The sequence below is a fragment of the Variovorax sp. RTB1 genome (assembly GCF_035018765.1).
GTDB lineage: Bacteria > Pseudomonadota > Gammaproteobacteria > Burkholderiales > Burkholderiaceae_C > Variovorax.
Genome location: NZ_JASJXG010000012.1, coordinates 1 through 57,671, shown reverse-complemented (window position 1 = coordinate 57,671; position 57,671 = coordinate 1). Strand labels below are relative to the sequence as shown.

Genomic DNA, 57,671 nt, shown 5'->3' with positions numbered 1-57,671 from the left:
AAGCCGGTCGCACCAGCGTAGTTGCTGCTGCCGCCACCAAAGCCGCCGCCATTGCCGCCGAAGCCACCACGATGGCCGCCAGCGCCACCACCGCCGCCGAACTTGCGGTCACGCGAATGGTTGTCACGGCTGTCGCGGGCACCGCCGCGGAACTCGCCCATCGGCGGGCGCGATTGCGGCATGCGCTGTTGCGGTTCCAAGCCGGGAATCGTCTCGGAGTTGAACTGCTGACGGCTGTACTGCTCGATGTCCATGATCTTGCGGCGATCGCGGAATTCGGCGAACGTGATGGCCAAACCATCGCGCCCTGCACGGCCGGTACGACCGATGCGGTGGGTGTAATCCTCGGCCTTCATCGGCAAGCCGAAGTTGAAGACGTGGGTGATCGTCGGCACGTCGATGCCGCGTGCGGCCACGTCCGTTGCCACCAGGATCTGCACCTGGCCCTGGCGCAGTGCCATCAGGCGACGATTGCGCAGGCCCTGGCTCAGCGCGCCATGCAATGCCACGGCGCTGAAGCCGGTTTGCTGCAGGTCGGCGGCGAGGCCGTCGCACTCGACTTGCGTGCTGGCGAACACGATCGCCTGGTTGATGGTGGTGTCACGCAACCAATGGTCGAGCAGCTTGCGCTTGTGCTGGCTGTTGTCGGCCCAGAACAGCACTTGCTTGATGTTCGCGTGCTTTTCTTGCGGGCTGTCGATGGTGATGCGCTGGGGTTCGCGCATCACGCGCTGGGCCAGTTGCTGAATGCGCGGCGCGAAAGTCGCGCTGAACATCATCGTTTGCTGACGCCCGATCGTGAGCTGGTTCACTTCTGCGAGATCGTCGGAAAAACCGAGGTCAAGCATGCGGTCGGCTTCGTCGACGACCAGGAACTTGACCTGATCGAGCTTGATTTGCATCGAGCGCTGCAGGTCGAGCAAACGACCCGGCGTAGCGACGACGAGGTCGGCGTTCTGCAGCTTGGCGATCTGCAACTGGTAGGGCATGCCGCCCACCACGTTGGCGATGCGCAGGCCGCGGCAATGCTTGACCAGCTCGATGGCGTCGTGTGCGACCTGCTGCGCGAGTTCGCGCGTCGGGCACAGGATCAAGGCGCCTGGCGTGGCAGCCTTGAAGTTGCGGTTGCTGGTCGGGTCTTTGCGCTTCGGCTTCTTGAGCGGCGCTTCACCGCGGGCAGCAGCTTCAGCGGCCTGGCGCTGAAACTCGGCCTTGGCTTCGGCTTCGGCCTCTGCCTGGCGCTTGAGCAGCGTGTGCAGCACAGGCAGCAGGAAAGCGGCGGTCTTGCCGCTGCCGGTCTGGCTCGACACCATCAGGTCGACGAAACGTGCAGCGCCGTTTTGATCGACATCGCCACCCATGGCGAGCGGAATGACCTTGTCTTGCACCGTGGTCGGCTGGGTGAAGCCCAGGTCGGCGACGGCGGCGATCAGTTCAGGTGCGAGGCCGAGACGGACGAAGCCGTTCGGCAGCGCAGGCGCTTCCACGATTGCTTCATCAGCAGCGGTAGCGATTTCGTTGTTTGGTTCGACATCCGACGCAACTGCGTCGAGTGCTTCCAGGATGGGTGCTTCCGACACGGCGTCGGGAGCAACGGAAAATTCAGTGGATTGCACAGGCGCGAATTCGCCCTGCGCTTCAAAAGCGTCGGTCATGATTCAATCTTCATACGCGAGCGCTGCCGTAAGCGGCGCTCCGTTGGTGGTTAAAAACATCAACCATCCAACGACATTCAGCAGAGGCTTTCGCCAGGGCTGCGGCCTTTTTGATTTGCAGCCGGAACCAGAGAAACTGGTTACCGAAAGCAATCGGGCGCGGTGTGCAAGACAGGGAGATGCAAGAGACGCTGCCGTTGCCACCAAAGGCTCACCGCAGCGAAGCCATCGATTATCGCATGGCTCCGGGTTTTTACCTAATCGTCAGTCGGTCAAACGCAGAAAGGTGGTGCGGTAATGCGCCAGCTCTTCGATCGACTCGTGCACGTCGGCCAAAGCGGTGTGCGCTTGCTGCTTCTTGAAGCTGCTGTACGCACTCGGCTTCCAGCGCTTGGCCAGTTCCTTCAACGTGCTGACATCAAGGTTGCGGTAGTGAAAGTACGCCTCGAGCTTCGGCATGTACTTGACCAGAAACCGCCGGTCCTGACCGATGGTGTTGCCGCACATCGGCGAGCTGGTCTTGGGAATGTATTTAGAGATGAACTCGAGCATCTGCTGCTCGGCCGCCGCTTCGTCGAGCGTCGACGCTTTCACCTTGTCGACCAGGCCGCTACGGCCATGCGTGCCTTTGTTCCACGCATCCATGGCGTCGAGCACTTCGTCGGTCTGGTGAATGACCAGCACGGGGCCTTCGATCCGAGGCGTCAGATCAGGACCGGTGACGACAACGGCGATCTCGAGCAAGCGCTCTTTTTCCGGATCGAGGCCGCTCATCTCGCAATCGAGCCAGACCAGGTTCAGGTCGCTCTTTTTAAGCGTTACGGGCGCTGCGGCGGACGTCGGTGTCGCAGTTGCAGCAGTGGTCGGAGCACCAGTCGAATCAGTAGGTTCAGGCATCGGGGGATTGTCACCGATGACCTGCGAGGCGCAGGTGCGGGGACTAAACTCGTGGCCCATGTCCTCATCGATGATCTTTACTGTCGCCTTCGCCGCTGCGCTGGTTGCCGGCCTGCTCGTGAAGTTCTGGCTCGCCTCACGGCAGATGCGCCACGTCGCCCGGCACCGCAACAACGTGCCGACGCCGTTCGCTCAAACCATCAGCCTCGCGGCGCACCAGAAAGCGGCCGACTACACCATCGCCAAGTCGCGCTTCGGCTTGATCGAAATGGCGTGGGGCGCCGTAATTTTGCTGGGCTGGACGCTGCTCGGTGGCCTCGATGTGGTCAACAAGCTGCTGCTCGCTTGGCTTGGCGGCGGCATGACCCAGCAATTGGCGCTGCTCGTCGCGTTCGCGGCGATCGGTGGCTTGCTCGAACTGCCCTTCACGCTCTGGCAAACCTTCAGGTTGGAAGAGCGCTTCGGCTTCAACAAGATGACGCTCAAGCTGTGGCTGGCCGATGCAGTGAAGTCGACGGTGCTGGGCACGGTGATCGGCCTGCCCATCGCTGCGTTGATCCTCTGGCTGATGGGCGCAGCCGGCACCTTCTGGTGGCTTTGGGCCTGGTGCGCGTGGATGGGTTTTAACCTGCTGCTCATGCTGATCTACCCCAGCTTCATCGCGCCGCTCTTCAACAAGTTCAAGCCGCTCGACGACCCCACGCTGCAGGCGCGCGTGACCGCGTTGATGAAGCGTTGCGGCTTCGCGGCCAAAGGCCTGTTCGTGATGGACGGCAGCACGCGCAGCGCGCATGCCAACGCGTACTTCACCGGCTTTGGTGCAAGCAAGCGCGTTGTGTTCTACGACACATTGCTACGCCAGCTGAGCGCCTCCGAGGTCGAGGCCGTGCTCGCACACGAACTCGGACACTTCAAGCACAAGCACATCGTGAAGCGACTGGTCGCCATGTTCGCCTTGAGCCTCGCAGGCTTCGCGTTGCTGGGTTTGGTCTCGTTGCAGAGCTGGTTCTTTGCCGGTCTGGGCGTGCAGCCCAACATGGGTTCGCCCAACAGCGCGTTGGCCCTGCTGCTTTTCATGATCGCTGTGCCGGTCTTCGGCTTCTTCGTGGCGCCGCTGTCGGCACGCCTGTCGCGCAAGCACGAGTTCGAAGCCGACGCGTATGCCGTCTCGCAAAGCAGTGGCGCCGACCTGTCTGCCGCACTGCTCAAGCTCTATCAGGACAACGCCTCGACGCTCACGCCTGACCCGGTGTTCGTCAAGTTCTACTATTCGCATCCGCCCGCCTCCGAGCGCCTGCAACGCATGGCGCTCGTGCCGGCAACAGCCTGACCCTGAAAGCGCACCATGAGCAACAGCATGTTCAAACCCAAAGATTGGAAAGTCTTGCCGCGCAGAGCATTGACTGCGACCGAGATCGTCGCCAGCCTGTCGAAGCTCGCCGGCTGGAAGCTGAGCGGCGACGGCGCGGATGTTGTCATCGAAAAGACGTACAGCTTCAATAACTACTTCGAGACGATGGCGTTCGTGAATGCGCTGGCCCTCATCGCCCACATGCAAGACCATCACCCCGATCTGTCGGTGCACTACAACCGATGCGTGGTGCGCTTCAACACACATGACGTGAGCGGGCTTTCAGCTACCGACTTCGACTGCGCCCGCCAAGCCGATGCGCTGCTGTCGACCGCTTCCACCGCATGAGAATTGCTGCATGAGCCATATCAGGTATCGCGCCATTGGCTAAGCAGCCACGCGATCTTCCCGGCGGCGCCACCCTGCGCGATGGCCTCGTCATCGCTGCCCACGGTCGTCACTGCCTCGTCGAAACGCCCGAGGGCGAACGCCTCATTTGCCACCCGCGTGGCAAGAAGAGCCAGTCGGTCGTCGGTGACCGCGTGCGCTGGCAAGCGACCGAAGACGAAGGCACCATCGAGCAGGTGCTGCCGCGTCGCAACCTCTTCTATCGGCAAGACGAGATCCGCACCAAGTCGTTCGCGGCCAACCTCGACCACGTGCTGATCCTGATCGCCGCCGAGCCTGATTTTTCAGAGCATCAACTTGCGCGAGCGTTGATCGCTGCCGAGGCTGAGCGCATCACACCGATCATCGCGCTCAACAAGAGCGACTTGGCGCTGCCCTTCGAACGCGCCTGGGCAAAGCTGTTGCCTTACCGGCGAATGCAGCATGGCGTGCTGCCGTTGTCTCTGAAGGCATCGGGCGAGGCCGATCGCGAATCGCTGATGAAGTTGCTGGCCGGTAAAACCACGCTGGTACTCGGCCCTTCGGGCGCGGGCAAGAGCACGCTTATCAACCTGCTGGTGCCCGGCGCCACCGCACTGACCCGCGAAATTTCGCAGGCGCTGAATTCGGGCAAGCACACCACCACCAGCACGACCTGGTACTGGGTCGATGCCGACCACACCACCGGACTGATCGACTCGCCGGGGTTCCAGGAGTTCGGCCTGCATCACATCTCGCCGACGCAGCTCACCGGCCTGATGCCCGATATCGCCGCGCACGCGAACAACTGCAAGTTCTACAACTGCACGCATCTGCACGAACCGGGCTGCGGTGTCATTGCGAATGTAGAAACCGCCGACAAACCGGGCGCCATCAGCGCGACTCGCTACAAGATATACGGCGAATTGTTTGCCGAGTTGAGCCAGACGCGCTACTGAGCAGGCAGTGAGTTAGGAGCGGCGCGCGGTAGGACAGCCGCACCCGATGCGAACGCCACGCGCTCCACCCGGTAGCCGCGCTGGCGCAAGAGCCCTGGCAGGCCGGCGGGCCCGATCATGTGAAGCGCGCCCACCGCGGCGAATACGCTGCGGCCTTTTTTGTGCAGCGCATCGATGGCACCAGCGAGCGCCGGATTGCGGTCGTCGATCAAGCGCCTGATCGCGGCGATCTCTTTTGGCGTGGTCATGCAATCGCACCACTGTGCGTAGCTTTCGAGTCTGGACAAATCCGACTCCGCCCAGGTCGTCAGCAGCGTTCGGGTCAAGGCTTTGGAGCGATCTCCTTCCAGCGCGTCGAGCGCATCCGTGATCTCGTCGACGTCGACCACCGCATCCGGACCAAGCATCGCATCGGCCTGTACCTCCGGCGTTTCGAGCGAGACGATCGGCTTGCGTTCGGCGCGTGCCTGCTCGGCCAGCATCTGGTCGGCACCGTACTCGAAGTACAAGCCATCGGCACGCAGGCCGATCAATTCGATGGTGCTCAGCAACATCGAGGGGTGCATTTTTCCGACCAAGGTTTCGGGCAGGCAAACGCGTGCCAGCTGCGCATTCACCCGCGGCACGAGCGCCGTCGGCACGTCGCCAGCGTGGCGCGAGATAAGCTTCGCGAATCGCTGCTGGATCGAAGGATCGTCGACGTCCATTTCCAGCGCGAGCGTCTTGCTGGCGCGCAAGGCCGCAGCAGTCTTTGGTCCCGGCAACGCCCAGTCCTGCTTGTTGATATGGATCGTTCCATAGAGCCATGACGTGTGGCTGGCCGTACTGATGCGCCAAAGAAAACCGCGATCGCGCGGTTCGCCCAGCGTCGGCGTCAGCTGACCTGCAGCCAGTTTCGGCGCGGGCGGACATTCGGCCCCATGCGCCGCGCTCGCCCACAGCGAAAGCCACGCGACGACGAACACTAAGGCAGCGATCCAGCGACCACCGTAGCGGCGACCATGATCGACACCGAGACCGGCGCAGGACATCAGCCGAGCACGGTCTGCAGCGCATCGATCAGCGTGCTGCACTGATCGCGCGTGCCAATGCTGATACGCAGGTACTGGTCGATGCGCGGCTGTGCGAAATGGCGCACAAGCACGGCCCGTTCCCGCAGCGCGGCAGCGAGCATGGCTGCATCGTGATCAGCATGGCGCACGAAGACGAAGTTGGCTTGTGACGGCAGCACTTCGAAGCCCAGATCTTCCAGCTGCAAGCTGAGGCCCTCGCGCGTGTCCATCACCGCTTTGCGCGTGGATTCGAAGTAGCGCTCGTCCTCGATCGCCGCGACGGCGCCAGCGCTCGCGAGGCGATCGAGTGGATACGAGTTGAAGCTGTCTTTGACGCGCGTCAACGCGTCGATCAGATGCGACTGTCCGCAGGCGAAGCCGACACGCAATCCGGCCAGCGAATGCGACTTCGACAAAGTTCGCACCACGAGCAGGTTCGGATAGAGCGCCACCAGCGGCAATGCACTTTCGCCGCCGAAGTCGACGTAGGCCTCATCGACCAGCACGACGCGATGCGGGCAGGCCATCAGCAATTGCTCGATGCGCTCGAGCGGCAGGCCGATGCCGGTCGGTGCATTCGGGTTGGCTATGACGATGCCGGCACAGCCGTCGACAGACTGCGCGCGCGCAGCTAGCGCATCGACGTCGATGCGCAGGTCATCATCCACTGGCTGCAGCTCGCAGGCGATGCCATAGAGCTGCGCGTACACCTTGTAGAAGCTGTAGGTGATGTCGGGAAGGAGCAGCGGTTCAGCCTGCTGAAAGAAAGCAAAGAACGCGTGCGCAAGCACTTCGTCCGATCCGTTGCCGACGAAAACCTGCTGCGCGTTCAACCCATGTCGATGCGCGATGGCTTCACGCAACGCCATCGAAGTCGGATCGGGGTAGCGCTCCAGCCCGCTTTCAGACGCACGCTGTATCGCATCGATGGCAAGCGGTGACGGCGGGTACGGGTTCTCGTTGGTGTTGAGCTTGACGAGGTTGTCGATGCGTGGCTGCTCGCCGGGCACGTACGGCTGCAGTGCCGCGATGCGCGGGCTCCAGAAGCCCGACTTCGGCGCGCCCAACGCGGTCAACCAAGCAGGCGCGCCAGCGTCAACAGCGCCAGCAACACCATCCACATCACGACCGATCGCCACACCAGGCCGACCACACTGCGTAGATGCGCCGGCTCGGGCTCGCGGCCCGGCGTGCTTCCGCTGTCGAAGGTGCGCGCGCTCAGCAGAGGGTCGCCGGCCTGGGCGCGCTGCAACGGATCGGTGATCGGCACCGGGCTGAGCGTACCGCCGCCTAGCCGCACATTCACTGCGCCCGAGGTCGCCGCGAGGATCACGCCGTCGTTCGGATCAGGGAAGCGACTCGCGTCGTTGCGCCAGCAATCGATCGCCTCTTCGAAGCTGCCGACCACCGCGAAGCCGAGCGCCGTGATTCGCGCCGGTAGCCAGTCGATGGCGCCCCACGCACGGTGCGCCGCCTGTTGCACCCACACGCTCGACGGCTGGTTCGTCGCGCCGCTCTTGTGCGCCCAATAGCGCGCCACGAACTCGCTCATGCGATAGAAGACAGCACCGGCTGGCCCCAACCCGAACGCGGCCAGAATCGAAAACCACGCCAGCACGCCGAACACGTGTCGGTGAGCAGCAATGACCGAATGCTCGATCACATGACGCACGATTTCGCTGCGCGGCAAGTCGGCTGCGTCGACACGCTGCCAATGCGCCAGCAGCGATCGGGCGAGCGGCTCATCGCCATCGTCGAGCGCATCGCGAATGCCGGTGAAGTGATGGCTGAACTGCCGAAAGCCCAAGGTGACATAAAGCACCGCGATGCTCCACAGTACGGCAAAAGGCAAGCCCAGGGTGAGCACCAAAAGCCAGTGCACGCCGAGTGCGATCAGCGTCGGTATGAACACGGAAATGGCCCATGCGATCCACCCGTGATGCGGCTTGCCCGCGTCGAAATTGCGGCTGATCCAGCGCGTCCAGGCGAGCACGCCGCCGTAGATCGGGTTATGAAAGGCGAGCGGCCGCACCTGTTCGATCAGCAACGCGCACAGGATGGCAAAAAAGCTCATCCTTCGATGATAGCGACGAGGGCTTTTGCGACAACGGTTATCAGGCGATCATGAAGCGATAGAGATTGCGCAGCATGCCGGCCGTGGCGCCCCAAACGAAGCGCTCGTGCGCACCGTCCTGGTAAGGCATCGAGAACCACTCGCGCCGCTGCGATTCGCCATCGGATGATTGCCACACAATGCTGTGACGACGGTGGTTCGCAGGGTTCATGAGGAACGCCAGCGGCACTTCGAACGAGTCCGCGACTTCGTAGGGGTTGATTGTGAGCTCGAACCCCGGCTTCACCAGCGCGACCACTGGCGTGATGATGAAAGAAGTGCCAGTGGTGTAAGTTGGCAAGCTGCCCAGCACCTCGATGAAACGCGACTCCAATCCGACCTCTTCCCACGCTTCGCGCATCGCCGCCGCGGCGACGTTAATGTCTTCCGGATCGACGCGGCCACCCGGGAACGCCACCTGGCCGGAGTGGGTCGACAGATGCGTCGTGCGCTCGGTCAGCAGCACCGTCGGCACCTCGCGCATGACAATCGGAACCAGCACCGCTGCCTGAGCCGGCACGCGGTCGGCAAAGCGCGGCTCGCGCCGCACTTCAGGCGACCAGTTTGGCGGCGTCCCAAAGCGCGCACGCAACGCGAGGTCTGTCAGCTGCGACGCAGCGACTACGGGCAACTGGTGGTCGACGGCCATAACGGGCACGGTGCGTGGATCGAACGATGGCATGGGCACGAAAGGCGCCGCGTTGATCGGTTCGATAGGGTCGGATTGCATGGAAAAAAATAGGGATCGGCTTAGATGGTGAGAGCCTGAAACGGCACAAAAGACGCAGAGGTCACAGAACGCACCAACCATAACGCGCAACGACGAAGACTGCCGTCGCGTCCGACCAATCGAGGCGCCAATGCAAAAAGCCGCCATAACGGCGGCTTTTCGATGCACAGGAACAAATGCCTGCAGGCTGCTTATTGCGCCGCGGCTGCCGGTGCGGCAGTCTTGCTGCGAAGTTGCAGCTTTTCCTTGATGCGTGCTGAACGACCGCTGCGCTCGCGCAGGTAGTACAGCTTGGCGCGACGGACGTCACCGCGGCGCTTGACTTCAATGGCGGCGATCAGCGGGCTGTAGGTCTGGAACGTACGCTCCACGCCTTCGCCGCTCGAAATCTTGCGCACCGTGAAGCCGCTGTTGAGGCCGCGGTTGCGCTTGGCGATCACGACGCCTTCGTAGGCTTGGATACGCTTACGGGTACCTTCGACGACGTTCACGCTGACGATGACCGTGTCACCGGGCATGAAAACGGGGATCTTTTTGTCGAGGCGGACGATTTCTTCCTGCTCGAGGGTTTCGATGAGATTCATGACTTTCCTGATGTCGATCGTGCTCGCGCTACACAAAAGGCGTTTGGCGGGTTCGACTCTGAAAGAGTCGAGGTACGTCACGCGGCCGGGCAGAGGATCGAGGGAGCCTTAAATTATAGCTTTTTCTTCAAAGCCGTCTCGTCGGCCGCATCCAGACGACCAGCTGCGCGCGCTGCCTCGATAAGCTCGGGGCGTCGAGCCGCCGTGATCGCAAGGCTTTGATCGCGCCGCCAACGCTCGATCTGCATGTGGTGACCAGACATCAACGGCGTTGGGACGCTCACGCCGTTCCATTGCTCGGGGCGCGTGTAGTGCGGGCAGTCCAGCAAGCCATCGAGGGTCGGGTTGAAACTGTCCTGCGCATGACTGGCCTCGTCGCCGAGCACGCCAGGTTGCAGACGGGCGACGGCATCGAGCAAGGCCATCGCGGCGATCTCTCCACCCGACAGCACGAAGTCCCCGAGGCTGATCTGATGCGTGACGCGCGCATCGATAAAGCGCTGGTCGATCCCTTCGTAGCGGCCGCAGATCAAGACCGCGCCGTCGCCGGCAGACCAATGCTCGACCGATGCGTGGCGCAGAACTTCGCCAATCGGCGAGAACAGCACGACCGGTACGGCGACGGACGAGTCTCCGCGGGCAGCCAGCGCCGCATCGAGACAGGCCATGAGCGGTTCGGCCATCATGACCATGCCCGGACCGCCGCCAAAGGGTCGATCGTCGACGCGCTTGTAGTTGCCTTGCGCAAAATTGCGCGGATTCCAGAGGACGACCTCGACCTGCTTCGATTCGTAAGCGCGACGCGTGACACCGCTCGCGAAGAAGGGCGCGAACAGTTCGGGAAACAGCGTGATGAGGTCGAAGCGCATGGCGGTTCGATGAGCGACTAACGCGCGGCGCCTAGTACTCGGGCTGCCAGTCGACCGTGATCAGCCGGCCGGCAAGGTCGACCTTGTCGACGTAGACGGACACGAACGGCACCATGCGTTCAATCGGCTTGCCGTCTTCTTCAGCGGTCAACACCAGCGTGGTTTGCGGACCCGTCGCAAGCAGTTCACGCACGCTGCCGAGCGCTATGCCTTCGCGATTGACGACGTCGAGACCGATCAAATCGACCCAGTAGTACTCGTCTTCAGCCGCAGTCGGAAAGCTAGAACGCGGTACGAAAACGCGCGCGCCTCGCAGCGCTTCAGCCGCGGTCCGGTCAGGCACCTCGTCAGAGTGCGCGACGACCCAATTGGAATGTTCTTTGGCCTCGCGAATCGCGAGCTTGAAGGGGCCGGAAGTTCCGCCAGGCGGCTGGATGAACCAGCGCTTGGAAGAAAAAAGCGCCTCGGGTTGGGCGCTGTGGGGCATGACCTTAAACCAGCCTTTGATGCCCCAGGCATCGGCAATGCGCCCCACCTCGATCGCGTCCGCCGGCAGTGCGGCGGCTTCGAGCGTGGGCAGCATTACCTACCGCCGATCAGGCTGCTGCCTTGGGTGCCGCAGCAGCGGCTTGCTTGACCAGACGCATCACGGTCGGAGAAGCCTGTGCGCCGACGCCGGTCCAGTAAGCCAGGCGGTCCGATGAAATGCGGATGCTCTCTTCGTTTTCCTTGGCGGCCGGGTTGTAAAAACCCAGACGCTCGATGAAACGGCCATCGCGGCGAACGCGCTTGTCCGACACGACGATATTGAAAAACGGACGGCCTTTGGAGCCGCCGCGGGAGAGTCGAATGACGACCATGATTTATCCTTCGGGTGGTGCAGCAAGCCGGGAAAATCCCGATAACGCTTGCACACGGTGTTCTTCCAGCGTCGAGACACGCGACATGGCCACCCGGCCAGCGACACGCTGAAAAGCCCACGATTATAGCCCGCCCACCTGATTTTCAGACTCGGCCCGTCCCGCCGCCGTACCTCGTCCACCACAAATTGCCTCGCAGGCTCCTGATGACCACCATTCGCCCCAGCCGTGAAGACGATCTGCACGCCATCACCGCGATCTACGCCCACCATGTGCTGCACGGCACAGGCACCTTCGAAACCGATCCACCCACGGTGGCAGACATGACCGCGCGCCGCGCCGATGTGCTGTCCAAAGACCTGCCCTATCTGGTGGCAGAAGGCGACACCGGCGAGGTGCTCGGTTTTGCGTACTGCAATTGGTTCAAGCCACGGCCGGCGTACCGATACTCGGCGGAGGATTCGATCTATCTCGCCGAGAGCGCCCGCGGCCAGGGACTCGGCACTCAGTTGCTGGAGGCGTTGATGCGTGCAGCCGAAGCGGTCGGCGTGCGCAAACTCATCGCGGTCATCGGCGATTCGGCCAACCTCGGCTCGGTCGGCGTCCATCGAGCACGAGGCTTTTCACACGTCGGCGTGTTGAAGGATTGCGGCTGGAAGTTCGGTCAATGGCGAGACGTGGTGTTGATGGACAAGGTTTTAGGCCAGGGCAGCGACACCGCGCCGGAGTAAAAAGGCGCGATGAAAAACAAGACCCTGGCCGCGTGGCTTGCCTTTGTCGGCGGCCCGCTCGGCCTGCACCGCTTCTACCTGCGTGGCCTTGGCGACATGCTTGGCTGGCTTCTGCCCATTCCGACAGCGCTGGGCCTCTACGGCATAGAACGCGCGCGGCTCAACGGTCTGGATGACCAATGGAGCTGGCTGCTCATCCCATTGATCGGTTTCACCATCGCTGGGTGCGCGTTGACCGCGATCATCTACGGCCTGATGACGCCTGAAAAATGGAACGGGCGCTTCAACGCCGGAGCGGCACCCGATGCACCTTCCGGGCAAACCGGATGGCTCACCATCGGCGCCATCGTCGTGTCGTTGCTGATCGGCACGACGGTCCTCATGTCGAGCATTGCTTTCAGCTTTCAGCGCTACTTCGAATACCAGGTCGAAGAAGGCCGAAAGATGTCGCAGTAACTTTTCGCCCGCTGCGCGCCAGCCCTCGATCGGCTGCTAAAAAATCTGCAGGCTGATCCAGTAGGCGATTGCAGCGACGAAAGCCGATGCAGGAATGGTGAAGACCCACGCCCACACGATGTTGCCCGCCACGCCCCAGCGCACGGCACTGGCACGCTGAGTGGCGCCGACGCCGACGATAGCGCCCGTGATGGTGTGCGTCGTCGACACCGGAACACCCAGAGCGGTTGCAAGAAACAAGGTGAGCGCCCCACCCGTCTCCGCACAGAAACCGCCGACCGGCTTGAGCTTGGTGATCCGCTGCCCCATGGTCTTCACGATGCGCCAGCCGCCGAACATCGTGCCGAGCGCGATCGCGGTGTAGCAGCACACGATGGTCCAAGTCGGCGGACTGGCGTCGTTGGCATTGGCATAGCCGGTGGCGATCAGCAGCATCCAGATGATGCCGATGGTTTTTTGCGCATCATTGCCGCCGTGGCCCAGGCTGTAGGCGCCGGCCGAGACGAGTTGCAGCCGGCGGAACCACCGGTCGACCCGCGATGGCGTCGATCGGCGAAACACCCAGGCGACCAGGATCATCATGAAGGAGCCGAGCAAAAAACCGAGCAGCGGCGACACGAAGATGAAGGCCACGGTCTTCCAGATTCCCGAAGCCACCAGCGCACTCGAGCCGGCCTTGGCGATCACCGCGCCGACGATGCCACCGATGAGCGCATGCGAAGAACTGCTCGGAATGCCGTAGTACCAGGTGGCGAGGTTCCAGCTGATGGCGCCGATCAGCGCACCGAACACCACGTGCACGTCGATCACGCTCGGCTGCGCGATGCCTTTGCCGACAGTCGCCGCCACGCTCAGGTGAAAGACGAAGATCGCCACCAGATTGAAGAACGCCGCGAAGACCACCGCCTGCCCCGGCTTCAACACACCAGTCGACACGACCGTCGCGATCGAATTCGCGGCGTCGTGAAACCCGTTCATGAAGTCGAACAGGATCGCCAGCACGACGAGCAAAACCACGACCCACAGGCTGACCTGAACTGCTGCCATGCGCGCTTACCGGTTCACGAGTTCTCGAGGACGATGCCCTCGATCACGTTCGCCACGTCTTCGCATTTGTCGGTGATGGTTTCGAGAAGTTCGTAGATGGCCTTCAGCTTGATGACTTCGCGCACATCGGGCTCTTCGCGAAAGAGCTTGCTCATGGCGCTGCGCATCACGCGGTCGGCGTCGGATTCGAGCCGGTCGATCTCTTCGCAGGTCTTCAGCACCGCCTCGGCCACGGCCGGGTCGGCGATCTTGCCGAGAAACTTGACTGCGTCTTTCAGGCGGTCGCAGCACTTAACGCTGAGCGCGGTGAGTCGCACGATCTCGTCGGTCATGTGGCGCACGTCGTACAGCGCCATGGTTTCGGCAGAGTCCTGGATCAGATCGGCCACATCGTCCATCGTGTTGATGAGCTTGTGGATCTGCTCGCGATCGATCGGCGTGATGAAGGTCTTGTGGATCAACCGGTTGACGTCGTGCGTCACGCGATCGGCTGCACGCTCGGCATTGTCGACATCGCGGTTGTATTGCTCACGCAGGTGGACATCGTTGTAGTTGGCAACGAGATTCTCGAAAGCACGTGCGGCCTCGACGATGCGCTCGGCGTGCTGGTTGAACATCTCGAAAAAATTCCCCTCGCGGGGCAGCAGCTTGCCGAACATAGCGCTCTCCTGAATGCGCGGCTAACACACGTTCATGACGCCGCTGTGAAAAACCGCGCAAGTGTAATGGCCGGCCGCGAAGGCGGCCGCGCGCTCAGACGATGCGCTTGACCACCTGGCCCGAGACACGCGCCAGCGCGGCAGCAGGCACCTTGTCGGGCGCGATCTCCGCCAGTGGCTTGAGCACGAAGGCGCGTTCGCGCATGCGCGGATGCGGCAGCGTGAGCGTGTCGCTGTTGCGCACCGTGTTGGCATACATCAACAGATCGAGATCGAGCGTGCGCGGTGCATTGGGAAACGGCCGTTCGCGTCCGGCAGCTTCTTCGAGACGCTGCAACGCAGCGAGCAACTGCTCGGCATCGAGGCCGGTGCGCAAGGCCACAACCGCATTCACGAAATCCGGCCCTTCTGCATTGACGGGCTCGCTACGGTAGAGCGACGAGCGTGCGGTGACGACGGTTCGCTGCAACGCGCCGAGCGCAGTCATCGCCTCTTGCACCGTGGCCGCTGCATCGCCCAGGTTGGCGCCGAGCCCGACGTAGGCAGACACCGTCGGGTACTCGTCCCGGCCCCGCCGCACCGGCGCAGCCGAACGCTTCGACGGCGCGCCCTTGCCGCTGGCGGCACGCCGGGGCGGCGCGCCGCGTGGCGGTCCGCTGTTGGGCCGTCCGGCCGGACGCGCTGGAGATCGGCTCATGCTGCTGCAGCGCCCCCATCGCCCTCTGCACCGCCGTCGCTGCCTTCGCCGCCACCGCCCGCGCGCGGCTTGCGCCGGCGACGTCGTTTGCGCGGTGCAGCCGTACCCTCGCCCTCTTGCGGGAACTCACCGCCCGGCGCATCGGCCTCATCGCGTTCACCGCGATCACCGCGATCGTCCTGGTCACCGCCGATACCACGAACATCCTGCGGCTCACGCGGCGCGTTCGGCGACGCACTGTCCTTCGGCAGCGGATCGCGGACGCGCACCCGTTGTCTCGTTTTCTGTTCGTCGCGGACCTGGTCCATCAGGTCTTGCCGGCGCAGGTCGTCTGCCGTGCTGAATTCCTGCCACCACTCGCCGATGGCCTCGCTGATCTCACCGACATCGGCGCGCAACCGCATGAAGTCGAACGCGGCGCGAAAGCGTGCCTGTTCGACCAGGCTGTACGGCGTCGCGCCGCTGCGCTTGTCGAATCGCGGCTGCATCATCCAGATTTCTCGCATGTCGGCGGCCAGCTTGCCGCGACCCGACACGTCGCCGATGCGCGAATTGAAGACATCGTCGATCGCGTCCTGCAGTGCCGGATAGGCCGGCTGGCCGCGTTGTCCGTTGCGGCCTTCGAGTCGCGCTGCCCAGCCGTCGCGCACATCGGCCCACAGCACGCAGGCCAGCAAGAAGCTCGGCGCCACCGGCTTTCCTTCACCGACACGGCGGTCGGTGTCGATCAATGCGGCTTTGACGAAGGCCTGGTCGGCCCGCTCGACCACCACATCGAGCAGCGGATAGATGCCCTTGGCGAGCCCGAGCTTGCGCAGCTGTGCGACTGTTGCAATCGCGTGCCCGGTTTGCAGCAACTTCAGCATCTCGTCGAACAAGCGGCTCTGCGGCACGTCGGCCAGCAGTTTGCTGGACTCGATCAATGGCGCGGCCGTTTTCGCTTCCATCTTGAAGCCGAGCGCAGCCAGCTTGGCCGAGAAACGGATTGCGCGAATGATGCGCACCGGGTCTTCACGGTAGCGCGTGGCCGGGTCGCCGATCATCCGGAGCGTCAGCTTCTGCGCGTCCTTGATGCCGTTGTGATAGTCGACGACCACCTGATTGGCGGGGTCGTAGTACATCGCGTTGACGGTGAAGTCGCGGCGCGCCGCGTCTTCTTCCTGCGGGCCCCAGACGTTGTCGCGCAGCACGCGGCCGCTGGCGTCGACCGCATGTTTCATGCTGGCCAGTTCGCCCTTGCTGGTGCGCTCGTTACCGGCGACCTGCTCGGCGGCGGCGTTGTCCATGTAGGCGCGAAAGGTCGAAACTTCGATCACTTCATGTTCGCGGCCACGGCCGTACACCACGTGCACGATGCGAAAGCGCCGGCCGATGATGAAGGCGCGGCGAAAGAGCCCCTTGACTTGCTCCGGCGTCGCGTTGGTCGCCACGTCGAAGTCCTTGGGCCGCAGGCCGAGCAGCAAGTCGCGCACTGCACCGCCGACGACATACGCCTCAAAGCCGGCCTGTTGAAGCGTGGTGACCACGTTTTTTGCGCGCTCATCGACCAGTGCCGGGTCGATCCCGTGCACCGATGCGGCGACCTCCTGGCGCTTGCCGAAGCGGCTTTTGCCGCGGGAGCCGTCGGCGGATTTGCCGAGCAGTTTGTCGATGAATGTCTTGATCATTGTGTTTGGTAGCTCTTACTCATTTTCAAGCATCGCGCGAATCAACGGGATCGTGATCGCGCGCTGCGTTTGCAGTGCATAGCCGTCGAGCTGATCCAACAGCTCCATCAGGCTTCCCAGGTCGCGGCTGAATCGATGCAGCACATAGTCGAGCACATCGTCCGACAACATGACGCCGCGGGCATCGGCGGCCTGGCGCAACACCGCGCGGCGCTCGGGTTCGCTCAACACCTGCAAGTGAAACACGTGCCCCCAGCCAAGCCGTGTGCGCAAGTCTTCACGCAACGGCAAGTCGGCCGGCGGCAGCGCGCCCGCTGCCACCACGCCACGCTGAAGCGTCTGCGCATTGACGAACCAGTTAAAGGCCGCGTGCTGCTGCACCGCCGTGTAGAGATGGACGTCGTCCATCAGCACGGCGCTCCATCGCTCATCGAACTCGATCGGCTCGATCACACCTGCATGCAGCCAGCCGACGGTTGCGCCTTGCTCCCGCAACGCGACCCGAACCGATTCGAGCAAATGCGTCTTGCCGCTGCCGCCTTCGCCCCACAGGTACGTCGGAACCGGGGAATGCAATGCGGGGCCTGCACCGGCACCGACCCACAACTGCAGATGCCGCAGCGTCGCTTCGTTCGGGCCCGCAAAGAAGCCCGCGAAGGTCGGACCTGTGGCAATGCCGATGTCGAGCGCCAGCTGTTTCATCCCGGAAGGTTCATGGAGGAGGCCAATGGAGCGAGGTGTCGCGGCCCTTAAAATCGTGAGGAATTCTATCGGCCCGGCCACCATGGTCGCCGGCGCCTGTCTCTGTTCAGCCCTCTTCTTCTATCGACCGCCCATGACTTCTTCTTCGTCCACCCCGCTCAGCTACAAGGATGCCGGCGTCGATATCGATGCCGGCGACGCGCTGATCGAGCGCATCAAACCGCTCGCGAAGAAGACGATGCGCGAAGGCGTTTTGGCTGGCATCGGCGGCTTCGGCGCACTCTTCGAAGTGCCCAAGCGCTACAAGGAGCCGGTGCTGGTGAGCGGCACCGATGGCGTCGGCACCAAGCTCAAACTGGCTTTCGAATGGCAGATGCACGACACGGTCGGCATCGACCTCGTCGCCATGAGCGTCAACGACGTGCTGGTGCAAGGCGCCGAGCCGCTTTTCTTTCTCGACTATTTCGCCTGCGGCAAGCTCGACGTCGACACCGCGGCAGCCGTGGTCGGCGGCATCGCACTGGGTTGCGAACTCAGCGGCTGCGCGCTGATTGGGGGCGAGACGGCCGAGATGCCGGGCATGTACCCGAACGGCGAATACGACCTCGCGGGCTTTGCCGTCGGCGTTGTCGAAAAATCGAAGATCCTGACCGGTCAGAGCGTCCAACCCGGCGACGTGGTGCTCGGCCTCGCCTCGAGCGGCGTGCATTCCAACGGGTTCAGCCTGGTGCGCAAGGTGATCGAGCGGGCGCAGCAACCCGACGGTGACGGCTTGCCCGCGACGCTCGATGGTCAGCCCTTCCGCCAAGCGGTGATGCAGCCGACGCGGCTGTATGTGAAGCCGGTGCTCGCAGCGCTCGCTGCCCATCCGATCAAGGCGCTGGCACACATCACCGGCGGCGGTTTGCTCGAGAACATTCCGCGCGTGCTGCCAGAAGGCACCGCCGCGCACCTGAAGAAGGGCAGCTGGCCAAAGACCGAGCTCTTTGCGTGGCTGCAAAAGATCGCTGGCATCGACGACATCGAAATGAACCGGACCTTCAACAACGGCATCGGCATGGTGGTCGTGCTCGACGCAGCCGAAGCCGCCGCCTGCGCCGAAACGCTGCGAGCCGCCGGTGAAGCGGTGTACGAGATCGGCACGATCGCCGCGCGCGGCGATGGCGCTGCTGTCGTCGTGGCCTGAGCAGACGTCAGTCCGTCCGTCTCTGTCCGCCCGTTTGCATCACACCGGCACATGGCCCGTTCGAACAAGTCTCCCGAATCTGCAGTTCTCGCTCGCAGCAGTGCGCAGCCGCCGCGCGTCACAGCGGCCGAGCGACCTGCGTCTCGCACCGTCGTGATCGCGAGTTACCTGCTCATCACCGGCGGACTGCTGCTGGTGATGTGGAAAGACCTGCTTCCCGGCCTGCTGTTCGTTTGCATCGGATTTCTTGCGACCCGCGCGTTTGCGCGCGGTATCGAGAGTCTGGTGCGCCGCGCTCTGCCCGCCCGCATGGGTCATCCGATCACATCGACCTTGCCCGGCGTGCTCGCGGCTGCTTTCGTGGTGCTCGCCCCCATCGGGCTGGTCGCGCTCGTCTTCGCCGAGGCGCGCGAGTTCGTTCTCAATGCGCCGGAGCAATACAAGGAATTGCTGGATTACATCGCGCGCACCGTGCTCGAACTGAAGCTCAAGCTGCCTGAGACAGTGAGCGTGTATCTGCCCGACGGCGCTGCGGAGGTTCAGCGCATGGTTGCCAGCTATTTGCGTACGCAAGCTGGCGCGCTGGCGCTCACGGGCCGGGCCTGGCTGGGCGGATTGCTGTTCGCTTACGTCGGGTTGATCGTCGGTGCGCTGGCCGGCGTCTCGCGCGGGCATCTGATGCAAGGTCCGCTGGCGACGCAATTGGAGCAGCGCATACGGTTGTTCGGCGAAGCCTTTCGGCAAATCGTCGCAGCCCAGTTCTGGATTGCAGCGTTCAACACGCTGCTTACCGCAGGCTTTCTCTTGCTGCTGCTGCCGTTGTGGGGCATGCGTCTGCCATACGAGCCGGCGCTGATCACCTTGACATTCGTGGCGGGGTTGGTGCCGATCGTAGGCAATCTCTTGTGCAACACGGTATTGACGCTGGTCGGCCTGTCGGTGTCGCCTGCGGCTGCCGCTGCATGCCTCGTATTTCTCATCGTGATCCACAAGGGCGAGTACGTCATCAACGCCAAAGTGGTCGGCACCAAGACACACATGGCGGTGTGGGAGTTGCTGGCCGTGATGTTCGTGGCCGAAGCGGTTTTCGGGCCTGCCGGGCTGGTGGCGGCACCGCTGTTCTATGCGTACCTGAAGAAAGAGCTGGAAGCGAATCGGCTGGTGTGAAGCGGCGATGTCTGGTCAGGTGGCCGCTGCAGCCGGGTTCGGTACCGGCGTGGCTTCCGGTGCATCCGGGTCCATCCACTTCGCCGCATGGCTGCGCAGTGCATCGAGCTGCAACCAGATCAACGCGAGCTGCGTTCGCACCAGACGAACTTGCGCATCGTCAGCGCCTTCCGTGATGTCTTCGGCCAGTGCATTGAGAGCTGCGCGCGCGGCCAATGCAGCCGGCGTCTCGTTCCAGTAAAGATTGCTGCCGCCAAGCCCCTCGGTCAAACGTTCTAACGCCAGCGCAGCCTGTTCGGCCGCTTCGCGCAAGACGACCGCACGCGGTACGTCCCGCAACACCTCGCGATGGGCGCCGAGCGCCGACAGATAGCTCAGCATGGTGTGCGACTGGATCAAAAAGCGCAGGGCCACGCCGGCACGCGGCCGCACGAAATTCGGCTCACGGAACATCTCGGAAACTGCCGTCGACAGCGCTGCATCCGAGTTGTGCGCATTGCGTCGTGCAAGACGGTAGTCGAGATCGTCGCGGGCGCCCGAACGATATTGCTCGACGATCTGCCGCAGATAGCCCGCGTGGTGCCGCATCGCCAGCGCCGCCAGTTCGTGAATGCGCCGACCCTGCCAGTGCGGCAGCACGAACAGCACGGCGAGCCCGGCGATGATGCTGCCGATGGCAGTGTCGAGCAGGCGCGGCACGATCAACACCTCGCTGTCGCCGACCTGGTTGAAGCACATCAGCACCAGCAAAGTCATCGCCGCGGTGGCAACGAGATAGCGCGTGGTGCGCGTCGCGAAGAAGAGCACGCCGGCGGCCACGGCGATCATCGATTGCAGCAATGGCTGCGGAAAAAGATCGAGCAAGGCCCAGCCCACCACGACACCGATCACGGTTCCGGCGATGCGCTGCCCCATTCGCGCAACGGTGTCGCCATAGCTTTGCTGGCAGACGAAGAGCGTGGTGAGCAAAATCCAGTAGCCCTGCGCCGGATGGATCGCGCGCATTACGCCGTAACCGACGGTCAGCGCAATGGCCAACCGCATGGCATGGCGAAACAGCGGTGCGCGCGGCGTGAACTGCCGTTGCACGCGCTCGGCGGCATCGCGCCAGGAGCGCGGCGACCGGTCGAGCAGGCTCATGTCGGTGCGGCCGAGGCCCGCGGCCGGGTGCGCGGTGTTGCTGGCGCCGGCCAGTTGACCGTCGAGCTGCGCGAGGTTGCGCGCCAGCGCTTCGACGGACGGCAGCAAGGCCGCCCGCGCCGCGCGATCCTCTGACTTGACCGCGTCCGGGGAATGCGCGTCCGCTTCGGCGCGCGCATGTTCAAGGGCATTCCGCAGTTCGGCTAGCGCCTGAACGCTGTAGCCGTCTGACACGAATGGCTCGCGCCGCGCGATCGACTGCCCCAGTTGTTGGCAGGCGCGCCCCTGCAGCCCGAGCACACGCTGGCAGCGATAGAGCAGGTCGCTGTGAAAGAACGCATCGGCCAGCGCGTTGTAGTCATCGTGAGACGAACTCGCCCGCTCGTGCACATCCTGCGCGATCAGGTACAGGCCGCGATAGCGTGCGATGCGACCGGTCGGCGCCCGTGCGCCGATGCGGCGAAAGATGCTTTCCTTGGCATTGTTGAGTTCGGTCACCACGGTCGCATTGAGCTGCGCCAACGCGAGCCGTTTGTGCTCGATATTGACGTCCCGCAACGGCTCGAACAGCGACGCCTTGAACTGCACGTAGTCACCGAGCACGGTGAAGAGCCGCACCAGCATCGCCTGCACGGGTTGTGCAGGAAACATGGCGCACCACGCCACCGACAGCACGCCGTACCAGGCAGCGCCCGCCAGCAAGAGCAATGGTTCACGGTCGTGCGGCACTCCGGAACTCAGCGCGTTGTCGGCGGCGAGCGTGGCGTACAGCGCCAGGATCAGCGTTGCGTAAGCGATGGCTTTGTAGCGCGCTCCCACGGCGCCGAGCATCGTCAACACGAAGGCTGTCAGCGCCAGTGCGGCGATAAACAGCGGCGGCCAATCGAAGAGGAATTCGACCGAATAAGCCGCCGCCGCGAAGCAGGCCAGCGTAACCACCTGCGCCCGAAACCGGCCGCGCCAGCTGTCGTCGGTTTCGGCCAGCGCGCTGGCGATGGCACCAAGAAAGAGCGGGATCATCACGTCCTGCCGCTCGGTCAGCCAGCAGGCGGCCATCAGGCCGCCGAGCGCGAGCAGCACGCGCAATGGTTGGGCGCGCGCAGCGAGCGCGCGCCAATGCTGGCGCAGGGCATGGAAGGACGAATTGGACATAGCCATGTAGTGGCGCAGGATGCGTGCCAAGTTGCTGCGACCCCAGTTTGCGACTGCCGCCGCGCTACCCATTTGATAGCGTCATCTGCAGGCGCAGCGCGCGCGGTGGTTGGTTTTGGCGGCGACGCCTAGACGTAGCCGCAGAAGCGCAGCGCATGACCGTCGGGTTCACGAATTGCGAACTCGCGCAGGCCCCAGGGCTGCGAGACGGGTGATTCGGTCACCGTCACGCCGCGCTTCAGGTAAGCCTCGTGCAAGCCGTCGACATCGTGGCCGACGTGGATGACGATCTCGCCCCGCCACTGCCGCGTCTCGCGCGCATTGCATTGCCAGAGGCGGATGTAGACCGGGTCACCGTGGGTGCGATCCCCCTTCTTGACGCGCGCATAGCTCGGCGGTTCGCCAGCGATGAAGTCAAGCTCGAAGCCCAGCACGTCGCAGAAATAGCGTGCGGCACGCGCCGCATCGGCCACGGGCAACAACGGCTGGATGCCGTGGAATCGATGCAGCGTGCCGAGGTCGACAACGCCGAGCCGCGGAACAGGCGCGGTGCTCATGCCACGCGCCGCAGCGTGGCCACACGCTCGGCGATGACGTCGATGTCGAGCGCGTCGTCGGCGTTCGTCAGGTAGGTTCCGAGATCGCGCACCGCCTCCGAGGTATTGCCCTGCTCGGCGTGGGCAAGGCCGCGGTCGCGGTGCTCAGACCATGCGTCCGGCAACAGGGCCACGAGGCGATCCTGCACCGCGATGGCGCGTTGCCAGTCTTCCTGCGTGCGATGCACTTCCTTCAGATTGCGCAGCATGCGCGCGATGATTTCACGGGGTGCCGCGGGCTGCAGGTACAGCCCGAGCGGCACATCGAAATCGTCGACCAGGCCATTGCTGCGCTTGTACGGCTCGAGCCGCTCGCCGAGTTCTTCGCGCGAGAGTGATTTGCCGGTGAAAGGGTCGATCACGACCTGTCCTTTCGGCAAGGTCACCTTCAACATGAAGTGACCCGGAAAGGCAACGCCGCGTGCGTGCAGCCCGAGCCCCTGCGCCAGCTCCATCCACAGCACCGCGAGCGAGATCGGGATGCCGCGGCGGGTGCGCAGCACGGCGTTCAGATAGCTGTTGTCCGGGTCGTAGTAGTCGTTGACGTTGCCGCCGAAACTCAGATCGTGAAAGAAGAACTGGTTGAGCAACCGCAGCCGTTGGAGCGGCGCGGCATCTGCCGGCAGGCGGCGCTTGAGCCGGGCCAGCAATTGGTCGACATCGCCGAGCACCTGTTGCACATCGAGCTCGGGGTACTCATCCTGCGCCAGGCTAGCGGCGGCTTCGAGCAGCGGAAAGTGGTCGTCGCTCTGCACGAGCGAGCCGAAATACTCAAGAGCGGTGGGCGCTGAAAAGCGGAGGGACATGTGTCTTTGTAGTGGAGGCATCCGGGAGCGTCAAGCTCTGACGCACGGACCCGTTCAGCGCTGCGTCGACGAGCTCAACGCCGCATGAAGCTGCGAAGCTTGACGCCGACCAGCGCCAGCGTTGCAAAGTAGAGGGCCGCGGCACTCACGACGATGCCTGCCAGCAGCCCGACACGCAGCAGGCGCTGTTCGCGCAGGGCGATCCAGTCGAAGTGCTGGTTGCCCCACACAAGCAGCGCGCCCAGCACCACTGTCCCGGCCAGCACTTGCGCAATGAAGCGGCCCCAACCGGGTTCAGGCTTGAAGCTGCCGGCCCGGCGCAGGCCGATCAGCAGCAGCAGCGCATTCACCAGCGTCGCGATACCGATCGACAGGGTCAGCCCCGCGTGCTGCATCTGCGGCACCAGAAAAATGTTGAGCACCTGCGTCAACGCCAGCGCGCCGAGGCTGATGCGCATTGGCGTGCGCATGTCGTGCCGCGCGTAGTAGCCGGCGGCAAGCACCTTGATGGCGACGATGCCGAGCAGACCGGTGCCGTAGCCCATCAAGGCCGCCGTGGTGCGCTGCACGTCGAGCGCGCTGAACGCGCCGTTGTGAAAAAGCACCGCTACCAGCGGCTGCGGAAACACCAGCAGCGCGACGGCGCACGGCACGGTGAGCAGCACCACGAGGCGCAGGCCCCAATCGAGCATCGCCGAGTAACGGATGTCGTCCTTGGCGGCACGCGCGGCGGCGAGTTGCGGCATCAGCACCACGCCCAGCGCCACGCCGAGCATCGCGCTGGGGAACTCCATCAGCCGATCGGCGTTGGTGATCCAGGTAACGCTGCCTTCGGCCAGATGCGATGCGATCTGCGTGTTGATAAGCAGCGAAATCTGGGCGCCGCTGACACCGATGAGCGCAGGCAGCATCAGCCTGAGAATCTTGCGCGTGGTCGGGTCGGCCCATGCAGCTCGGAGGGCGGCCCATCGCACGCCGATGCGCGGCAGCATGCCGAGCGAGCGCAGCGCAGGAATTTGCAGCGCCAGTTGCAAGATGCCGCCGACCATCACGCCGATGCATTGCGCATAGATGGGCTCGATGCCGTAGCGCCTGAAAAGCGGCGCACCGAGCACGATCGACGAAATCAGCGCCAGGTTCAGCAAGACCGGCGACGCGGCGGGCACGACGAACTTACGCCACGTATTGAGAATGCCGCCCGCCAACGCCACCAGCGACATGAAGCCGATGTACGGAAACATCCAGCGCGTCATGACGACCGCGCTGTCGAAGCCGCCCGATTGCTTCAGTCCACTGGCCATCGCCCACACCATCAGCGGCGCGGCCACGACGCCGACCACGCACAGCACCACAAGGGTCCAGGTCAGCAACGTGCCGACGTGGTCTATGAGCTGCTTGGCGCCTTCGTCGCCGTGCTCCGTCTTGCAGGCGGCCAGCACGGGTACGAAGGCCTGACTGAAGGCGCCTTCGCCGAGCACGCGACGAAACAGGTTGGGAATGCGAAACGCGACGTAAAAAGCGTCGGTGAGCGCGCTGACGCCGAACACCGAGCTCATCAGTACGTCGCGCACGAGGCCGGTGATGCGCGAGGCCAGGGTCAGCAGCGAGACGGTGGAGGCAGAGCGAAAAAGTGACACCGGGCGAGTGTATGTGCGCACCGTGCCGCTGCGGATGGCGTCTTGTCCGGCCCCGCCTATAATGGAAGGCTTTGCTGCATCATCCTCAGACACTAAAGGATCCGAATCATGGCATCAGCCAAACCCAAGAAAAAGAACCCCCGCCTCGCATCGGGCCGTAAACGCGTCCGTCAGGGCACGAAACTGAACGCTGCGAATACCTCGCTGCGCTCCAAGTACCGCACCGCTGTCAAGAACGTCGAAAAGGCTGTTCTGGCCGGCGACAAGACCAAGGCGACCGAACTGTTCGCCAAGGCACAAAGCATTGTGGACACGGTTGCCGACAAGGGCATCTTCCACAAGAACAAGGCAGCTCGCGACAAGAGCCGCCTCTCGACGAAGGTCAAGAACCTCGTCCTGGCGCCTGAAAAGGCCGCCGCCTGACACCAGTCAGGCAAACAGCCCGGACGGGTCTCCCGTCCGCCGTTTGATCGGGGTGCGCTGCAGCAAAGTGAAAAAACCGCCTTCGGGCGGTTTTTTCATGTCTGCGCTCTTTGCACTATGTGAGTTCTAAGCCTTCTTGGTATCCGGCACGCCGCAAACCTCACCGACCTGCAACCCGTTGTCGCGGGCGAAGTTCATGACGAAGTCCCAGGCCATGACCTCGTGCTCGCGCAGTTCGCGATTCACGATCACGCATTTGACGCCGTTGATGGTGGTCGGAACGCACCAAGGCGAATAGCTCAAATGATCGCCTGGCACGGCGCCGCCTGGCCTGAACGAACTCATGACGCCCGCCAGACGTTCGGCCCAATCGCTGGGGCGAAATGCACGGCCATCACTCGTGATGCCTTGAACAAAGATGACTTGAGAGGCGGGGGAGTCCATGAATCGGGTTGAACTGCAACAGGATGCTGCAGTGCACCATGATTTTAGCCATGCGCTCTGCACAGGACGTGCCAAGGGCATTGCTGTGATGCGGAATCGTCACCGCTTGCGACGATGACGCCGCCTAGAATTCCCCTTCCTTTTTCCGGAGTACCGCATGAGCGCCCCAGTGCAACCCACCTCGCCCCACGTCATGAACACTTACGGTCGGCTGCCGATCGCGCTGTCGCACGGCCAGGGCTGCCGAGTCTGGGACACCAACGGCAAGGCTTATCTGGACGGACTGGGCGGCATCGCGGTCAACACGCTCGGCCATAACCATCCAGAGCTGGTGCCGGCGTTGCAGGACCAAATTTCGAAGCTGATTCACAGCTCCAATTACTACCACGTGCCCGGCCAGGAGCAACTGGCCGCCAAGCTCTGCGAACTGTCGGGGCTGACCAACGTGTTTTTCTGCAGCACCGGTCTGGAAGCCAATGAGGCGGCCCTCAAGCTGGCGCGCAAGTTCGGTCATGACAAGGGCATCGAGCGACCTGAAATCGTCGTCTATGAGCACGCCTTTCATGGCCGCAGCATCGCCACGCTGTCGGCCACCGGCAACCCGAAAATTCAGGCCGGTTTCGGCCCGCTGGTTGAAGGCTTTATCCGTGTGCCGTTGAACGACATCGAGGCGTTGAAGAACGCCACCCAAGGCAATCCGAACGTCGTCGCCGTGTTCTTTGAGGCCATTCAGGGCGAAGGCGGGATCCACCCGATGGCGCTGGAATACATGAAGCAGGTGCGCGCCCTGTGCGACCAGAAAGACTGGCTGATGATGATCGACGAGGTGCAGTGCGGCATGGGTCGCACCGGCAAGTGGTTCGCGCACCAGTGGGCCGGCATCTTGCCCGACGTGATGCCGCTGGCCAAGGGCCTGGGCTCGGGCGTGCCGATTGGTGCGGTGGTGGCCGGCCCGAGGGCCGCGCACATCTTCGGCCCGGGCAACCACGGCACCACGTTCGGCGGCAACCCGCTGGCGATGCGTGCCGGCGTCGAAACCATCCGCATCATGGAAGAGCACAAGCTGCTCGACAACGCCGCTAAGGTGGGCGCTCATTTGAAGGCGGCGTTGGAGCGCGAGTTCGAAGGCTTGGCGGGCGTGAAGGACGTGCGCGGCCAGGGGCTGATGATCGGCATCGAACTCGATCGTCCCTGCGGCATCATCCTGAATCGCGCTTGCGAAGCGGGCCTGCTCCTGAGCGTGACGGCCGACAGTGTGATCCGCCTGGTGCCACCGCTCATCCTGAGCACGGCCGAGGCCGACGAAATCGTCGCCCTGCTCGCACCGCTGGTGAAAGCCTTTCTGGCGGAGCCGATCAAATGACCGCAGCCACCAGCCAGCCGGTTCGCCACTACCTGCAGTTCTCCGACTTCACCGCGGACGAATACGCCTATGTGTTCGAGCGCGCGGCGATCATCAAGCAGAAGTTCAAAGCCTACGAAAAGCACCAGCCGCTGACCGACCGCACGATGGCGATGATTTTCGAGAAAGCCTCGACCCGCACGCGCGTGAGCTTCGAGACGGGCATGTACCAGCTCGGCGGCAGCGTGGTGCATCTGACCACCGGCGACAGCCAGCTCGGCCGCGCGGAGCCGATCGAAGACAGCGCGAGAGTCATCAGCCGCATGGTCGACATCGTGATGATCCGGACTTTCGGGCAAGACAAGATCGAGCTGTTTGCCGAGCACTCGCGCGTGCCGGTCATCAACGGCCTGACCAACGAATTCCATCCGTGCCAGATCCTGGCCGACATCTTCACTTTCATCGAGCACCGTGGCTCGATCAGGGGCAAGACGGTGGCGTGGGTCGGTGACGGCAACAACATGGCCAACACCTGGCTGCAGGCCAGCGAGATCCTCGGCTTCAAGGTTCATGTGAGCACGCCGAGCGGCTACGAAGTCGACCAGTCGGTCGCCGGCATACGCTCGACCGACAGCTACAAAGTCTTCGAGGACCCGATGGAAGCCTGCCGCGGCGCCGACCTGGTCACTACCGACGTCTGGACCAGCATGGGCTTCGAGGCGGAGAACGAAGCGCGCCGTGCCGCGTTCGCCGATTGGTGCGTCGACACGGAAATGATGGGCGCGGCGCAACCCGACGCGCTCTTCATGCACTGCCTGCCGGCACACCGTGGCGAGGAAGTCGAAGCCGATGTCATCGACGGGCCCCAATCGGTGGTGTGGGACGAGGCGGAGAATCGCCTGCACGCGCAAAAAGCGCTGATGGAGTTCTTGCTGCTCGGCAAGCTTTGATTTCTTGCGAAGGAAGCTCTGGACCGCGGCACCACGTTCGTGAGGGTGGCGTGTGCCGTAGGTCATTTCCCCGGGATGCGCGGGCATATCGTTCCACGAGGACTTCTTGACGGCACAGGCTAACGCTCGTTCGGCCGTTCACTCAGTCACATGCGCTGTTGGAAATAACCGACACCACGACCCCTTGCGCGGCGCTAACTTCGCTGCATGACTTTCTCTTCCACCGCGCTGCGCCTCTGGGACATCTCGCCGCCGGTTTACGCAGGGGCACCGGTGTTCCCCGGCGACACGCCGTACCAACAGCGCTGGGCCGCCAGCATTGGGCCGGGTTGCCCGGTCAACGTGAGCGAGATCAAGCTGTCACCGCACGTCGGCGCGCATGCCGATGCACCCCTGCACTACGACGCTGACGGCGCGAGCATCGGCGACCTCGATCTCACACCCTTTCTCGGGACTTGCCGCGTCATTCACGTGATCGCGCGCGGTCCGCTGATCGAGTGGTCGCACATCGCGCATGCGCTCGCCGACCTGCCGCCGCGCGTTCTGGTACGCACCTACGAACATGCACCGGTCGATCGTTGGGACGGCGACCTAGCCGCCTACGCGCCGGCCACCATCGAACGGCTTGCCGCGCTCGGCGTGCTGCTCGTCGGCATCGACACGGCGAGCATCGACCCGGCCGACAGCAAGACGCTCGACAGCCATCAGGTCATCCGCCGACTGAATCTTCGCGTGCTCGAAAACCTGGTGCTCGACGACGTTCCCGAAGGCGACTACGAATTGATCGCGCTGCCACTCAAACTCGTCAGCGCCGATGCCTCCCCCGTTCGTGCCGTCCTTCGCCAATTGCCCCAATGAGCTCCACCACCATGACACTCGACGACTGCCGCGCACTCGACCGCGAAGACCCGCTGCGCAACCTGCGCGACCAGTTCACTCTGCCCGAGGGCGTGATCTACCTCGATGGCAACTCGCTCGGTGTGCTGCCGAAATCGGCCCCCGCGCGCATTGCAGAAGTCGTCACGAAGGAATGGGGCGAAGGCCTCATCCGCTCGTGGAACACCGCAAGCTGGTTCGACTTGCCGCAGCGGCTCGGGGACAAGGTCGCGCGGCTTATCGGCGCAGCACCGGGCGAAGTTGTCTGTACCGACAGCACGTCGATCAACCTGTACAAAGTGCTGTTCGCGGCGCTGAGTCAGGTCGCGCAGAGCGGATCGAACCGCAAGGTCGTGGTGAGCGAGCGCAGCAACTTTCCGACCGACCTCTACATCGCCGAGTCGCTCTGCCGCGAGCGCGGCTTCACGCTCAAGCTCATCGAAGCCGCCGACCTTGCCGCATCGCTGACCGACGAAGTGGCCGTGCTGATGCTCACGCACGTCAACTACCGCACCGGCGCCATGCACGACATGAAGGCCGTCACCGCGGCCGCGCATGCCGCCGGTGCGCTCACCGTCTGGGACCTGGCGCACAGCGCTGGCGCCGTACCCGTCGCGCTCAATGAATGCGATGCCGACTTCGCAGTCGGCTGCAGCTACAAGTACCTGAACGGCGGCCCCGGCGCGCCGGCTTTCGTCTGGGTTCACCCGCGGCACGCGGGCCAGTTCGAGCAACCTCTGTCCGGTTGGTGGGGCCATGCCGCGCCGTTCGAATTCACCCCGCACTACAGGCCTGCACCGGGTGTGAGCCGATACCTTTGCGGCACCCAACCCATCGTCTCGCTCGCCGGCCTCGAATGCGGTCTCGACACCGTCCTCGCGGCCGAAGCCTTCAACGGCGGTTTCGGCAGCATGGCTGCATTGCGCACCAAATCGCTCGCGCTCACCGATGCGTTCATTGCGCTGGTCGAAGCACGTTGCCCCGATCGCTTCGCGCTCGTCACGCCGCGCGACCACGCGCAACGCGGCTCGCAGGTGTCCCTCGCCATGGCGGATGCCGCCGAGGCGGATGCCAACGCGGCCTACGCCATCGTGCAGGCCTTGATCGCACGCGGCGTGATCGGCGACTTTCGCGCAGGCGATGCGCAAATGCCGCACATCCTGCGCTTCGGCTTTACGCCGCTTTACCTCGGCTTCGAAGATGTCTGGCACAGCGTGGAACACATCGTGCAGGTGCTCGAAACCGAAGAATGGAAACGCCCCGAGTTCAACCGGAAGAACGCGGTGACCTGAAACACCAGGAGCACCGGAAGCACGCCATGAGCACCGAAAAAATCGTCGCGCAAGAGAAGGCGCAACTCGACTTCAGCACGTCGATGAGCTACGGCGACTACCTGCATCTCGACGAGATCCTGAACGCGCAGCACCCGCTCTCGCCGACGCACGACGAGATGCTCTTCATCATCCAGCACCAGACCAGCGAGCTTTGGATGAAGCTCATGCTGCACGAGCTGCAAGCCGCCATCGCCTGCGTCGCTTCAGGGGAGTTGCCGGACGCTTTCAAGATGCTCGCGAGGGTCACGCGCATCATGGAACAGCTGGTGAGTGCATGGACCGTGCTGTCGACGATGACGCCGCCCGAGTACAGCGCGATGCGCCCGTACCTTGCCAACTCCAGCGGCTTTCAGAGCGCGCAGTACCGCTGCATCGAGTTCGCGCTCGGCAACAAGAATCCCGCAATGCTCAAGCCCCATGCGCATCGGCCCGATCTGCTGGCCCAGGTGGAAGCGGCATGGCGCTCGCCGTCTTTGTACGACGAGTCGTTGCGACTCCTGGCACGTCAAGGTCTCGCAGTGCCAGCCGACCATCTCGATCGCGACTGGACGCGGCCGTATGAATCCAGCGATGCAGTCGAAGCGGCATGGCTCGTGGTGTACCGCGATCCGCGCGCGCACTGGGATCTGTACCAGCTAGGCGAGAAGCTGACCGACATCGAAGACGCTTTTCGCCTTTGGCGCTTTCGGCATGTGACCACGGTCGAGCGCGTCATCGGCTTTAAGCGTGGCACTGGTGGTACGGGGGGGGTGAGTTATCTGCGCAAGATGCTCGACGTGGTGCTGTTCCCGGAGATCTGGAAGCTGCGTACCGAGCTTTGAGCGTTGGTCAATCCAACGCTGCCAAAGTGCCCTCGACCCAAGACAACCCTATTCGCTCTTGCTCGAGGCGCAAGCCTTGGCGAATACGGTTGTCGCGGAGATCGTCGTAGAGCGCTTTCTCCTCCGGCCTTAATCGCGGCAAGTCACGTAGCGTTTGCGCGCTCTCGTCGCCCCACTGCGATTCGAAGGCCATCAAGGTCGCACGGTCCATCAAAAACGACTCGACATGCTTGAGTCGAGCGCGCAATTGATCGAGGATGGCAAAGCCATGGGTGTCGATATCGCCCCAGTAATAGACCGGAATTCCTGCTAGCCACTCCGCCTGGGCCAACATCTCGAAGCCATAGCCAGCACCAAAAATCACCATGCTGCGCTCGGTCAGTGGAAACGACAGAAAGTTGATCTCGTTCTCCGTCACGAACACTCGCGACAGGCCGAGGTCGAGCCGACTGAAGCTGCCCGCATCCAGTGTGATGTCTTGCGCCGGCGCCGGATCACCCATGGCACGCGTCGAGTCGAGCAATCGAAACCTGACGCGAAGCGGTTTGTCGCGAAAGCCATAGCGCAAAGCGAATGCGTTCAAGCCGGAAGCCGTCATATTCACGGCCTCAGGCGGCAGCACGAGATCCAGACACTCGGCAAGCACGGCCCGATGCGCCTCGATGAATTTGGTGTGAACACCAGCAATGTCGACCTGACGCAGATACACGTCTGGCCGCGGATTTGCTCGCAGCCAGGCCACGATAGCCAACAGCCGTGGCCACTCGGCCGACAGCTCCAGCGCCCGCAGCGGTCGCCTTGCGAGCCAGGCCAGCAACTGCGGTTGGTGTTCGCGTGTGGCATCGACCAACGCCATGAAGCGCACGCTTTCTTGCAGTTTGCCGATGAGCTTCAGCGCGTCTTCCAACGTGTCGATCCATGCCTCTTCGGGTACCGCGTTCGCACCCAGCACCCGGTGTCTGAAGTCTCGCATCACGATCCTGTAGCCCGACGCGCGAACTTCCCGACTCCAGTTACGCACTTCATCGAACTTATCTGTCATTTCCGCAGATGTCGGGGCTTTGAGCATCAGTCGTCTCGGGAAGAGCGGTGTTCCTGTGACGATGCTGGCGAGCAGATCACCACGCTCCCACAGCTTGAGCAACTGCAATTTCAAATTTGCTGGCTGCGTCCAACTCATCCTGCCGCCTTCGCTTTCTCGACCTGATATTCCTCGATGGAGAGGTTTCGCAGCCTCGACGCGCGACCCTCTTCGTTGTGTACGAAGCCCACGCTGGAAACAAAGGGTTCGATGATGTGGATCTTCTGCAGTGGCGTCACGATCAACAACTGCAGGTTGAGTTGTGCAAACAGTCTCAAGCCGTATTGGGCGGACTCGTCGGAACCGCGACCGAAGGCCTCGTCGATCACTACAAACCGAAAAGTTTTGGATCGCACTGCGCCCCACTCCAGACCGAACTGATAGGCCAGGCTCGCAGCCAGGATCGTGTAGGCCAACTTTTCTTTCTGACCGCCTGACTTGCCACCCGAATCGGAATAGTGCTCGTGCTCGGCGTCGCTTTCGCGCCAACGCTCGCTCGCGGCGAATACGAACCAGCTGCGCACGTCCGTTACCTTGCCGGTCCAGCGGCGGTCTTGCTCCGACAACCCCTCGCGCCCCCGAAAGCGTTCGATGATCCGTCTGACCTGCAAAAACTTGGCCTCCGAATACTGAGCATCGTCGGACCCCGTCACCGTGCCGTCCGTGCAGGCGCGCAGTTCAGTCTGGAAATCCCGAACGTCTGCATCGGGTGTGGCTTGCGCTTCGAGCACGATGTAACGCCCAGCGTTGTAGTCGATCTGCGTCAGCGACTCGTTGATGCGGGCGATGCGATCCTTGATGGTCTTGCGCTCACGCTCCAACTGCGCGTTAAAGGTGGCGACTTCACGAATCGTGTTCTCGTTGAGCAGTTCCTTGAAGCGCGTCTCGAAGCGGGGCAGTCCGTCCGTCTGCAGGCTCCGCAGCATCTCCTGGTACTCGAATGCCGCCTCGACGTTGGCGTCCACCTCGGCGGTTTCGAGTTTGTAGGCTTCCTTGTATGCCGCCATGGCCTGAATGACTTTGTCGCGCAGTCGTTTGGCTTTGAGGCCTTCGGCATCGATCGCTCTCTGCAACCCGTCGCGCAGGTCGCGCTCGGAGTTCTCGCAAGACTCGACCGTCAATTGATGCTCACCCAGTGTTTCCGCGCGCAACGAATCCAATTTCTTGAAACAGGCCGCATGCACTAAGAAATCCGGCTCCTCCAGCGTAGTCCGGGTCTGCACGCGCTGGCCATCGGCGGTGTCTCTCTTCTGCTCGGTCTTCGACCGCTTGTCGCGCTGCTTCTGCAGCTCGACTTCCTTGTTCTGCATCTGAACCACGAGTGCGTCCAGTTGGCCAGTCAGCGTTTTCAGCAGATCCGACGCTGCCTCGATCTCTTCTTTCTCGTCCTGCAACCGGGATACTTCAGTCGCGACGGATTGCCAATCGAGCTCGACAAAATCAGCATACATGTCGAGCTTCGACAAGGCGTTGGATCGCTCTCTCAATCTATTCTGTTCGATCTGAATGGCGGCAATGCGACCGCCAAGATCCGCCAGTTCACTCTCCAGCTGCCGGGCCTTGGTCTCCAGTGCGGCGATCTTGGCGGCATTGGTCCACCCGAGCACGTAACGACTGCGGTCGTCCAGGCGATGACGGTCATCCTTCTCGTGACGCTCGCCTTTGGCCTTGATCTGCCCGGCACGGGTGATCGCATGTGTCTCGCGACGAAATTGCTCTTGTGTGGCGCAGCACGCCACATCAAAGCGGTGAGCAATTTCGCGCTCAATCCACTCGTAGAACGGAGAGTCTGGCTTGATCGACACCTTGCGCGCCAATGAATCCCGATGAAGCCCAGGCAGATCGCCACGCGAGCCACTGCGCACGCGAAAGTAAACAATGCGGCCCCGAAGATGAGTCTTGTCGACCCATTCGGTCACGTGCGCGTAATTCTTGTCCGACACCAGCAGCGACAGGCCAAAGCTCCTCAAGAGGCGCTCGGCCGCGCCCTCCCAATCACGCTCGTCGTCCCGCACTTGCAAGAGTTCGCCGGCGAAGGGCATCGCATCGGCAGCGAGTCCGAGCGCCTGACACAACGCACCGCGCATAGCGATCTGTTCCGCCGGGATATTGCTGCGCCTAGCCCGCAGGCTCCGGATCTCGCCTGTCAGCGCGGCGTGCTCCGCCTTGCCCTGTCGCATCGTCACGCCGTTTTCGGTAGCGTCGTTTTGCAGTTCGCTTTCGCGATCCTGCGCCGCTTGCTTCATGCTCTCCAGGTTCTGACGCTGCACCAGAAAGTCGGCAGCGGAACTCATCTGAAGCAAACCGACAGATCGCGCAAGCTGGTTGTAATTGGTCGCCTTGATGCGTCGCTTTTCCAAGTCGATCTGCCGAACGTGGATCGCGCTTTCGAGCTGACCGAGACGGTCTCCGCCGTTCATGGAAATGCTTTGTCGAAGTGTCAGTTCCTGTTCGTATTGCGCATCGCGAGCAATTTCGCTGAGCTGCACTTGATCGTTGTACCGTTCCCATTCCTCGTTCAACAGGTTGATGCGCGTGTCGAGCAAATCAAGCTTCAGGCCGGCGAAGTACGGTCTGAGCGCCTCGCGACAACGCCGCAGTTCATCGGCGCGCACGACCAGCAACGCATGGCGGTCGCAATCGGCGACTAGCGGCGTCAGCAGCTCGACCTGGCGCTTCGCCTTGAGCACCGCTTCGTGCGCGCGGTTCAAGTCATCGAAGTGGCCGATCAATGCCGCGATGCGTGGCACCACATCGAACGGCTCCAGCATGTGACTGCGCACAAAGTCGGTCAGATTGCCGACCGACTTCATCGACACGGTCTGGTGAAACAGTTCGAGCGCCTGCTCGTTTTCGATTCCGAAGCGGCGGCGAAACCAGGCGCCATACGGCGGAAAGCCATCGAACAACTCAGCGCCGGCAGTACGAAGCTTTTTTCGCAACGCGGGGATGTCGGTTCCGAAGTTGGCAAAGTCGGCAGCTATGGAGAGGTCGCATTCCGCTCCCACGAAGAAGCGCGCGGGCTGGCCCTGCGCATCCTTCATCCAGAACACCTGCGCGATGGTGACGGTCTGGTCATAGCCAGCGTTGTGGAACACGCCAAGGATGACGCTGTAGCCGTTGTGGTCGCGCAGCGCAACCGGCTTGGCCGCGCCACTCACTTCGTTGCGCTCGGATTTGTAGTGACCGAGCACATAGGAACGCAGCGTGCGCTCTTTGTTGTCGGCACCCGCCGCCTTGTTGTAGGCAATGCGATGCGCGGGCACCAACAGCGTCGTCACCGCATCGACCAGGGTCGATTTTCCCGAGCCGATGTCGCCAGTTAGCAGGGCATTTCGACCGCCGGGATGAAGCACCCATACGCGTGCGTCGAAGGTGCCCCAGTTGAAAACTTCAAGCCGCTGCAAGCGAAAGCCGGAGAGTGCGTCATCGGTCGCGAAGTCCAGGCTGCCTGTCAAACGTTCAGTCATCGCCAACGCCATCGATGCCGACATGCAACTGCACGCGGTAAGACTCGAGCTTCGCGTCGAACTCGGCCAGCCATTGCGCATCGACAAAGGCCTTGAGAATCCGCCGAACCTCGAACGATGGCGCTTGCCCGCTTGGTGCACCGGCGGCCGGCTTCAGCTTTCGCAAGAAGCCGAGGTCTACGATCTTTCCAAGATGCGTCTCGATCTGATCTACCACCCTCGACTCGTTGCTGTTGTCGGGCAAAAATACCCTGGTCATTTCAACGATCTGGTCACGCGAAAGAATCAGTCGGGTTTCACCGCCACCGGCGTCGAACTCGGCCAGTTTTTTGCGCAGCAGCGCCAGCAGCAAACTGACCATCAAGCCCAATGGCCGCCTTGTGATCAACCGCGGCAATGGTGCGGCGGACGCGTCATCCGCATCGTCGGCAAGCGGCGTGCGCGAACGCAAGAAGGCATAGCCCTCCGCTTCGTCCTGCACCAATTCCAGCCCCAGCACAGCGACATAGTCGCGAACCCGAAACTGCAAGCCGTAGAGCGCACTCCACAAATTTGCGGCAGCTTCGCGGTAGATCACCCCCTTCAGGAGCGGAACGACCAGCGCCGACAGATCAGGCTCGGGAGCGCTGGCGGTTGGTGCTGACTTTGCCTTGACATCCTCATCCTCATCCATCGCTTTATGCCTTCACGCTATCGAACGAAAATCACGCGTGGCAGACGTGCCCGCCGCGGATGCGAAATCGCGTCGCGCCCCATGCTGTTCCAGACGATCAGATCCTCGTTTGTTTCGTCAACGACGGCGCCGAAGGTTTCGTCCGCCAACTGCAAATAGGCCACGAGTTCCGCGAGTCCGTGGTGCAGTGGATGCATCTGCGTCATCTCTTTCAATGTCACTTGAGTGCGCTCTTGCAAAGCCTTTCGCACATGCCGTTCCAGCTGTGCCTTGTCGACCACCACTTGCGAGAAAAGCGCTGCGGCATCGCCGTCGGACTCACCCGTGTCCAGTGCGACGTCTGCGATCCTGGGCTTGAGCGCCGGTGCATAGAGTGGCCGCTCCATCGGCAGTTCGATATTGACCGAGGTGCTTGCAATGCGCATCACTTCGCCGGGGAGCGGCGCCTCGCGAAGCGTCAGCGCCTTGGACTCGATGCCGCGCAGGATGTCCATGATCCTGCGATTTTCCAGCCAGGCTTGATCGTCGAGAAAGCGGCGCAATTGCTGCGAGAGTTGCGCGACAGTGCGTTGCGTGTGCTCGCCCGCCTCGATCCAGTCGTAGTGCACACGACGCGTACGTACGTCGGGTTTGAGTTCTGCGACGGCGGGCAACGTCAACACGCGCTCCAGCAAAGCCGAAAGCTCGTCTTGCCTAAGACTCGACAGCAAGAAGTCCCAGAACGCCGTAAAGCTGCGGCCCTGATCAGAATCGGCAATCGCGTCACGTTCACCCATGATCTGTTCTAGCAACTCTCCTTTGCCGCCTTCCCATAACGTGATGCGCTCGCGCACACGTCGATCGAGACCGCGAAAGTTCTGCTCCACTTCCCGGAAGTCGGTCATCAACTCACGCGCCAAACTCGCGAATTGCTGGAATCGTTCTTTCAGCGCTGTATCGTCGAGAACGGGAATGTTGCCTCCTATGACTCTGGCGATATCGCTGTCGATTTCGTCGCGGCGCCGGTGCAGTTCGGCAATGCGTACCACCGGGTCGGTTTCGCTGCCCTGGCTCATTTGCTTGAGCAACTCGAACAGCGTCAGCAAGCGCGACTCGGTTCCGACAAAGTTCCGCTCCGCAAGCGTGCCGAGCCAGGCGATCGCCTTCTCGGTGGCGGGCATCAGATCGAACTGTGGCTCGTCTGTGCCCGCGGCGTAGAACTTGCGCATCCACCCTTTGTCGTTGGCGGTCCAGTCGTTCAGATACTCGAGCGCAGATTTGGGAAAGGCGTCTGCGCCGATCCTCTCGCGCAGACCGAACAGTTCGTCTTCGAGCGTTTCGGCCAAGTCAGCCTGAGCCATCACGCGCACGTTGGGAGCAATGAATACGCGGTGCAAAAAGGCAGCGATCAAGACGGCATGATCCGAGCGCAAGAGGCGCCACGCCGGATGGTTTTGCCGCAGCACGTCGAGCGTGGCGTAGTCCATGCTCACTCGGCAACGTCCCCGTCGCCATGGTACTGCTCAAGCTCCTGCTCGATTTGCTCAATGGTCGGCAGACTCGACTGCAGTTCCTCCGGCAGCGATGCAACCAGCTGGTACTCCGCGACGCCGATCGGTTTGTTGGAGTCGCGCAACGCGTACTCAGCCACCACGCGGTTCCGGGTCTTACACAGCAGCAGGCCAATCGTTGGTGCATCGAGCGCCGATTTGAGCTGCTCATCGACCGCCGTCAGATAAAAGTTCAATTGGCCCGCGTGCTCGGGCTTGAACGCACCGGCTTTGAGTTCAACCACCACATAGCAGTGCAGCTTCAGGTGATAGAACAGTAGATCGATGAAGAAATCGTCACCACCAACCTCCAACGGAACCTGACGGCCGACATAGGCAAAGCCCGCACCTAGCTCCAACAAGAAACGAGAGACGTGTTGGACCAACGCCGCTTCGATTTCTCGCTCTCCAGCCTCCTGTCCGATGCCGAGAAAATCGAAAACGTAGGGGTCTTTGAGCGCCTGCTGCGCTAGGTCTGAACCGTTTGGCGGCAGCTGCGCCGTAAAATTGGTAATCGCTTTGCCCTCTCGTTCAAGCAATCGTGTTTCGATGTGGATATTGAGGACGCTGCGTGACCAGCCTTGATTCACCGCTCGCTGGGCATAGGCCAGACGCTGCTCGGGGCGTTTCAGCTTGCTCAGCAGAACCAGGTTATGCCCCCAAGGCAATTGTCCAACAGCCTGTTGGACAATTGACTCCTCAGGCCACGCCTCGGCAAACGCGCGCATGTACATAAGGTTGGCGCGCGAGAGACCCCTCATGTCCGGAAACGCGACACGCAGGTCGTGTGCCAGCCGCTCGATCACTTTCGCGCCCCACCCTTGCTCCGCCTGCCGAACCAGAATGTCGCGGCCAATCTGCCAATAGAGTAAGACGAGTCCACGCGTCACAGTCGCTGCAGCACGCCGCTGAGCGCCATCGATACGTGCCTTCAGCTCGACCAGCCACTCGGCGTAGCCTTTTGGGACGCTGCTCACAGAAGGAAGACTCGAACGGGTCACAGAAAATCTCCATGGTCGGGTGCTCAACCCTTTTCCAGACGGCCGCCTCAACGGCGATAAAGCGAACAAGCTCTGGAATATGCACTGGTTCTTCCGAAGCCCCGCGCACGGCAACTGAAGCGATGCGCAAGTTCATCGTGCGCGAGCTTTACTTCTTGAAGTATTCAGCGGGCCCTGGCACCGCTCTCAGCGTTCATCCCGCATAAAGCCAAGGTTGATCGAGCAAACGCGCGCCCAGCGTGCGCATCGCCATGTCGCGACCAAGCCGCACCGGCCCGACCGCATGAAAGATGTCGCCGTTGCGCCGCGCCCTCGCTTGCACGCGTGCGTTGCGCTGCCAGCGTGCCTCGGCGTAGCGGCGGAAGGCGGCCGGCACGTCTAGCGCGCTGCCGTCGCGCAGGGCATCGGCCAGCGCCATCGCATCTTCGACGGCCATGCCGGCGCCTTGCGCAAGGTAAGGCAGCATTGGATGCGCGGCATCGCCGAGCAAGGCGATGCGGCCGTCCGCCATGTCGCCAGCCGAAGTCAGCGGGGCACGATCGAACAAGGTCCACGCGCGCCATGAGGGCATGGCTTCGAGCAGCGCCTGCAATGCTGCCCCCGTGTTGCCGGTGGCTTGCTTCAGGGCGTCGAGGCTGCTGGCCTGATCCCAGTCGCGCGCGTCGCCTGCGGGTGCCGACTCTGCGACGACGATCACGTTGAGCGCAGCACCTCCGCGCACCGGATACGCCACCGCATGCAGCTGCGGCCCGAGCCAGACATCCACGCGATCGACGTTGCGCAGCACAGCCGGCAGCGACGACATCTCGACCAGCGCGCGCCAGGCCGTGTGACCAGTGGCGCGCGGCGGCACGTCGTTCGGCACGACCTGCATGCGCACCACGCTCCACAAACCGTCGGCGCCGACGAGCGCATCGCCTTCCCAGGCGCGCGCGTCGTCGGTCGCCACACAAACGATGTCGTCGCCCGTTGCGATTTCGGTGATGCGTGCACCGCCGTTGAGAGCGTCGCTCGCATCACGCGTGCGCACGGCATCCACCAGCATCGAGTGCAGATCTGCCCGGTGCACGCACAGGTAAGGCGCTCCGTAGCGCTCCTGCATCGTCTCGCCGAGCGGCAATTTCGCGATGGCGGCATGGCTGCCGGCGCTGCGCACCACGAGCGTCGTCGGGCGTGCAGCGATGGCCGCCAGGGGCACGCCAAGGCCGAGCGCCTGGAGCCGTCGTGTGGTGTTCGGGCCGAGCTGCACGCCAGCACCGATTTCATGGAAGGCATCGGCCTGTTCGAGCACCTCGATGCGATGGCCTCGACGCGACAGCGCCAGCGCGCTGGCCAGTCCGCCGATGCCGCCGCCCGCGACGAGGATGCGCGCGGGCATCGACCTCAGTGCGTTGTGAGCGGCTTGGCGTCGGCCTTGCCGCAAGCGCCACAGGTGTCGCAGGCGCTGCAGCCGGAGCTCTTCGCGAGCGATGCCGCGAGCTGGTCGGCACGCGCCTGATCGACCAGCCCCGCACGCTGCGTGCCGCTGGCCAGCTTCTGCGCCGCGCTGCGGCGCCAGCCGGCAGGCATCCAGCGCCACGTCGCATACAACGCGGCAAAAGCGACGATCAATGCGACGACGATGTTCTGGGTCATATCAACTCCGACTGTTCAGCCCCAACCAAGGGCCACCGCGATGCGGTAAGTGATGAAGCATGCGCCATACGCCAATGCGAACAGATAGCCCGCCATGATCCAGACGTATTTCCAGCTGGCCGTCTCGCGCTTGACGGCGGCCAGCGTCGAGATGCATTGCGGCGCAAAGACATACCAGACCAGCAACGACAACGCCGTCGCCAGCGACCAGGTGTGCGCGATCAACGGCTGCAGCTGGCTCGCAACTTCTTCGCCGGTCGCCGAGAGCGCATACACCGTGCCGAGCGCACCGACCGCCACCTCACGCGCCGCCATGCCCGGCACCAGCGCGATCGAGATTTGCCAGTTGAAACCGATCGGCGCGAAGATGTGCTCGAGCACGCCGCCGATCATGCCGGCCAGGCTGTACTGAATAGCGGGCCCGGTCGCACCATCGGGCGGCGACGGAAAGGTCGATAAGAACCACAGCAGGATGGTCAGCGTGAGGATGATCGTGCCGACGCGTTGCAAGAAGATCCATGCGCGCTCGTACAAGCCCAGCGCCAGATTGCGGATGCTCGGCCACCGATAGGCCGGAAGCTCCATCAGCAACGGCGAGTGCGACTGGTTGTCCCTGAAGCGCTTCATGACCCACGCCACCGCCATCGCCGACACGATGCCGAAGACATACAGCGCGAACAACACCACGCCCTGCAGGTTGAACACGCCGGCAACGCTGCGCTCCGGAATGAACGCCGCGATGAGCAATGCATACACCGGCAGCCGCGCTGAACAGGTCATGAGCGGCGCGATCATGATGGTCGTCAAGCGGTCGCGCCAGTTGCTGATCGTGCGCGTCGCCATCACGCCCGGAATAGCGCAGGCGAAGCTCGACAGCAACGGAATGAACGAGCGCCCCGACAGGCCGACGGTGCCCATCACGCGGTCGAGCAGGAAGGCCGCGCGCGGCAGGTAGCCGGAGTCTTCGAGGGCGAGGATGAACAGGAACAGGATCAGGATCTGCGGCAGGAAGACGATGACGCTGCCAGCCCCGGCAATCACGCCATCGGCCAGCAGACTTTGCAGATGGCCCGCGGCCATGTGCGTCTTGACGAAGGTTCCGGCCGCTTCGGTGACCGCCTTGATGGCGTCCATCGGCACGTTGGCCCAGCTGAACACGGCCTGGAACATCAGGAACAGCGTGACCGCCAGCACCAGCATGCCCCACAGCGGGTGCAGCACCACCCGGTCGATGCGGTCGCTGGTCGCCAGGCTGTCCATCGGCTCGCGCACCGCCAGGCCGAGGATGCGGCGCACTTCACGCTGGGTTGCCAGCACATCGTCCAGCGCAGGTGCTTGCCACGGCACCGGCGCGGCCGCTGCCACGGGCGTGTCGAGCGCGGCCAGCAATGCCTGGGCACCGTCGTTTTGCACGCCGATCGTTTCGATCACCGGCACGCCGAGTTCGCGCGACAGCACAGCCGTATCGACCGTGATGCCCTGCTTCTTCGCCATGTCGGCCATGTTCAGCGCCACCACCATAGGCAAGCCGAGCTTTTTGGCTTCGAGCACCAGCCGCAGGTTGAGTCGCAGATTGGTCGCGTCGGTCACGCACACCAGCAGGTCGGGCAAGGCCTCCTTGCTGCGGCCGGTGACGACGTCGCGCGTCACGGCTTCGTCGGCACTCAGCGCATTCAGGCTGTAGGCGCCCGGCAGGTCGAGCACGAAGATGCGGCGGCCGGCGGCAGTGCGCAGCGTGCCTTCCTTGCGCTCGACCGTCACGCCCGCATAGTTGGCGACCTTCTGGCGACTGCCCGTCAACAGATTGAAAAGCGCGGTCTTGCCGCAGTTCGGATTGCCTAGCAAGGCGATGCGACCCGGCTGGCCTTTGGGCGCGAAGCCGCCGGGACCGCTGATGACGGCGTCAACCATGGTGCTCGGCGCCCGGTGTCACGCGAATAAAGGCGGCCTCGTAGCGGCGCAGTGCGAAGGTCGTGTGGCCCAGGCGCACTGCAAGTGGCTCGCGCCCGGGCGCGCCGCTGGCCACGATGCGAACCGCCTCGCCCGGCACGAAGCCGATTTCGGTCAGTCGCAGCACCAGCTCCCGGTCTTCCGCACCCGTCGGGCGCAGCAGGTCCAGCACGGTCGCCCATTGATGGCTAGGAAGCTTGTCGAGGCTGAGCGCGCTCGACGGCAAAGCGGCCGCCGATGCCGCAGCAATCGTTGTTGTCGTCACCCGGATATCCACAGATCAAAACGAGAATTATTCTCGAAAACTCGATCGAGGTGGAAAAAGCGGTTATCCGCCCGACGATTTACGCGTTTTCAGACCGGGCTCAAGCCGCCAAAAGTTGCCTCAACACGAACGGCAAGATGCCGCCGTGCTTGTAGTAATCGACCTCGATCGGCGTGTCGATGCGCAGGCGCACCGTGACCTCCTGGTGCGAGTTGTCGGGCCGATGAACCACCAGCTTCACGTCCATCTGCGGCTTGAGTTCGCCGCCGATGACCACGTCGATGCGCTCGTCGCCAGTCAGCCCCAGGGTCTGCCAGGAGTCGGCGCCGCGGAACTGCAGCGGCAGCACGCCCATGCCGACCAGGTTGGCGCGGTGGATGCGCTCGAAGCTGCGTGCAATCACCGCTTTGATGCCCAGCAACTGCGTGCCCTTGGCAGCCCAGTCGCGCGATGACCCCGTGCCGTACTCCTCGCCGCCGAACACGACCGTCGGAACCCCGAGCTCGATGTACTTCATCGCCGCGTCGTAGATGAACATCTTCTCGTTACCGGGCTGAAAGCGCGTCACGCCGCCCTCTTCCTGCGTGCCCTTGTCGTCGGGCGCAATCATCAGGTTCTTGATGCGCACGTTGGCGAAGGTGCCGCGCATCATCACGTCGTGATTGCCGCGGCGCGAGCCGTAGCTGTTGAAATCTTCCTTCTTCACGCCGTTGGCCTTGAGCCAGATGCCCGCAGGCGAACTCTCTTTGATGGAGCCGGCCGGCGAGATGTGGTCCGTGGTGATCGAGTCGCCGAAAAGCGCCATGACCCGCGCCGACTTGAATCCCGCATCGGCGGCGTGCGGTTTCATCTTGAAGCCGGCGAAGAACGGCGGCTCTGCGATGTAGGTCGACTCGGGCCAGTCGTACACCTGGCCACTCACGCCTTTGATGCTGCTCCACAGCTTGCCGGGGTTCTCCTTGATCTGCTCGTAGTTCTTGCGGAACGACTTGGCATCCATCGCATGGCGCAGGTTCTCGTCGATCTCGGCCATCGTCGGCCAGATGTCGCCGAGGTACACGTCCTTGCCGCCCTTGCCCTTGCCGACGGGTTGCGTCATCAGGTCGACCATCACGTTGCCGGCGATGGCGTAGGCCACAACCAGCGGCGGTGACGCCAAAAAGTTTGCCTTGAGATTCGGATGGATGCGCGCTTCGAAATTGCGATTGCCAGACAGAACGGCAGCACCGATCAAATCGTTCTTGCTGATGACCTCGTTGATCTCGGGCGACAGATCACCGGAGTTGCCGATGCAGGTCGTGCAGCCGTAGCCTGCCAGGTAGAAGCCGAGCTTTTCAAGATACTGCAGCAGGTCTGCCTTCACCAGATAGTCGGTCACGATGCGCGAGCCGGGTGCTAGCGACGTCTTCACGTGCGGCTTGACGGTCAGCCCTGCCAGCACCGCCTTCTTGGCCAGCAGGCCGGCCGCCAGCATCACGCTCGGGTTCGATGTGTTGGTGCACGAAGTGATGGCGGCGATCAACACGTCGCCATTGCCGATGGTCACGCCGCCGGGCGGATCTTTGGGCGCCGATGCCGCACTATGCGCAGCCGCCTTGGTCGACCGGTTGGCGACCATCTCGACGACCTCTCTCGGCGCGCCGGCCTGGGTCGGCGGCTGCTCTTTTTCTTCCACCGATACGCCATCGTGTGCCAGCGGATAACGCATCTTCAGTTTGTTGGCCGGCTGGTTGAAACCGTTGGCGTCGTTCGGCTTGCTGAACAGCTCGGAGAACTTGGTGGACATGTGACCGAGGTCGATGCGGTCTTGCGGGCGCTTGGGGCCGGCCAAGCTGGGCGTGACCGTGCCGAGGTCGAGCCGCACGATCTTCGTGTAGTTGAGTTCACCCGGCGCCGGCATGCCGAACAGGCCCTGCGCCTTGTAGTAGGCCTCGAACAACTCGACTTCCTGGTCGGTGCGACCGGTGCCCTTGAAGTACGCGACCGTCATTTCGTCGACCGGAAAGAACCCCATCGTCGCGCCGTATTCGGGCGCCATGTTGCCGATGGTCGCGCGGTCGGGCACCGCGATCGAACCGGCGCCGGGGCCGAAGAACTCGACGAACTTGCCGACCACTTTTTCGCCGCGAAGAATGGCGGTGACGTAGAGCACCAGGTCGGTCGCCGTCACGCCTTCGCGCAGCTTGCCGGTGAGCTCGAAGCCGACCACGTCGGGCGTCAGCATGTAGACCGGCTGACCCAGCATGGCGGCCTCGGCCTCGATGCCGCCGACGCCCCAACCGACTACGCCGATACCGTTGATCATGGTGGTGTGGCTGTCGGTGCCGACCAGTGAATCGGGGTAGTACACCGGCACATCGGCCTTGTCGTTCGGGCTTGTGTAAACACCGCGCGCGAAGTATTCGAGGTTCACCTGATGCACGATGCCGAAGCCCGGCGGCACGACCCGGAAGGTGTCGAAGGCCTGCATGCCCCACTTCATGAACTGGTAGCGCTCGTTGTTACGTTGGAACTCCAGCTTCATGTTGAGATCGAGCGCCTTGGGCGTGCCGTAGTAGTCGACCATCACCGAGTGGTCGACCACCAGATCGACCGGCACCAACGGCTCGATCGTCTTCGGTGATTTGCCGAGCGCCGCAGCCACGCTGCGCATCGCAGCCAGGTCGGCAAGGAGCGGCACGCCGGTGAAGTCCTGCAGCACCACGCGGGTGACGACGAAAGGAATCTCGTCGGTGCGCTCGGCGTTGGGCGACCAGTGGGCCAACTCGGCGATGTGGGCCGCCGTCACCTTCTGGCCATCGCAATTTCGGAGCACCGATTCGAGAATGATCCGGATCGACACCGGCAGTTTTTCGATGCCCGGGTACGCCTTGGCCAGTTCCTTCAGCGACCAGAACTTTCCGGATTTCCCCGAAGCAGTTTTGAACGTCTTGAGGGCGGAAGAGAAAGCGTGAGCGGCGTCGTGGGCCATGAAAGAACTCCTTGGTTCGGTCGTTGTACCTTGTCCAACTCAAAGATAGCAGGCTTCGAAGTCAACGCTTGTAGTCGGGACACCCATCAGCACCGCCCGAACGCTCAAAGCCCCGACTGCTGTATCAGCACCGACAGCGCACTGTCGATCCAGCCTTTCGCCAGGCTCTCATGCGTGCCGTCGAAATGCACGCGCACTTCATGCACGGCCTGCACCGGTGCAGCGCCCTCGCCTTCGACAAGCACCCGAAACCACGCCTCCGCCGGCTTCAGGTCCTTCTTCGGCGAGGTCGGGTTCAAGGTGATCGGTCCGCCGTGGTCTTGTGCAAGCAGCAGGTGCGGCAACCGGTTGACGGGGCTGTTGTCGATGGCTGTCACCGTGCCTTCGAGCTTCTGCGTCCGGCCTCTGACGATGACGACCGCCTTTGCGCCCGTCGACAAGCGCTGCCGATCGCGCTCCGACACCAGCGCTTCGACGCGCCAGCGGCGCCCGTCGACCACCATGGCGATCAGCTGCGTCGGGCCGACCCACGTGCCCGCGCGGAGGTCAGGGTCGACATCGCGCACATCGCCGTCACGCGTGGCCACGATGCGCAGGCGGAGCAGTTCGGCCTCGCGCGCACGGCGCTCCGCGTCATAGCGTGACGCGAGCTGTTCGGCCACGGCCAGCCGCGCAGCGCCGTCTTCGACCATGCCGAGCGCACCGCGTGCCGAGCGCGCATAGGCGGCAGACAACGCAGCCGCCTTGTCGCGTTCTTCGCCTTGATTGGGCGCGTCGAGCTCGACCAGCACGCCATCGGGTCGAATCGCTGCGCCGTTGCGAAGAGTGACGCTCTCCAGCCGTGCGGCGTAGGGCGAATACACCGGCTGCTCCGACGCCGCCTTCAACACACCGGGTGCCGAGATGCCGGAAAACAAAGGCAGGAAAAGCACGAGCGCGAAGGCCACGATCAGCAGTGCCCACACCACCGAGCGTCGCCGTGGAATCTCGGCCCGCCTCTGCCACCACACGCGCAACTCCGCGTAGATCGGCCGACCCAGAAACACCGAGATTTCCACCACGAACAGCAAAATGCCCAGCGCCTTGAAGAAGGCGTGATAGACCACCACCGCGATGCCGATGAACAGCACCAACCTGTAGATCCAGGTAGCGAATGCGAACGACACCAGGAAGCGCCGGAACGATGGCGTAAGCACCTCGCTCGAAGGCTCAAGCAAACCGGGAATCCAACGTCGCAACACGCGCCGAGCCTGCTTGCCGGCGCGCTCGTGCAGCACCGGGAAATCGAGCGCGTCCGTCAACATGTAGTAGCCGTCGAAACGCATGAAAGGGCTGGCGTTGACCAGCAGCGTCAGCACCCATGCGGTGGTCGCCAAAAAGAACAGCGCGTTGCGGAAGTTGCCGTCGGGCATGAACGCCCACAAAAAAGTGGACCACGCGGCGAGCACAAGCTCGGCTGCGATGCCGGCGGATGCGATGGCAAAGCGATGACGCGATCGTTCCAGCTTCCAGCTCTCACCGGTGTCGGTATACGGCATCGGCCACATCACCAGCAGCGCCACGCCCATGTGCCCCACCCGCACACCGTGGCGTGTCGAAACGATGGCGTGCCCCAGTTCGTGCAGCAGCTTCGAGAACACCAGCGCGGCAGCGAAACCGACCACGCCATCCCAGCTCAATGCGCCGCGCAGGTTCGCTTCGACCACGTCGAGCTGGCGCGCCGCCAGCACGATGCCGGTGAGCGCCGCGAGTCCGGAGATGCCGACGAACCAGCCGCTGAACAACCAGCGCACCCACGGCATCGCCACTGCGAGCCAGTGCGCTGGCCGCACCAGCGGAATGCGGATGAAAAGATAGTTGTTGAGCAACCAGCGCCACAGCGGCATCGCCGGCTTCTGGCGTGCAGTTCGTAGCAATTGATGCTGCATCAGGAAACGGATGAGCTGCTCGACATCGTCCGCCACCGGCGCCAATGCTGTCGAAGCGTCGATGTCCTGCGCAATGGCTTTTGGAGAAGCCATGTCCCAGCGCTGCAGGATCTCGAACTCGAGCCAGCCGATGCGAAAGAACAGGTTGCGCACCGGATCGCAGATGTGCCATGCGGGTGAGCCGTCACGATTCGATCCCGCCCCGTGGATCTGCAACTCTTCACGCAATGCGGGCCATGGCGCGGGTTGGGTCATCGGGGCGGTGAGCGCAGCGCGCGGCAACTCCGCGCTCAGCATCCGCACCACTCTCGCACCGCCGCGAAAGGCCGGCGGAACATCAGGTAACCCAGCACCGTCCAGTCGCCTGAAATGCGCGCCGTGCCCCGCAGGCCGATGCGAGCCTGCGCCGATGTGCCTTCGACCGTGCCGCGCAGCAGATAACTCGCCACGCCGTTAGGCGCCTCGATCACCTGGTAGCCCGCATAGTCGAGCCGCGCTTCGACCGGATCGAGCGGCGCCACGCGCATGAAGAGCGTCATGGCCGCGCCGGGCTTGAGGTTGACGGCTTCGTTCACCGGCGCCCAGGCCTGCAGGCCCAGCACGGCCGGGTCGGCGAGCAAGCCGACGCGCTCGCCGGTCTGCACGGGACGACCAGCCCAGTCGTTCGGGTCGGAATACACGAACACGCCAGCGCTCGGCGCCTTGATGAGCAACTGGCCCATCTCGCGCTGCAGTGCGTCGACATCGACCTGGCGCTCGCGCAGCTTGCCCTCGGCAATGTTGAGTTCGGCCTTGGCCGCCTGCGTTTCGATGGCACGCTGCGACGCCTGCAGCAGGTCGACCCGCGCTGAAGCCAGCGCCGCCTGCGCCACCGCCTGTCGGTTGTAGATCGTGCTGTCGTCGAGCTCGGCCAGCACCGCGCCGGCTTCGACCGGCGTGTTGGGCTTCACGACCATGCGCTTGATGACGCCCTCTCGCGGCGACGAAATCACCTGGCTGTGGTTGGAAACCACCTCGGCTGGCACCAGCGCGTATTCGCGGACCGGCACCAGCAATGCCAGCGGCAAGGCGATCAGCGCCCAGCGAAATGCGCGTCGCGCCCACAAGCCCGACCACAGGGTGCCGACCGATCGGCGCCGCTCGGTCAGTGCCCACCATGCGTGGCCGTACATCGCTGCGGCCTGCAGCAAAAGAAACTCGGGCGCACCGGCATCGAACTCGGCCGGCCAAGGTGTCTCGCGCCCCAGGAGAAGCGCGGCACGTGCCCGGCCATCGGGCCCGGCGAGCGACATCACCCAGACGTGGTCGGGCATCCAGTCGGCCCACTGCGCGGCCAGTGCAGACGGCAGCATCGCCGGCGACAACGCAAGAACACGCGCGCTGGCCGGCAAGCCATCGAGTTGCTTTCGAACATGGTTGGCCACGTCTGCGAGCCACAGCGCATAGGGCGAATTGGCGTCGATATCGGCCAGGCCCGAATGCGCTGCCAGCCGCGTGCGCCGGGCGCCGAAAAATCCGACCAGCGCCGCTTGCCGGTAGCTTGCCAGTGCATGGGTCTCGTTGCAGAAAATGAAGGCGAGGTCGGCCGCGCTGGGAGCCGCGTGCACCTTCGCTGCCAGGGCGTGAAACGCAAGGTCTGTCACGAACTATCTCCGGGAGGGCAGCCCGCGCACGCCCTCACAAGGCCGACGGCGCGCGCACTTGCCCGCTCATGCCGGGCAGCACCACACCGGTGGTGCTGGCAAGTTCGGTCTCGATCTCGACGGTCTGGCTCACCGCATCGACGCGGGCGGCGATGCGCGTGACCTTCAAGGCGACGACACCACCGGTTTCGTCGACCTTGCCGTCGAGCTTTTCGCCCGTCTTCAACCACGCGAGCCATTGCGACGGCACGTTCATGCGCGCCTTGAGCGGGCCACTGCCCACGAGCTCGATCACGGGTGCACCCGGGTTCACGCCCTGCCCCACCTTGACGTGCACGCGCGCGACCTTGCCCGCGAACGGCGCGACGATGGCGCACTGCGCCACTTGTGCCTCGAAGATCTGGACCTGGCTTTGCGCTTTGTTCACGTTGGCCGCAGCCAGCTCGACTTCGACCTCGGCGGGCGACTGCAGGCCCTGCAGCTTCTGCTTGGCCTCGTACTGCACGCGCGCTGCCTCGTGCTCCGCCCGTGCAGCACCACGGCGCGCCTGAACTTCGGCGCAGTCGAACGACGCCACGACCTGACCGGCCCGCACGCTGTCGCCCAGACCGACCGGCACCTTCGCGATGCGGCCAGCGACCGAGGCTGAAAGAATGCTCTCCTGCGCTGCGACGACTAGAAAGCGGACGGGTGCGACGTTGGCCGACGCCGCAGCCGGCTTCGCCTGTGCGAAGGCGCAAGTGCCCAGGCACACCCCACCCATCCAGAGCACCAGCGCGGCGGCCAGCTTTGCCGGCCTTGCCGAACGACACACCGTCATGGCTGCTGCGCCACGGTCGACTCAGTGCGCGCGGCACGACGCACATCACCGATGACCGACAACGCCGCCGCCTCGGCGAAGGCGCCGAGCGAGCGGTCGCTGCCCTCGCTCGGCAGGTAGCTCACGTAGTTCTGCTGCAGCAGTTGCTTGCCGGCCGGGTCGGTCAGCGTCATGCGCCACTGCGCACGCATCGTCGCTTTCGATTCCATGCGCTGAAAGCTCAGCGTCAGCACCAGTGCATCGGCGCCCTGCCCGGCCACGAGTTCGTTGCGCACCACGATGCGCTCGACCGCGCTGCGCACCGCCGCTTCGTTCACGCCACGCGGCAGGTCGGCGATGCGAACCGACACCGGGCGGCTCGCCAACTGCAAGCCGATCGGCTTCAGGAAGACGCTCTTCTCGCCGTCGAGCAGGCTCGCATCGATCGCCTTTGCCAGCGTCGGAATGTCGGTGCCGGTGACGGTGTCGGGTAGCAGGTCGACGCCGACCGAGTTCAGCACGCGGCCATAGGCGGCCTGCGTCGCGGCATAGGCGGTGGCGAGCTGAAAGCGCGACACCAGCGCACGCGAATCGGTGCGCAGCGACTCGAGCTCGCTCTCCAGCCGGTTGCTGGCACCAGCGCGCGACACGCTCGACAGTCGCTGGTCGACACGGCTCGATTCGGCTGCGAGGTCCTGGTCGACCACCGCGAGCTTGTAGCGTTCCACCGACACGCGCACCTGGGTGAGTACGGCCATTGCCAGCGCCTGGCGGCGGGCCTCGTCGGTCTTCTGGCGCGCCTCGTTCGTGCGGTTGATCGCGGGTATCGACGCCAGTCGAAACAGGTCCATCGACAGGTTCAGACCGGTGTCGGACCAGTTGCTGTTGTAGAGATAACTGTTGGAGTCGTAGCGTGCACCGGCGTAGAGGTTGAGGCTCGGGAACAGGGCCGCGATCTGCTTTCTGGTTTCATACACACCGATGCGCGCCTTGTAGTCTTCTTCGCGCAATTCGGGCCGGTTGGTGAGGGCCGCGATTTCGAGCTTGTCGATGTCGACAGCGGCAGGTGCGAGGCTGTCTTCTGTGCTCTCGACCAGCGTGAACTCGGTCCCGGGCGGCAGGCTCATGAGGGCTGCCAGCTCGCGCTTGGCGAACTGCATCTCTTGCCGCTTCGCATTGACCAACGACATCGCATCGAGCAATGCGCGCTGGTAGCTCAGGCCTTGCGTGGGCGGTAGCACGCCGGCGCGTTCGGCCTCGCGCGACTTGCCGAGCGCGTCGTCGATGCGCGTCGCGAGCTGATCGGCATCGGCCAGCAAGCGCTGTGCGCCGAGTGCGCGCCAGTAGGCGTTGCGCACGTCCTGCACGATGTTTTGCAGGATCTTGCGGCGGCGCTCGTCGGCGATATTGACCTCGTCGCCGGCCTGCTTGGCTCGAAAGTAACTGATGCCGAAATCCAGTGCGTTCCACGACAGCGTGGCGCGGCCGTAGTAGTGCGAACGCGTCTCAGAGGTCGACGGCCGCAGGCTGATGACGCGGTCTTCGATGCCGACGCTGGTGCCGCCCGAATCGTTGCTGCGGTCGTTGTAGCCGGCTTCGGTGACGAGCTTGGGCAGCATGTCCATGGCGGATACCTCGAGCAGGCCGCGCGCCAGCGTGGTCTCCATCATCTTCAGGCGATAGTCGAGGTTGTATTTGAGCGCCCGTGCCAAGGCATCGGAATAGCTGATTCGACCGCTCACCGGAACCTGGTCCCTGTACATCTGCTCCTGGTCGCTTCGCACGCGCTGTGCCACTTCTTCAGGCGTGACCTTGACGGGGTTCATGCTGCAACCTGCCAGACACAGTGCCGCGGCCAGTGCGGCCCATGTCGGTTTCGACGGAAATTTCGTTGTCTTCACGATGTTGTTTTCGTTCATGGTTCCGGGGGCTTGAAAAACGAGGGAGCGCCGCTTCATCGCGGCGCGGCGGGCACTTTGACGCGCACCGGTTCCCGATGGTGTTGCTGCACCTTGACCCGGTCGCGCACCGTGCCGCGTTGAACGGCGTTGGCGTGGAGCCGGTCAGTGAAAGACCGTGCGGGCGGGGCTGTCGTCGCGATAGGCGGCACCACTGCTTGCGTCGATGCATCTGCACCCGAAATGACGATGCGCTCACCGGAAAAGCCGTTGAACCGACCGAACAGCGCATTGCCGTCACCGTCGAGCGCGCTTCCGCCGAGGCCCTTCTTCGCCAGCGTCAACTCGATGTCGCGCACCATCGCCAGCGAGAACGCGACGCCGTCGCGGCTCACATGCTCGGCCGGGTCCATGTACTGCGTGATGCCGAAGTTGTAGATGCTGTCGTCGCGGCGATCTTCTTCGTAGGTCTGGTCCATGCCGCCCGCAACCCGTGTCGCGATGCCGTCCGTGAATGTCTGGCTCAGGCGCTGCGACTCGCGCACCGCCAACTGCACGAACAGCGCGGGCTGCATGCCCTGCGTGATGGTGCGCACCGGCGTGCGGAAGTCGATCGGCCAGATTTGGTCGCCGGCCGGTGGCAGCCGCGACGACGCGCCTTTGATCGTGACCACCAATTGCGCGACGCTGGTGCTGCCGTCCGAATCGGTGATGGTGTAGCTGAACACCTCCGTCAAGGTCTTGCCCTCGCCGAGCGCTGCCACGCGGGCGTTGCTGCCGTTTATTGCGTACGTGTAGCTGCCGTCAGCGGCCAGGCGCAACGAACCGTAGGCGCCGGCCAGCGGCGCACCGCCGACCACGCCGGCACGGCCTTCGAACGAGAAGCCGCTGACAGGCGTCGGCGTGTAATCGGCACCGATGCGATCGGCCACGTCGCCGGGCCCGCGGCCAGGGCCACCGACGAGGTTGCCTGCCACCGTGGCGCCCGGCAGGGCAGTACCGATCGAGGCGGCGTCGCTGCGCGCGGTCGGCACGTCGTCGACGACCAACACGGTCAGCGTGCCACTGGTGGTGTAGCCATCGCGGTCGCGCACCGTGATGGCGATCGGGTCGGTCACCGGACCACCGCCGTGCTGCTGCCTGCCGCCGAGCGTGTAGCTGTAGCCGACGACGCCGGTCGTTGCGTCGTAGCCGGTCAGGGTGATCTGCCCGATGCGGGTGTCGATGACCACCGGCACACCGCCCAGATTGCCGAGCTGCCCCGGCGTCACCGTGGTGCCACCGACCACGATGCTGTCGAGCCCGTCGGGCGCGCCGATGACGAAGTGGCCGTTGGCCGTCTCGCTCGTGTCGGCCACATCGCCCAGGCCGTGTTCGCTCACGTTTGCCTGCCCGGTTGTCGTGGGCCCATCGCTATCGCCCTTGCCAGCGCTGCTGCCGTTGGGGATGTTCAGCGTGGGAACGTCGTTCGTCCCGTTGATGGTGATGGTCAGCGTGGCCGTCGAAGCGTCGCCGTCTGCATCGGTGATGGTGTAACGCATGGTCTCGGTCAGCGTCTCGCCGGCGATCAGGTGTTGCACCGCCGGGTTGCTGTTGTCGAGCGTGTAGCTGTAGCTGCCATCGGGGTTGACGACGATGTGGCCGTATGCCGTGGTCAGTGGACTGCCGACGGTACCGTTGGTGCCGCCGAAAGCGATGCCCGTCACCGGCACGCCGTTGGCGTTGTCGGCACCGTTCAGGTCGTTGCTCTTCACGTTGCCGATCACCGTAGCCGGTCCGTCTTCGGTCACCGCCGCAGCGTCGTTGGCCGCGACCGGCACGTCGTCGACGATGCGCACCTGCAGCACACCGCTGCTGGTGCCGCCGCCCGCATCGAGCACCGTGAGCGCCACTGCATCGACGCTTTCGGTTGCTCCCGGCTGCGCCACCTGGCCGGTCAGCGTGTAGGTGTAGACGATGTTGCCGGCGATCGGCACCGCACCGTTCAGCACGACGCCGTTGAAGCCGGTGAGGGTCAGCGTGCCGTCGGGCGTGGTGATCGTGATCGGCGTGGTGCCGAGTGCCTGCAGCTGCGCTGCGGTGACGACCGTGCCACCGATCGTGACCGACCGCAATCCATCGGCCGCGGCGACCGCGATGGTGCCGGTGTTGCGCTCGCTGGTGTCGGGGCCGCCCAGCCCGTCGACCAGTCCATGCTCGAGCACATCGGTTTGCCCAGTGGCTGAACCGTTGCCATCGACCGGCACGATCGATGGTCCGGCTGCTGCGTCGGTATGGCCCTGGATGGTGATCGTCAGCGTCGTCGGCGACGTGTTCCCGTCGCCATCGGTGATGGTGTAGTTCACCACCTCGGTCAGCGTCTGGCCGGTCTTCAGTGCGTTGACGGTCGGGTTGGTGTTGTCCAGTGTGTAGACGTAGCTGCCGTCGGCATTCAGCGTGACCGTGCCGTAGGCGGTCGCGAGCGCGTTGCCCACGGTGCCGTTCGCTCCACCGAAGCCGACCGCCGTCACCGGGCCGCCCGCGGCGGGGCCGTCCGCGCCGATGCGGTCGTTCGTGGACACGTTGCCACCGACCGTGCCGGGCGTCGCGTCTTCGGTGATCGTGGCCGTATCGGGCCGCGCCGTGGGCACGTCGTTGACGATGCGAACGGTCAGCGTGCCGCCGGCCGTGCCGGTGCTCGGCGCACTGGCCAAGTCGGTCACCACCAAGGCAATGGTGTCGACGCTTTCAGTGGCGCCCGCAGGCTGCGATTGCGTGGCGTTCAGCGTGTAGCTGTAGGCCAGGCTGCCGCTGGTCGGTACGCCCGTAGGCGAACCACCGACACGCGAATCGACCGTGAAGCCCGTCAACAGCAGCGTGCCATCGGCCGTGGCGATGCTGACCGGTGTGCCGCCCGACAGCGCCGCGAGTTGCGCCGTGGTCAGCACGGTGCCACCCACGCTCACTGTTTTCAAGCCGTCCGCCGCGCTGACGGTCACGGCGCCTGTGGCGGTACGACTTTCGCCGGCAGGACCATCCGAGGTGAGACCCGATTCGAACACCGTGGCCTGCCCGCTCGATCCGCCGTTGCCATCGACCGGCGTGATGGCCGGTGCGCCATCGGTATGGCCCTGGATGGTGATGGTCAGCGTCGTCGGCGACGTGTTCCCGTCGCCATCGGTGATGGTGTAGTTCACCACCTCGGTCAGCGTCTGGCCGGTCTTCAGTGCGTTGACGGTCGGGTTGGTGTTGTCCAGTGTGTAGACGTAGCTGCCGTCGGCATTCAGCGTGACCGTGCCGTAGGCGGTCGCGAGCGCGTTGCCCACGGTGCCGTTCGCTCCACCGAAGCCGACCGCCGTCACCGGGCCGCCCGCGGCGGGGCCGTCCGCGCCGATGCGGTCGTTCGTGGACACGTTGCCACCGACCGTGCCGGGCGTCGCGTCTTCGGTGATCGTGGCCGTATCGGGCCGCGCCGTGGGCACGTCGTTGACGATGCGAACGGTCAGCGTGCCGCCGGCCGTGCCGGTGCTCGGCGCACTGGCCAAGTCGGTCACCACCAAGGCAATGGTGTCGACGCTTTCAGTGGCGCCCGGCGGCTGCGATTGCGTGGCGTTCAGCGTGTAGCTGTAGGCCAGGCTGCCGCCTGAAAAACCGGTGAGCGACAAGGTGCCCTTGCCCGTGTCGATGACGATCGGCGCGGCCGACGTCAAGGCGGCGAGCTGCGCTGCGGTCACGTCGACGCCGCCGACATCGATGCTCTTCAATCCGTCCGGTGCACTCACCGTGATCGAGCCGGTGGTGGTGCGGCTTTGCCCGCCGGGACCGTCGGGTGTCAGTCCCGATTCGAAGACAGTCGCCTGACCCGTCGCAGCGCCGTTGCCATCGACCGGCGTGATGGCCGGTGCGCCATCGGTGTGACCCTGGATGGTGATGGTCAGCTGCGCTGTGTCGGTGCCACCGTGGCCGTCCGACAGCGTGTACGTGTAGACCTCGGTGAGTGTCTGCCCGTTCTTCAATGCGTTGACCGTCGGGTTCGCGTTGTCGACCGCGTACGTGTAGCTGCCGTCGGCGTTGAGTACCAGCGTGCCGTACGCGCCGGCCAGGCCGGACCCGACCGTGCCCGCCGTGCCGGTGCCGGCTTCAGACCCGGTTCGCACGGCGCCGATCAGCAGATCTGCGGTGCGGTTGTCGACGTCGGTGTCAGCCACATCGCCGGCCGCGCCGAGCGCGATCACGTTGCCGGTGATCGGTGCGGTGTCTTCACCGACCGAGCGTGTGTCGTCGTGCGCGACCGGCAGATCGTCGACCGCGGTGATGCGGAGGGTGCCGGCCAGCACGTTGCTGTTGAGCGCTGCGGGTCCGCCTGCGTTGGCGCCGCCGACCTGCGTGTTGTTCCCGTCGTTCACCACGATGGTGTAGCTGCGGTTGCGATTGGCCGGCGTGTCGTAGTTGGTCGGGTTGTCGTTGCTGCTGCGATAGGCCACGCGCTCGATGGCGTCCTGGACTTGTGCCGCCGTGGTGCTCGGGCCGAAAGTGATGACCAGCGGCGTACCGCCGGTGCCGCCACTGACCGAGAAGCCTGCCGGAAGCGGCGTGCCGGAAAGCCCGGAGACGACCAGTTCATCCCCGGTGAAGTAGGTCGCGCCCAGGCTGACGGTGACGCTGCCAGAGCCGAACGCGGGCAGGCCCGGCGTGGTCGACAAGTCGACGTCGTACAGGGTCGCGGAGCCGGCAGTGACCAGCCGGACCTCGGGCACACCGGGCGTGTTGGCCGCATTGGGATATTCCGCCACGTCGCGAACGCCCGTCGTGCCGCCCAGCACCGGTGCGTCGTTGGTCGGCGTGACGGTGACGTCGAAGGTGCGCGTCGTGACGAGATGGTTGTCCGTGCCGTTCTCGTACGAATAGACGCCGTGGTCGTTGTTGCTGCTCGGCGCCAGCACGCCGGGTCGCGCGCCCGTGTTCCCGTTGTCGTCGACCACCACGGTCACCGCGAAGGTGCCGTTCCAGTCGGCCGAAGTGCCCGGGCCGCCCGCATCGGGGTCCGGCAGCCGAACCACGATGGCGTCGACGCGGTTGTTGATCTGGGTCAGCGTGCCGGTCAACACGACCGACAGGCCATCGCCAGAAATCACAGCCGTGCCGCCGGTACCGCCGACGGTCGTGATCGCGAAGCCCGACGGCACCGAGACGGTGGCCGTCAGGATGCTCGTGGCCTGCGCATCCTGGTCGCTGATGTCGATGTTGTTGAGCGTGACCGTGCCACCGGCCTCGGCCACCGTGAGCGGTGTGCCGTCGATGTGCGAGGGGTCGTTGAGGGCCGACGGAAACACCGTGCGGTAGCCCCGACTCACGTTGGCGCTCAGTGCTGCGATGTCGCTGGTCGTCGCTGCATAGGGGTCCACCGCCGTGGTCGGCACGGGTGTCGTTCCGTTGGCGGGCAGGCTCGCGTTCTCGCCGCCATTGGCGGCCGTGCCGGTCAGGTTGCCCAATGCATCGCGCAAGCGGTCGTCGGCAATGACTTCGACGTGATAGCCCTTGTCGGTATTGGCCAGCGTGCCCTCCAGCGCCACCTCCAGG

48 protein-coding genes (1 of these 48 running past the window's edge) are annotated in these 57,671 nt (G+C 63.9%); 13 read left to right on the top strand and 35 right to left on the bottom strand.

The genetic code is table 11. The annotated features are described in order from the left end of the window. Both QN397_RS10340 and orn read right to left on the bottom strand, forming a co-directional pair. Positions 1-1,655 carry the 5' portion of a DEAD/DEAH box helicase gene (locus tag QN397_RS10340; protein WP_323496563.1) on the bottom strand. Its footprint begins 316 nt before the window's first position, so only the first 1,655 of its 1,971 coding nucleotides appear in the window; the start codon lies at positions 1,653-1,655; its stop codon lies beyond the left edge, outside the window. 264 nt (positions 1,656-1,919) lie between these two features. Beyond that, the gene (orn, locus tag QN397_RS10335; protein WP_323496564.1) at positions 1,920-2,552 is read right to left on the bottom strand and encodes an oligoribonuclease; all 633 of its coding nucleotides are present in this window, start codon (positions 2,550-2,552) and stop codon (positions 1,920-1,922) included. Positions 2,553-2,610: 58 nt separating this feature from the next. On the opposite strand from orn, the gene QN397_RS10330 reads away from it, so the two are divergent. From QN397_RS10330 to rsgA, 3 genes are read left to right on the top strand one after another with little or no spacing between them, the layout of a single operon-like run. Then, complete coding sequence (locus QN397_RS10330; RefSeq protein ID WP_323496565.1) at positions 2,611-3,882, top strand: M48 family metallopeptidase; 1,272 nt, start codon at positions 2,611-2,613, stop codon at positions 3,880-3,882. 27 nt (positions 3,883-3,909) lie between these two features. Next, a complete protein-coding gene (locus QN397_RS10325) occupies positions 3,910-4,251 on the top strand; it encodes a 4a-hydroxytetrahydrobiopterin dehydratase (RefSeq protein WP_323496566.1) in 342 nt (113 codons plus the stop codon). A 26-nt stretch (positions 4,252-4,277) separates the two neighbouring features. Continuing rightward, positions 4,278-5,228, top strand: a complete 951-nt coding sequence (gene rsgA, locus QN397_RS10320; RefSeq protein ID WP_323496712.1) for a ribosome small subunit-dependent GTPase A — start codon at positions 4,278-4,280, stop codon at positions 5,226-5,228. Here the strand turns inward: rsgA and QN397_RS10315 are convergent. The 8 genes from QN397_RS10315 to rpsP form a co-directional block, all read right to left on the bottom strand. After that, positions 5,222-6,259 carry a TraB/GumN family protein gene (locus QN397_RS10315; protein ID WP_323496567.1) on the bottom strand — a complete coding sequence of 346 codons (1,038 nt, stop codon included), beginning with the start codon at positions 6,257-6,259 and terminating at the stop codon, positions 5,222-5,224. The two genes, rsgA and QN397_RS10315, sit on opposite strands and share 7 nt — an antisense overlap. After that, a complete protein-coding gene (gene hisC, locus QN397_RS10310; protein WP_323500853.1) occupies positions 6,259-7,347 on the bottom strand; it encodes a histidinol-phosphate transaminase in 1,089 nt (362 codons plus the stop codon). Before hisC ends, QN397_RS10315 begins: the two co-directional genes overlap by 1 nt. Positions 7,348-7,352: 5 nt before the next feature. Then, positions 7,353-8,354, bottom strand: a complete 1,002-nt coding sequence (locus QN397_RS10305) for a CobD/CbiB family protein (protein ID WP_323496568.1) — start codon at positions 8,352-8,354, stop codon at positions 7,353-7,355. Positions 8,355-8,394: 40 nt separating this feature from the next. After that, positions 8,395-9,123, bottom strand: a complete 729-nt coding sequence (locus tag QN397_RS10300; RefSeq protein WP_323496569.1) for a CoA pyrophosphatase — start codon at positions 9,121-9,123, stop codon at positions 8,395-8,397. A gap of 191 nt (positions 9,124-9,314) precedes the next feature. Continuing rightward, on the bottom strand, positions 9,315-9,707 hold the full coding sequence (gene rplS / locus QN397_RS10295; protein ID WP_187052653.1) for a 50S ribosomal protein L19: 393 nt from the start codon (positions 9,705-9,707) through the stop codon (positions 9,315-9,317). A 113-nt stretch (positions 9,708-9,820) separates the two neighbouring features. Then, complete coding sequence (trmD, locus tag QN397_RS10290; RefSeq protein ID WP_323496570.1) at positions 9,821-10,576, bottom strand: tRNA (guanosine(37)-N1)-methyltransferase TrmD; 756 nt, start codon at positions 10,574-10,576, stop codon at positions 9,821-9,823. Between the two features lie 31 nt (positions 10,577-10,607). After that, positions 10,608-11,159, bottom strand: coding sequence for a ribosome maturation factor RimM (rimM, locus tag QN397_RS10285; protein WP_323496571.1), 552 nt, complete (start codon positions 11,157-11,159; stop codon positions 10,608-10,610). 13 nt (positions 11,160-11,172) lie between these two features. After that, positions 11,173-11,436, bottom strand: coding sequence for a 30S ribosomal protein S16 (rpsP, locus tag QN397_RS10280; protein WP_187052656.1), 264 nt, complete (start codon positions 11,434-11,436; stop codon positions 11,173-11,175). A gap of 206 nt (positions 11,437-11,642) precedes the next feature. On the opposite strand from rpsP, the gene QN397_RS10275 reads away from it, so the two are divergent. Both QN397_RS10275 and QN397_RS10270 read left to right on the top strand, forming a co-directional pair. Continuing rightward, a complete protein-coding gene (locus QN397_RS10275; RefSeq protein ID WP_323496572.1) occupies positions 11,643-12,167 on the top strand; it encodes a GNAT family N-acetyltransferase in 525 nt (174 codons plus the stop codon). Between the two features lie 9 nt (positions 12,168-12,176). Next, on the top strand, positions 12,177-12,623 hold the full coding sequence (locus tag QN397_RS10270; RefSeq protein WP_323496573.1) for a hypothetical protein: 447 nt from the start codon (positions 12,177-12,179) through the stop codon (positions 12,621-12,623). Positions 12,624-12,659: 36 nt separating this feature from the next. Here QN397_RS10270 and QN397_RS10265 read toward each other — a convergent pair whose 3' ends face one another. From QN397_RS10265 to hda, 5 genes are all read right to left on the bottom strand, one after another. Next, on the bottom strand, positions 12,660-13,670 hold the full coding sequence (locus QN397_RS10265) for an anion permease (protein ID WP_323496574.1): 1,011 nt from the start codon (positions 13,668-13,670) through the stop codon (positions 12,660-12,662). Positions 13,671-13,684: 14 nt separating this feature from the next. Continuing rightward, positions 13,685-14,329, bottom strand: a complete 645-nt coding sequence (locus QN397_RS10260) for a DUF47 domain-containing protein (protein ID WP_187052660.1) — start codon at positions 14,327-14,329, stop codon at positions 13,685-13,687. 94 nt (positions 14,330-14,423) lie between these two features. Beyond that, positions 14,424-15,026 carry a 2-amino-4-hydroxy-6-hydroxymethyldihydropteridine diphosphokinase gene (gene folK / locus QN397_RS10255; RefSeq protein ID WP_187052661.1) on the bottom strand — a complete coding sequence of 201 codons (603 nt, stop codon included), beginning with the start codon at positions 15,024-15,026 and terminating at the stop codon, positions 14,424-14,426. Then, the gene (gene pcnB / locus QN397_RS10250) at positions 15,023-16,693 is read right to left on the bottom strand and encodes a polynucleotide adenylyltransferase PcnB (protein ID WP_323496575.1); all 1,671 of its coding nucleotides are present in this window, start codon (positions 16,691-16,693) and stop codon (positions 15,023-15,025) included. Before pcnB ends, folK begins: the two co-directional genes overlap by 4 nt. A gap of 15 nt (positions 16,694-16,708) precedes the next feature. After that, on the bottom strand, positions 16,709-17,395 hold the full coding sequence (hda, locus tag QN397_RS10245) for a DnaA regulatory inactivator Hda (RefSeq protein ID WP_323496576.1): 687 nt from the start codon (positions 17,393-17,395) through the stop codon (positions 16,709-16,711). A 133-nt stretch (positions 17,396-17,528) separates the two neighbouring features. On the opposite strand from hda, the gene purM reads away from it, so the two are divergent. Together purM and QN397_RS10235 are read left to right on the top strand one after the other, a co-directional pair. Next, complete coding sequence (gene purM / locus QN397_RS10240; RefSeq protein WP_323496577.1) at positions 17,529-18,581, top strand: phosphoribosylformylglycinamidine cyclo-ligase; 1,053 nt, start codon at positions 17,529-17,531, stop codon at positions 18,579-18,581. A gap of 51 nt (positions 18,582-18,632) precedes the next feature. Next, a complete protein-coding gene (locus tag QN397_RS10235) occupies positions 18,633-19,748 on the top strand; it encodes an AI-2E family transporter (RefSeq protein WP_323496578.1) in 1,116 nt (371 codons plus the stop codon). Between the two features lie 15 nt (positions 19,749-19,763). On the opposite strand, the gene yccS is transcribed toward QN397_RS10235, so the two are convergent. The 4 genes from yccS to murJ form a co-directional block, all read right to left on the bottom strand. Then, a complete protein-coding gene (gene yccS, locus QN397_RS10230) occupies positions 19,764-22,040 on the bottom strand; it encodes a YccS family putative transporter (protein ID WP_323496579.1) in 2,277 nt (758 codons plus the stop codon). 128 nt (positions 22,041-22,168) lie between these two features. Continuing rightward, positions 22,169-22,597, bottom strand: a complete 429-nt coding sequence (locus tag QN397_RS10225) for a VOC family protein (protein ID WP_323496580.1) — start codon at positions 22,595-22,597, stop codon at positions 22,169-22,171. Then, positions 22,594-23,442: a transglutaminase-like domain-containing protein gene (locus QN397_RS10220; protein ID WP_323496581.1), complete on the bottom strand. Its 849-nt coding sequence runs from the start codon at positions 23,440-23,442 to the stop codon at positions 22,594-22,596. Before QN397_RS10220 ends, QN397_RS10225 begins: the two co-directional genes overlap by 4 nt. 74 nt (positions 23,443-23,516) lie before the next feature. Next, positions 23,517-25,079, bottom strand: coding sequence for a murein biosynthesis integral membrane protein MurJ (gene murJ, locus QN397_RS10215; protein ID WP_323496582.1), 1,563 nt, complete (start codon positions 25,077-25,079; stop codon positions 23,517-23,519). 108 nt (positions 25,080-25,187) lie between these two features. Here murJ and rpsT point away from each other — a divergent pair, with 108 nt between their 5' ends. Beyond that, positions 25,188-25,502, top strand: coding sequence for a 30S ribosomal protein S20 (gene rpsT, locus QN397_RS10210; protein ID WP_187052670.1), 315 nt, complete (start codon positions 25,188-25,190; stop codon positions 25,500-25,502). 126 nt (positions 25,503-25,628) lie between these two features. On the opposite strand, the gene QN397_RS10205 is transcribed toward rpsT, so the two are convergent. Then, a complete protein-coding gene (locus QN397_RS10205; RefSeq protein ID WP_323496583.1) occupies positions 25,629-25,946 on the bottom strand; it encodes a DUF3579 domain-containing protein in 318 nt (105 codons plus the stop codon). Positions 25,947-26,103: 157 nt separating this feature from the next. Between QN397_RS10205 and QN397_RS10200 the strand changes: the two genes are divergently transcribed. The 5 genes from QN397_RS10200 to kynA all read left to right on the top strand — a co-directional run bounded on the left by QN397_RS10200 (position 26,104) and on the right by kynA (position 31,269). Next, on the top strand, positions 26,104-27,309 hold the full coding sequence (locus QN397_RS10200) for an aspartate aminotransferase family protein (protein WP_323496584.1): 1,206 nt from the start codon (positions 26,104-26,106) through the stop codon (positions 27,307-27,309). Continuing rightward, positions 27,306-28,238, top strand: a complete 933-nt coding sequence (gene argF / locus QN397_RS10195; protein ID WP_323496585.1) for an ornithine carbamoyltransferase — start codon at positions 27,306-27,308, stop codon at positions 28,236-28,238. Before QN397_RS10200 ends, argF begins: the two co-directional genes overlap by 4 nt. Before the next feature lie 207 nt (positions 28,239-28,445). After that, positions 28,446-29,096 (top strand): arylformamidase, encoded by a 651-nt coding sequence (gene kynB / locus QN397_RS10190; protein ID WP_323496586.1) that lies wholly within the window; start codon positions 28,446-28,448, stop codon positions 29,094-29,096. Further along, a complete protein-coding gene (kynU, locus tag QN397_RS10185; protein WP_323496587.1) occupies positions 29,093-30,406 on the top strand; it encodes a kynureninase in 1,314 nt (437 codons plus the stop codon). Before kynB ends, kynU begins: the two co-directional genes overlap by 4 nt. A 26-nt stretch (positions 30,407-30,432) precedes the next feature. Further along, positions 30,433-31,269 (top strand): tryptophan 2,3-dioxygenase, encoded by an 837-nt coding sequence (gene kynA / locus QN397_RS10180; RefSeq protein ID WP_323496588.1) that lies wholly within the window; start codon positions 30,433-30,435, stop codon positions 31,267-31,269. Between the two features lie 7 nt (positions 31,270-31,276). Here the strand turns inward: kynA and QN397_RS10175 are convergent, their stop codons facing one another. The 15 genes from QN397_RS10175 to QN397_RS10105 all read right to left on the bottom strand — a co-directional run. Beyond that, a complete protein-coding gene (locus QN397_RS10175) occupies positions 31,277-32,449 on the bottom strand; it encodes a Wadjet anti-phage system protein JetD domain-containing protein (protein WP_323496589.1) in 1,173 nt (390 codons plus the stop codon). Then, complete coding sequence (locus tag QN397_RS10170) at positions 32,446-35,820, bottom strand: ATP-binding protein (protein ID WP_323496590.1); 3,375 nt, start codon at positions 35,818-35,820, stop codon at positions 32,446-32,448. Before QN397_RS10170 ends, QN397_RS10175 begins: the two co-directional genes overlap by 4 nt. After that, positions 35,813-36,493, bottom strand: coding sequence for a DUF4194 domain-containing protein (locus QN397_RS10165; RefSeq protein ID WP_323496591.1), 681 nt, complete (start codon positions 36,491-36,493; stop codon positions 35,813-35,815). Before QN397_RS10165 ends, QN397_RS10170 begins: the two co-directional genes overlap by 8 nt. A 17-nt stretch (positions 36,494-36,510) precedes the next feature. Beyond that, the gene (locus tag QN397_RS10160) at positions 36,511-37,959 is read right to left on the bottom strand and encodes a DUF3375 domain-containing protein (protein ID WP_323496592.1); all 1,449 of its coding nucleotides are present in this window, start codon (positions 37,957-37,959) and stop codon (positions 36,511-36,513) included. A gap of 2 nt (positions 37,960-37,961) precedes the next feature. Continuing rightward, positions 37,962-39,023 (bottom strand): PDDEXK nuclease domain-containing protein, encoded by a 1,062-nt coding sequence (locus tag QN397_RS10155; RefSeq protein WP_323496593.1) that lies wholly within the window; start codon positions 39,021-39,023, stop codon positions 37,962-37,964. Between the two features lie 193 nt (positions 39,024-39,216). Then, the gene (locus QN397_RS10150; RefSeq protein WP_323496594.1) at positions 39,217-40,401 is read right to left on the bottom strand and encodes an FAD-dependent monooxygenase; all 1,185 of its coding nucleotides are present in this window, start codon (positions 40,399-40,401) and stop codon (positions 39,217-39,219) included. A 5-nt stretch (positions 40,402-40,406) separates the two neighbouring features. Then, positions 40,407-40,658: a DUF6587 family protein gene (locus tag QN397_RS10145; RefSeq protein WP_323496595.1), complete on the bottom strand. Its 252-nt coding sequence runs from the start codon at positions 40,656-40,658 to the stop codon at positions 40,407-40,409. Between the two features lie 15 nt (positions 40,659-40,673). Continuing rightward, positions 40,674-42,569, bottom strand: a complete 1,896-nt coding sequence (gene feoB / locus QN397_RS10140) for a ferrous iron transporter B (protein WP_323496596.1) — start codon at positions 42,567-42,569, stop codon at positions 40,674-40,676. Continuing rightward, a complete protein-coding gene (locus QN397_RS10135; protein ID WP_323496597.1) occupies positions 42,562-42,873 on the bottom strand; it encodes a FeoA family protein in 312 nt (103 codons plus the stop codon). The genes feoB and QN397_RS10135 overlap by 8 nt, the downstream gene beginning before the upstream one ends. A 100-nt stretch (positions 42,874-42,973) precedes the next feature. Beyond that, positions 42,974-45,844, bottom strand: coding sequence for an aconitate hydratase (locus QN397_RS10130; protein ID WP_323496598.1), 2,871 nt, complete (start codon positions 45,842-45,844; stop codon positions 42,974-42,976). A gap of 104 nt (positions 45,845-45,948) precedes the next feature. Beyond that, positions 45,949-48,027 (bottom strand): HlyD family efflux transporter periplasmic adaptor subunit, encoded by a 2,079-nt coding sequence (locus QN397_RS10125; RefSeq protein ID WP_323496599.1) that lies wholly within the window; start codon positions 48,025-48,027, stop codon positions 45,949-45,951. A 35-nt stretch (positions 48,028-48,062) separates the two neighbouring features. Beyond that, a complete protein-coding gene (locus QN397_RS10120) occupies positions 48,063-49,415 on the bottom strand; it encodes an efflux RND transporter periplasmic adaptor subunit (protein WP_323500847.1) in 1,353 nt (450 codons plus the stop codon). A gap of 34 nt (positions 49,416-49,449) precedes the next feature. After that, the gene (locus QN397_RS10115) at positions 49,450-50,235 is read right to left on the bottom strand and encodes an efflux RND transporter periplasmic adaptor subunit (RefSeq protein ID WP_323500846.1); all 786 of its coding nucleotides are present in this window, start codon (positions 50,233-50,235) and stop codon (positions 49,450-49,452) included. After that, positions 50,232-52,133 carry a TolC family protein gene (locus tag QN397_RS10110; RefSeq protein WP_323496602.1) on the bottom strand — a complete coding sequence of 634 codons (1,902 nt, stop codon included), beginning with the start codon at positions 52,131-52,133 and terminating at the stop codon, positions 50,232-50,234. The genes QN397_RS10115 and QN397_RS10110 overlap by 4 nt, the downstream gene beginning before the upstream one ends. 35 nt (positions 52,134-52,168) lie before the next feature. Further along, the coding region (locus QN397_RS10105) for a VCBS domain-containing protein (protein ID WP_323500845.1) at positions 52,169-57,671 on the bottom strand (5,503 nt) is incomplete at its 5' end.

Bases quoted from the DNA above. Each gene is read 5' to 3' on its own strand.
- QN397_RS10260 (WP_187052660.1), bottom strand. From the start codon at position 14,329: ATGTTCGGCAAGCTGCTGCCCCGCGAGGGGAATTTTTTCGAGATGTTC.
- QN397_RS10200 (WP_323496584.1), top strand. From the start codon at position 26,104: ATGAGCGCCCCAGTGCAACCCACCTCGCCCCACGTCATGAACACTTAC.
- feoB (WP_323496596.1), bottom strand. From the start codon at position 42,569: ATGGTTGACGCCGTCATCAGCGGTCCCGGCGGCTTCGCGCCCAAAGGC.
- argF (WP_323496585.1), top strand. From the start codon at position 27,306: ATGACCGCAGCCACCAGCCAGCCGGTTCGCCACTACCTGCAGTTCTCC.
- QN397_RS10235 (WP_323496578.1), top strand. From the start codon at position 18,633: ATGGCCCGTTCGAACAAGTCTCCCGAATCTGCAGTTCTCGCTCGCAGC.
- rpsT (WP_187052670.1), top strand. From the start codon at position 25,188: ATGGCATCAGCCAAACCCAAGAAAAAGAACCCCCGCCTCGCATCGGGC.
- QN397_RS10145 (WP_323496595.1), bottom strand. From the start codon at position 40,658: ATGACCCAGAACATCGTCGTCGCATTGATCGTCGCTTTTGCCGCGTTG.
- QN397_RS10165 (WP_323496591.1), bottom strand. From the start codon at position 36,493: ATGGATGAGGATGAGGATGTCAAGGCAAAGTCAGCACCAACCGCCAGC.
- rpsP (WP_187052656.1), bottom strand. From the start codon at position 11,436: ATGGTCGTCATTCGACTCTCCCGCGGCGGCTCCAAAGGCCGTCCGTTT.
- QN397_RS10115 (WP_323500846.1), bottom strand. From the start codon at position 50,235: ATGACGGTGTGTCGTTCGGCAAGGCCGGCAAAGCTGGCCGCCGCGCTG.
- QN397_RS10225 (WP_323496580.1), bottom strand. From the start codon at position 22,597: ATGAGCACCGCGCCTGTTCCGCGGCTCGGCGTTGTCGACCTCGGCACG.
- trmD (WP_323496570.1), bottom strand. From the start codon at position 10,576: ATGCGCTTCGACCTCATCACGCTGTTTCCCGAACTGTTCGCGCCCTTC.
- rplS (WP_187052653.1), bottom strand. From the start codon at position 9,707: ATGAATCTCATCGAAACCCTCGAGCAGGAAGAAATCGTCCGCCTCGAC.
- QN397_RS10265 (WP_323496574.1), bottom strand. From the start codon at position 13,670: ATGGCAGCAGTTCAGGTCAGCCTGTGGGTCGTGGTTTTGCTCGTCGTG.
- kynA (WP_323496588.1), top strand. From the start codon at position 30,433: ATGAGCACCGAAAAAATCGTCGCGCAAGAGAAGGCGCAACTCGACTTC.
- QN397_RS10270 (WP_323496573.1), top strand. From the start codon at position 12,177: ATGAAAAACAAGACCCTGGCCGCGTGGCTTGCCTTTGTCGGCGGCCCG.
- QN397_RS10175 (WP_323496589.1), bottom strand. From the start codon at position 32,449: ATGAGTTGGACGCAGCCAGCAAATTTGAAATTGCAGTTGCTCAAGCTG.
- QN397_RS10125 (WP_323496599.1), bottom strand. From the start codon at position 48,027: ATGACCCAACCCGCGCCATGGCCCGCATTGCGTGAAGAGTTGCAGATC.
- QN397_RS10275 (WP_323496572.1), top strand. From the start codon at position 11,643: ATGACCACCATTCGCCCCAGCCGTGAAGACGATCTGCACGCCATCACC.
- kynB (WP_323496586.1), top strand. From the start codon at position 28,446: ATGACTTTCTCTTCCACCGCGCTGCGCCTCTGGGACATCTCGCCGCCG.
- QN397_RS10220 (WP_323496581.1), bottom strand. From the start codon at position 23,442: ATGTCCCTCCGCTTTTCAGCGCCCACCGCTCTTGAGTATTTCGGCTCG.
- QN397_RS10110 (WP_323496602.1), bottom strand. From the start codon at position 52,133: ATGAACGAAAACAACATCGTGAAGACAACGAAATTTCCGTCGAAACCG.
- QN397_RS10305 (WP_323496568.1), bottom strand. From the start codon at position 8,354: ATGAGCTTTTTTGCCATCCTGTGCGCGTTGCTGATCGAACAGGTGCGG.
- pcnB (WP_323496575.1), bottom strand. From the start codon at position 16,693: ATGATCAAGACATTCATCGACAAACTGCTCGGCAAATCCGCCGACGGC.
- kynU (WP_323496587.1), top strand. From the start codon at position 29,093: ATGAGCTCCACCACCATGACACTCGACGACTGCCGCGCACTCGACCGC.
- QN397_RS10325 (WP_323496566.1), top strand. From the start codon at position 3,910: ATGTTCAAACCCAAAGATTGGAAAGTCTTGCCGCGCAGAGCATTGACT.
- QN397_RS10315 (WP_323496567.1), bottom strand. From the start codon at position 6,259: ATGTCCTGCGCCGGTCTCGGTGTCGATCATGGTCGCCGCTACGGTGGT.
- QN397_RS10160 (WP_323496592.1), bottom strand. From the start codon at position 37,959: ATGGACTACGCCACGCTCGACGTGCTGCGGCAAAACCATCCGGCGTGG.
- orn (WP_323496564.1), bottom strand. From the start codon at position 2,552: ATGCCTGAACCTACTGATTCGACTGGTGCTCCGACCACTGCTGCAACT.
- QN397_RS10130 (WP_323496598.1), bottom strand. From the start codon at position 45,844: ATGGCCCACGACGCCGCTCACGCTTTCTCTTCCGCCCTCAAGACGTTC.
- folK (WP_187052661.1), bottom strand. From the start codon at position 15,026: ATGAGCCGATCTCCAGCGCGTCCGGCCGGACGGCCCAACAGCGGACCG.
- QN397_RS10170 (WP_323496590.1), bottom strand. From the start codon at position 35,820: ATGACTGAACGTTTGACAGGCAGCCTGGACTTCGCGACCGATGACGCA.
- QN397_RS10150 (WP_323496594.1), bottom strand. From the start codon at position 40,401: ATGCCCGCGCGCATCCTCGTCGCGGGCGGCGGCATCGGCGGACTGGCC.
- hda (WP_323496576.1), bottom strand. From the start codon at position 17,395: ATGAAACAGCTGGCGCTCGACATCGGCATTGCCACAGGTCCGACCTTC.
- purM (WP_323496577.1), top strand. From the start codon at position 17,529: ATGACTTCTTCTTCGTCCACCCCGCTCAGCTACAAGGATGCCGGCGTC.
- QN397_RS10330 (WP_323496565.1), top strand. From the start codon at position 2,611: ATGTCCTCATCGATGATCTTTACTGTCGCCTTCGCCGCTGCGCTGGTT.
- rimM (WP_323496571.1), bottom strand. From the start codon at position 11,159: ATGCTGCCCACGCTCGAAGCCGCCGCACTGCCGGCGGACGCGATCGAG.
- QN397_RS10300 (WP_323496569.1), bottom strand. From the start codon at position 9,123: ATGCAATCCGACCCTATCGAACCGATCAACGCGGCGCCTTTCGTGCCC.
- yccS (WP_323496579.1), bottom strand. From the start codon at position 22,040: ATGTCCAATTCGTCCTTCCATGCCCTGCGCCAGCATTGGCGCGCGCTC.
- QN397_RS10205 (WP_323496583.1), bottom strand. From the start codon at position 25,946: ATGGACTCCCCCGCCTCTCAAGTCATCTTTGTTCAAGGCATCACGAGT.